Genomic DNA, 56,569 nt, shown 5'->3' with positions numbered 1-56,569 from the left:
TCGTATCGCAGGCCGAAGCCGGTGAGGGCACCTTGCTCGGCTGGCATCATCTTGTGCATCGCCAGGTCGAACAGGGGCACCTGATTCGACCCGTGCAGGATGCGCTCGAATTCCACGACCGCCACCACTATCTGATAACGCACAAGAACGCAAAGCTTCGACCCGAGTACCTGCAGTTCCGTGAATGGCTTGGTGAGGAAGTCAGCGCAATGATGCGCGAATGGCAAGGCGTCGAAATCGCAGCAGCCAGATAACTTGAGTGAGATCAGTTCAGAAGACGCGAGCAGGCAAGCCGGAGACGATAGTGCTGGCCGACTCCTGAAGCGTCAAGGCAGGCAGTCCCATGGCTAGCGACATCATTCATTCCAACGCCGCAGCGTCCCGGCCACTGCGCTTTGGCATCGTGCTCCTGCCCAACTTCACGTTGACGGCGTTTTCCGGTTTCGTCGATCTTCTGAGGCTGGCGAGCGACGAAGGCGACATGAGCAGACCCGTGCGGTGTTCGTGGACCATCGTCGGGGAGTCTCTTGTTCCCGTCAGGGCAAGCTGTGGAATCCAGGTCACGCCCTGGACGACCTTTGACGAAGCCGCCTCTTTCGATTACGTGGTGGTGGTTGGCGGCTTGCTGCACTCGGGGCCGTCCGCAAGCAAAGCCACGCTTCAGTTCATCCGCGACGCAGCGAAAACGTCTGCCACCCTGGTCGGGATTTGCACGGGCGTGTTTGCGTTGATGCGGGCTGAAGTGATGGACGGCTATCGCATATGCGTGAGCTGGTTCCACTACTGGGACTTCGTCGAGCGCTTTCCTGGCGTCGACGAACGCAACCTGGTTGCGGACCGGTTGTTCGTCATCGACAGACGGCGCATTACCTGCTCCGGCGGGCGAGCCTCAATCGATGTAGCAGCCGCTATCCTGCTGCGACATGTCGAGGCCACGATCGTGCAGAAGGCGCTGCGCATCATGCTCGTCGATGACGCCCAGAAAGGCAACGCTCCGCAGCCGCATCCTCCGGGACTCGAACCTGCGACACACCCCAAGGTAAGGCGAGCGATCCTGCTGATGGAGCAGCACATTGGGCAGCCGCTGAGCCTCGCGGAGCTGGCTCGACGACTCGATATGTCGGTGCGGCAGCTCGAGCGCCTGTTTTCCGCGCAGACGGGCAAATCTCCCCACGCATATGGCCGACAGATCCGGATGCGCACGGCGTCCTGGCTATTGACCAGTTCGGACCGAACGGTAGCCGATATTGCGACGTCTTGCGGCTTCTCCGACGCGTCACATCTTGGCCGTGAGTTCAGAAAGGAATATGGCGAATCGCCGAACGCGTATCGCGTCGCGCGACCGCAGAGTCAATCGGTAGACCTGATCGCTACCTGACCGGTACGCGATACGGCCAGGGTGACTAGTCAGCCATCGCTCCCTGGTCGCTCGCAAAAAGATATTTGGACTGGCCGATCTTGATGGATGTTTCACACTCGGCATTGATGGCTTCGAGCGAGGCGAGATTGGCGCCGCTTTTGTCGATGGTCACCGACTCAGGAGCGCCATTCTGAGCGATCGATTTGATCAGCACGGCACCGGACTACGACGGGCCGACCGCGTCCGCCTTGACCCTGCGGGATGTGTTGCGCTCCAGCCTCATGTACAGGTTCGCGGTCACGATACCGAAGACGATGTGAACGAACAGGCTGGCCCAGTTGCGCGCTTCTGCGAACCACGGAAAAAACCGTGTCATGCCGTAGAAATTAATCAGGTAAACGGCTACAGCGAAAGCGCCACCCGCCAGTGAAGCCATCCCCATGCTCGAGTCAAGATTGAATGACGTCATGATCAGACCGAGGATGAGCGCCAATCCGATGGCAAGGGCAAAATGCACCACAAAGGCCGCCAGCACGATGCCAATTGAGAATGCTTGCGGCGATTGCAATGCACCTCGTCCCAGCATGATCGCGGCGACCATGCGTGGTGGCTCCAGCAGACTTGCGCCCGTCGTCAGTGCCATCAGGATAACCCCTAGCGCCAGGAACACCGCACCCGCGATGACGCCTGCCAGCACGGCTGCACGCCAGTCGGGCTGGCCGTGTGTGAAATGATGGGAACCCATGTGAAGTTGCACAATTTTTCTCCCGATCGATTCGGATAATTCATTCTAGTCCTCCAACTCGCGAGACTGATAGCGCCAATGCGTTTGCCGCTCACGTCGAAGTAGGCGAAGCCGCCTTCTTCCCGCCTGCGTGTGTAGCCGGGCCTGGTGTCGTCCGCATGCCGCAAACCGGGCGGCATCGCGGCAGGGGCGCTTGCCGGGCGATGTCGTCAGTGCGGCGCTGAAAGATCATTTCGGCGCCCATTGCGCGCCGGAATCCGCCTTAATGACTGTTTTCCGCAACGGCCGCAATCGTATCCGTTCGGTTTGCGCGGAAGCGATGGACCAGAACGGCGGCAAAGGCGTAGTGTTACATAGCGGACTGTTCACAGTGAGCGGCATGGAACCCGATCGCGGCACCACGGCATAGTCCTGGCGCGTGCCACCGCATGCACCTGTGCCTCGGCGCGGGTGAGGTGGGGCGGCATAGTCTGTGCAACCGCTAGTCAACGATGGAAGGAGGCCACATGTCACTCATCGTCGCAGCACGCTTCACGACATTCCCCGCCGCTGAAGACGCGGCGCAACGGCTCTTCAATGCCGGTTTCGTCGAGGAGGACGTCACACTGTTTTTCGTCAATCCGCCCGGCCAGCACGCACGTTTTCGGCCCGGCGGCGATACCAGCATCGACGCAAACGCGAGGGGGGCGCCGAAGGGTGCCGAGATGGGCATCGCAATTGGCGCAGGGATTGGCGCCGTGATCGGCGTCGGGATCTTCGCGGCGTTTTCGGCGCCGCTTATCGTGTCGCTGATCGCGGCCGGGGTGAGTGCGTATGTCGGTTCATTGGTCGGCGCAATGATGCGCACGAATGAAGCGAGCAACGAAGAAACCCGTGATTCCGGCGTGCTGGTGGCCGTACACGTGTCGCCGGACAGCCAGATGGACGCCGCACGGGTGCTGCGCGATGCGGGAGGCGCGGCGATCGAACGTGCGACCGGCAACTGGCAACAAGGGCGGTGGGCCGACTTCGATCCTCTCAAGCAGCCTGTGCCGCTCACCGAGTTCAGTGAGAAGCACGCCTGACTTGAAGGTGTTTTTCGCTGAGATTTTCAGCGAGCCAGGAAAACGAGCCAGGAAACAATAGCGGCCCGGCGTTTGTCGGGTCGTTCTGTATTCAGAGTTCAGAACGGTGCGTTCCAGGCACACCCCATGCGGATAGATCCATGAACCCTGCTGCTGCGTGAAAGTATGCGGTGGCGGGTCAATGGAAGAAGAGTTCCCGCATGCCGAAGGTGTGATGCGCTTCGGCAGCCATCAGCACCAGCAGCACCAGCAGGCACAGGGGCGGTATCAGGATGGCGTACACCAGCGCCAGCCGCTCCCACATCATGTGCATGAAAATCGACACGATCAGCCCGGCCTTGGCGAACATGAGCACGACGATCAGCGCCCAGCGCAGCAGGCCCTGCACGTGGAAGTAATCGACCATGTACGACATCGTGCTCAGTACGAACAGCAGGCCCCAGATCTTCAGGTAGATGCCGATCGGATGCTGCTGGCCGTGCGCGGCGTCGGGTCGATGGGCGAGATCGGTGTGGTCCATGGTCTGCCTCACCACAAATAGAACAGCGCAAAGATGAACACCCATACCAGGTCGACGAAGTGCCAGTACAAGCCGGCAATCTCCACGATCTGGAAGTTGCCGTGCTCGCTGAACCCCGGCTGCAGGATCTTGCGTGCGACCAGCAGCAGGTAGATCACACCGCAGCTCACGTGAAAGCCGTGGAACCCGGTGATCATGAAGAAGCACGCGCCAAACTGCGCCGCGCCCAGCGGGTTGCCCCAGGGGCGGATACCTTCATGGACGATCAGCTTGGTCCATTCGAAGGCCTGCATCGACACGAAGGTCGCGCCCAGCAGCGCGGTCGCCAGCAGCAGTGCGGCGGCGCGCTTTGCGTTGCGCCGGTAGCCAAAGTTGACAGCCATCGCCATGGTGCCGCTGCTGCTGATCAGGACGAACGTCATGATGGCGATCAGCAGCAAGGGCACATCCACGCCGCCCACAGTGAGCCCGAACACCTTGGAAGGGTCAGGCCACGGCACCGTGGTCGACATGCGCACCGTCATGTAACCGATCAGGAAGCTGCTGAAGATGAAGGTGTCCGACAGCAGGAAGATCCACATCATCGCCTTGCCCCACGGCACCTTGAAGGCCTGGCGGTCGGCCGACCAGTCCGTGACGATGCCGCGCCAGCCGTCAGGCCCGGCGTCGGTGGGGGGCGTGGCGGCAGCGGATTCGGTCGGGAGCGTGGGCGTGGTCATGGCGCGGCTCCATACAGCGGCCCGCAGATGGCGGCGACGACCCCAGGGGTGATCCACCACATCGCCGCCAGCAGCACGAGCCAGACAGCCAGCAGGAAATGCCAGTAGATCGCGCACAGCGCGATGGCGCGCTGGGTTCGGAAGGGGTCCCCGTGCTGCAGACGCGCGATCGTCACCGCCCAGGCCACCAGCCCGCCCAGCACATGCAACCCGTGCAGGCCGGTGAGCAGGTAGAGGAAGCTATTGGAAGGATTGACGGTGACGGTCTGCCCGGTGGCCGACAGCATGCGCCAGACGGTCAGTTGTCCGATCACGAACACGGCCGCCAGCACACCGCTGGACACCAGCCACGCCGCGCGATGCAAGGTGATCTGCCGGGCACGCTGCATGGCAATGCTGGCCAGCACCAACGCGCCGGTGTTCCACCACAGCAGCGCCGGATGCGGGATCGACTGCCAGTCGGGCTCGCGCATGCGCATTGCGTAGGCGAGCAGCAGCAGTGAAAACAATGTCGTTGCCACCGCCATGAAGAGGATCAGGCCGATGCGGCTCGCATTCGGCAAGACAGGAGGTGGCGCGTCAGGAACGAAGGAGCGGCGCAGGGTGGTCCGCAGTGTGGTCATTCGCGTGCCTCGCCGGGTTCAAGCGTCGGGTGGGCCGGTTCAGGCGCCCTCTCAGGCGGCTGGTTTTGCGGCACGAAGTCTTCCTCGTGCCCCGGCGGACTGTATTCGTACGCCCAGCGGTAGACGACGGGCGGCGCGGCGCCCCAGTTGCCGTGCACTGGCGGCGTTTGCGGCGTCTGCCATTCCAGCGTGGTGGCCCGCCACGGGTTGCTGTCGGCATGCTTGCCGCGCACCAGGCTCCACGCCAGGTTGAACAGGAACAGCAACTGCGCCACCGCAACGATCAGCGCAATGACGGTGATGAACGTGTTGAGCGTTTGCGCCGAATGTGGAATGAAGCTGTAGCCCTCATACGCGTAATACCGCCGCGGCATGCCCAGCAGGCCGAGATAGTGCATCGGGAAGTAGATCGCATAGGTGCCGAGGAAGGTGACCCAGAAGTGCACGCGCCCGAGCGTGTCGTTGAGCATGCGTCCCGTCACCTTCGGATACCAGTGGTAGATGCCGCCAAACACCACCAGGATCGGCGACACGCCCATCACCATATGGAAGTGCGCCACCACGAAGTACGTGTTCGACAGCGGAATGTCCACGCTCACGTTGCCGAGGTAGAGCCCGGTCAGCCCACCCAGGACGAAGGTGCTGATGAAGCCGATGGCAAACAGCATCGGCACGGTCAGGTGGATATCGCCGCGCCACAGCGTCAGCACCCAGTTGTAGACTTTGAGGGCGGTCGGGACGGCGATGATGAGCGTGGTGGTGGCAAAGAAGAAGCCGAAGTACGGATTCATGCCGGCGATGAACATGTGGTGCGCCCAGACCACGAAACTCAGCACCCCGATGATGATGATGGCCCACACCATCATCTTGTAGCCGAAGATGTTCTTGCGCGCGTGCGTGCTGATGAGGTCCGACACGATTCCAAAGGCCGGCAGCGCGACGATGTAGACCTCCGGATGCCCGAAGAACCAGAACAGGTGCTGGAACAGCAGCGGGCTGCCGCCGCCATGCTTGAGCGTCTGCCCCATCGATACCACGGCCGGCATGAAGAAGCTGGTGCCGAGTGTCCTGTCGAGCAGCATCATCACCGCCGACACGAACAGCGCCGGAAACGCCAGCAGCGCCAGGATGGTCGCCGCGAAGATGCCCCACACCGTGAGCGGCATGCGCATGAGCGTCATGCCGCGCGTGCGCGCCTGCAGCGTGGTGGTGACGTAATTCAGACCGCCCATCGTTGCCGCGACGATGAAGATCGCCAGCGACACCAGCATCAATATGATGCCCCATTGCGCGCCCGGCGTGCCCGGCAGGATGGCCTGGGGTGGGTACAGCGTCCAGCCCGCGCCGGTCGGCCCGCCTGGCACGAAGAAGCTCGACACCAGTACCAGCACGGCCAGCAGGTAGACCCAGTAGCTCAGCATGTTGAGAAACGGGAACACCATGTCACGCGCGCCCAGCATGAGCGGGATCAGGTAGTTGCCGAAGCCGCCCAGAAACAGCGCCGTCAGCAGGTAGATCACCATGATCATCCCGTGCATGGTGACGAACTGGTAGTAGTGGTTGGCGTCGATGAAACTGAACTTGCCCGGAAAGCCGAGCTGCAACCGCATCAGGTTCGACAACACAAGGCCGACCAGGCCGATGGCGATGGCCGTCAGCGAATACTGCACGGCAATGACCTTGTGGTCCTGGCTCCAGACATAGCGGGTCCAGAAGCTTTGCGCAGCGTGGTCGGTGTGTGCGTAGGGCATTGCGTCTGCTCCGCTAGGGTTGGGCTGCGCTGCTGGCGGCCGGAGCGCCTTGCGCTTCGATGTACGTCACCAGCGCGGTCAGCTCCTGCTCGCTCAGGTCGAAGGTCGGCATGATGGGTGCGAAGCCCTTCACGACGCGGGCCTTAGGATTGCGGATGAAGGCGCGCAGATAGGCTTCGTCCACCTTCGCGGTGCTGCCGTCGGCCATCGTTTCGGTTTTGCCGTACAGGCCCTTCCAGGTGGGGCCCACGCGCGGACTGCCGTCCACGGTATGGCAGGCGAAGCAGCCCTTGGCCTCTGCGAGCGTCTTGCCCTGGTCAGCGAGCGCGTGGGCGCTGCCGCCTGCAGCGGCGGGTGCGGCCTGCACCCTGGCCTGCTGCAGCTGCGCGAACGTGCTCTGCTGCGCCAGCCAGCGCGAGAACGATGCTTCGTCTTCCACCACCACCACGCCGCGCATGTTGGCGTGCCCGATACCGCAAAGCTGCGCGCACAGGATGTCGTAACGCCCCGCCTTGGTCGGCGTGAACCAGAAGGAGGTCACCATGCCGGGCACGATGTTCATGCGCGCACGGAACGGCGGTACGTAGAAGTCGTGCAGCACGTCGCGCGACCGTGTCAGGACCTGGATCGGCCGGTTGAGCGGCAGGTGCACCTCGGGCGTCTCGATCAGGTAGTTGTCACGGCCGTTGGGGTCGCCGGGGTTCAGGCCGAAGGGGTTGTCGTTGCTGATGTAGCGCACGTCCGTCGTGCCCAGCTTGCCGCCGGGGCCGGCAAAGCGGAAGCGCCATTGCCATTGCTGGGCGAACACTTCCATCTGCAGCACGTTGCGCGGCGGCCGTATGTAGTCCGCGTAGACAAACAGCCCCGGTGCCAGCAACGCTGCCACGCCTAGAGAGGTCAGGCCGATCAGCCACCATTCCAGCCGCCTGTTGTGCGGCTCGTAAGTAGCGCGATGACCCTTGCGGTGGCGGTAGCGCACCAGTGCGATCACCATGAACAGGTTGATCGCGATGAAGAGCGCGCCGGTAATGACGAGCGTGATCGTCAGCATGTCGTCCATGCGCACCCAGTTCGAGGCGATCGGCGTGATCCACCAGGGACTGGCAAAGTGAAACCCCACCGCCAATACGATGATCAGGAACAGGGCAATCGCAAGCGACATAGGTCACCTCGCTGCGCGTCACTCGCTGGAGCCGCTAACAAAATGCTCCTGGCGTCGTTGTGCCGCCTTGCCGTACTTCGGTACAGTCTGTCTGCGCCGGCACATCTCTAGCTCAAAGGTAGTCCTCTCCTCTGCATCGTGCAAGGCAGTGCAAGGGGGAAGCGCGCCCCATATACGCATCGTGCGAATGGAGGAATCACTTGCTGCGATGCAATGCAAAACGGCCGCCGCCAGCATGGGTTGCCGAGGCGGCCATCTCCCGATGGGCGCGGGTGTTGCCGCTTCGGTCCAGTCCGGCAGCACTTCGCACTGAAGCGACATCTTCTGCGAGCTTCACTCTATTGCAAACAACTCACGGCCTGGTTCGTCGCATGGCGCGAATTTGCCAACGTCACCCAAACTCCGTCGACTGCTTTCTGAGTCACAGTGGCCTTATGCATCGTCATCGCCGAACTCCCGCAAGTTGACAGCGCCGACGGGACAGATTTCGTTTGCCACTCATCAGCTCCCCGCAAGAACTGTTGATTGCAATGCGCCAGGTGGTAACATTTGTTGTCAATCTTATCGACGGCTCGCCCGGACCATCGCATGCCAGACAGCTTCGACCAGCTCGCCGCCCTGATCCGGGCGCGCTTCTCCGAACTGAGTCCGCAGTACCAGATGGGTGCAGGTTTCCTGCTCGATCATCCCGACGAGGTCGCGGTCTCGTCGATGCGCAAGGTGGCCGAGCGGGCTCAGGTGCAACCCGCTTCGCTGGTGCGCCTGTCGCAGCAACTGGGTTTCCCCGGCTGGAACGAATTGCGCGACCTGTTCGTCGCGCGTGTGCGCACGCGGCCCGAGCCGCTCACGAGCCGGGCGCGCTCGCTGGTCAAATCGAAAGACGCGCTGGCGAACGATCTGCTGGTCGCGCAGCAGCATAATCTCGATGTCAGCGCCGCGCACAACGGTCGCGTGATCGTGGAGGCGGCGCGGCTCTTGCGACGCGCGCCGCACGTGCACGTGGCCGGCTTTCGCTCGTGTTACGCGGTGGCGTTTGGCCTCGTGTATGGCTACCGGCTGTTCAGGCCGTCGGTGTCGTTGCTCAATGGCGAGGCCGGCACGCTCGAAATGCAACTGCGCACGATCGAACGCGACAGCGCGACGATCGTCATCAGCTTCGCGCCGTATTCGGTGGAAGCGGCGCGTGTGGCCGAAGCCGCGCTCGAAAAAGGCAGCAAACTGATCGCCATCACCGACAGCGCGGTCTCGCCGATTGCGCTGAACGCCGACAAGGTGCTGATCTTTTCGCACGAGAGCCCGTCGTTTTTTCCGTCGCTGGTGGCGGCCACCGCGCTTACCGAATCGCTCGTCGCGCATCTGCTCGCGCTCGAAGGCGCGGGCGCGGTCGAACAGCTCGCGATCGCCGAGCAGTCGTTGCACGCCAAGGGCGCCTACGTGCCCTAAATCTTCCCGCCTTGACCGCTCGACGGCCTTGCACAGCGCAAGGCCGCTCCAGATGAATCACTGTCGCATTGTTTGACAACAAATGTTGTTTGGAAGTATAAAGACGTATCGATTGTTGAACGAGTGCGAGCCGTGTCGTGGAAGCAGGCTGTTCGAACCCGGCGGCGCGGGCGTATCGATGAACGTTTACCAGCAGGGGCAATGCGCATTCGACACTTTCATCGCTCGCACCACCTCCGGGCCGGCTGGCTATTGAGCACACCACACTGGCGCAACCACAGGAATTGCACACCATGACCACCGTCTTTCATCGTTCTCCGAAGCAAACGTTGCCGGTCGCAGTCGCTGGCGACGGCATCGAAATCATCGACTCGACCGGCAAGCGTTATATCGACGCGTCCGGCGGCGCGGCCGTCTCGTGTCTTGGGCATAGCAATCAGCGGGTGATCGATGCGATCAAACGCCAGGCGCAACAGTTGCCGTATGCGCACACGTCGTTCTTCACCACCGAGCCGGCCGAGGAACTCGCCGACCGGCTGGTGGCGAGCGCACCGGCGGGGCTCGAACACGTGTACTTCGTGTCCGGCGGTTCGGAAGCGATCGAGGCGGCGCTGAAACTGGCGCGCCAGTATTTCGTCGAGAAGGGCGAACCGCAGCGTCGCCACTTCATCGCGCGGCGCCAGAGCTACCACGGCAACACGTTGGGGGCGCTGGCGATCGGCGGCAATGCATGGCGCCGCGAGCCGTTCCTGCCGATCCTGATCCAGGCGCACCACGTCAGCCCGTGTTACGCGTATCGCGAACAACGCGCCGACGAAACCGAAGAGGCCTTCGCGCAGCGTCTGGCCGATGAGCTCGAGCAGAAGATCCTCGAACTCGGCGCCGACACGGTGGCCGCGTTCGTCGCGGAAACGGTGGTGGGCGCGACCGCGGGGGCGGTGCCGCCGGTACGCGAGTACTTTCGCAAGATTCGCGCGGTGTGCGATCGTTACGGAGTCCTGCTGATTCTCGACGAAATCATGTCGGGCATGGGTCGCACCGGCTTTCTTTACGCCTGCGAGGAAGACGGCGTGGCGCCGGACCTGCTGACCATTGCGAAGGGGCTCGGCGCGGGCTATCAGCCGATCGGCGCGACGCTGGTGAGCGATCGCATCTATCAGACGATCGTCGGCGGCTCGGGCTTCTTTCAGCACGGTCACACGTATATCGGTCACGCCACCGCCTGTGCCGCTGCGCTCGAAGTACAACGCGTAATCGCGGAAGAGGGCTTGCTGCCGAACGTGCTGGCGCGCGGCGAGCAATTGCGTGGCCGGCTGCGCGAGCACTACGCGCAGCATCCGCATATCGGCGACGTGCGTGGCCGGGGGCTGTTCGTCGGTGTCGAGCTGGTGAAGGAGCGCGCGAGCAAGACGCCGTTCGACGCCGGGCTGAAACTGCACGCCGCGATCCGGCGCGAAGCGTTCGTGCGCGGGTTGATGGTGTATCCGATGGGCGGCACGGTCGACGGCAAGATCGGCGATCATGTGCTGCTGGCGCCGCCGTTCATCTGCACTGCGCGCGACATCGACGAAATCGTCAGCCGGCTCGCCGACGCGATCGACGGCGCGTTGGCCGCCATCTGAACCATTCGAGCTCACCGCTTAACCGCGAGAACGATGATGACCGAACGTTTGCCTCATTTCGACACCTCCACCGCCACGCCCGAACAGAAGGCGGTGCTCGACGAGATTCTGTCCGGCCCGCGCGGCAATCTGAACGGGCCGTTTCTCGGCTGGATTCATAGTCCGGAGCTGGCCCAGCAGGCGCAGCGTCTGGGCGCGTTCTGCCGCTATCGGACCGGCTTGCCGCTGCGCTTGTCGGAGCTGGCGATTCTCGTGACCGCGGCGCGCTGGCAGGCGCAGGCGGAGTGGTACATCCACTATCCGATCGCGCTCGAAGCGGGCGTCACCGAAGCGGATGCCGAGACGATCCGCCAGGGACGGCGCCCGGCCTTTGCCGACGCCGACGACGCGCTGATCCACGATTTCGCGAGCGAGCTGTACGACACGAAGCGAGTCTCGGACGCCACCTACGCGAAGGCGGTCGAGCGCTTTGGGCATCAGGTGGTGATCAACCTGGTGGGTCTGCTCGGCTACTACGCGCTGGTCGCGATGACGCTGAACGTGTTCGGCATGCGGGCGGTCGGGCAGGCGAGCTTGCCGTTTGCCGAATAGCGGATCGGACCGCGGCCTGTTTGTGTTCACGGGCGTGTTCTACGACAGCGGGCCTCGACTTTGCCGCGGCGCGATGCACAAAATGTGGCGCGCAACCCTGATGCGCAACGCCCAAAAAGAAGCGCCCCGGTTGCGAACTTCGCAACCGGGGCGCTTCTGACTGCGGCTCTTACACCGCTCTCACACTACCTGCTTTTCAACGACCAGGCCGCCGACCCGCGCGGCTCGACGCCTTACTGGCCGCGATAGGTCGAGAACAAACGCTGTTGCACCGACGACGGCGCGCCGGCCGCCGACGAACCCCCGTTCACGCCACCCACGTCCTGCGACGCCTGCGTCGACGCCACTACGGCCGCGTTGCCTTGTACGGCGGTCTTCGGATACTCGGTGTCGTTCTGGTACACGAGGCCCGCCTTTTGCGCGGCTACGAGTTCGGCGCGCACTTCAGCGCGAGTGACCGGACCGTTTGCCTGCTGGGCGAACGAAACAGCCGGAACGATAAGAGCGGATGCGACGAGCACTGCGGAAATGAGCGATTTCATGATGACCTCCAGTTCGATTGTTGAGAGATCGGTTTTGAATCCCATGTCCCGATCCGTTGAAGTCAGTGTATTTCTTGCGAGGACAGCAATAAAGCGCCTTTCAGAGGAAAGTTTGTTACGATTTTTGATGTAGTGAGGGAAGGGTTTCGTCGCCTCTGCGCGAGGAATCGTCACGGCGACGGCACACGGAAGCGCCTATGATGAAATCCGGTTCACGCCCGCGCCTGCAGCGCCGCGAGACACGCCGCGAAGGAAGCCTCTTGGGGCGTCCAAAGGAAGTCTCCTTGGGGGAGCCTCGAAGAAAGTCCCACTGGGAGACGCCCCGAAGGAAGTCCCTTTGGGGGACTCGCAACTGATGCCCACCCCGCGGAACAACCGGGCAGGACCGCCGCGGCGGGCACCATCTTCAGTCGTGAAGCGCGCGAAGCAGGGCATAAACAGGAGAGAGCGATGAAGCGCAAGGCATCAGCAGTCTGGCAAGGCGGCTTGCAAGACGGCAAAGGCTCGATTTCCACCGACAGCGGCGTCCTCAAGGACACCCAATACTCGTTTTCGACACGCTTCGCGGACGGCATCGGCACGAATCCGGAAGAACTGATCGCGGCGGCGCACGCCGGCTGCTTCTCGATGGCGTTGTCGGCGGAACTGGGCAAGGCCGGCATCACACCCGAACGGATCGGCACCACCGCAACCGTCACGCTCGACAAGGACGGTGGCGGCTTTACGATCAGCGCCGTGCATCTCGACGTGGCGGTGAAGATTCCTGGCGGCGACAAGGCCGCGTTCGAAAAGGCCACCGCGGATGCGAAGGCAGGGTGTCCGGTGTCCAAGGTCCTGAAAGCGACGATCACGATGGACGCAAGACTCGAAACCTGAGCCGGCGCGCCTTTTCCAGCAATCTCCACCTGGCTGAAGCCGGCGACGGGTTCGATTCCCGTCGCCGGCTTTTCACGCATCGACCAGCGTGCACACGATTTGCCGCAGCGCCCGCCATGGAAAACCGGCCTTGATTTATTGAACGATAGGTCATAATATCATCACCTATGAAGCAATCCGGCCATCCGAAGCAATCCGCGAAACAAGCAGGCGACGCGTGCGTGCGCGGCCGGCCGCGCGAGTTCGACACGGACACCGTGCTGACGAGCGCGAGTCAGGTGTTCTGGAACCACGGCTACCACGCCACGTCGATCGACGACCTGTGCAAGGCCACCGGCCTGTTGCGCGGCAGTCTGTACGGTGTATTCGGCGACAAGCACGGCATCATGCTCGCCGCGCTGGATCATTACGCGGAAGGGTCGGTCGCGCGGCTCGCCGAGCGGCTGAATGCGCCGGTGTCGCCGGAAGAGGCGCTGCGCAACGCCTTGCTGCATTACGCGCGGGTTGCGTGTGGGCTGAGCGGCGAGCGTAGCTGCTTCATCACCAACACCACGCTGGAAATGCAGCCGGGCGACGAAGAACTGCGCACCCGCGTCGCGGCGATTCAGCGCCGCATGGCGACGTTGCTGGCGGCGTCGGTGATCCGCGGCCAGACGAGCGGCGCGTTCAATTCGACGCTCGACGAAAAAGCCGTCGGCGATTTCCTGCTGTGCGTGATGCAAGGTCTGCGCGTGCTGGGACGAGTCGCCCACAAGGAAGATGCGCTGAGCGCAATAGTGGACGTCGCCATGCGCGCGCTCGTCTAATTTCTCGTCTAATTTTTTTTGCCGAATTTTTGAACGATCAGTCATGAAAACCGAATCGATCAAGTCCGCTCCGGCGGCATTCGTCGAATCCGCCTGCGCCGCCGCGGGCGTCGCGACCTGCCCTGGCGCGGTGGCTGCCGGCATGGCGCCAGCGAGACAGACCACGCCGCGCTTCGAACGCCAGGGGCTCGCGTTGGCCGTGCTGTTCATCGGCGCCTTCCTCGCGCCGCTCGACTATTTCATCGTCAACCTGGCGCTGCCTTCGATTCACACGGGCCTGAACGCCAGCGACGCGCAATTGCAGCTGGTGGTATCCGCCTACGCGTCCGCGTATGCGGTGCTGTTGATCACCGGCGGCCGGTTGGGCGATCTGTACGGCCGTCGCCGCATGTTCATGACAGGGATGGCGGCATTCGTCGTCGCATCAGCGCTGTGCGGCTTCGCGACCAGTGGCCACATGCTGGTGATCGCGCGGATCGTGCAGGGCATCGCGGCCGCAGTGATGGCGCCGCAGGTGCTCGCGACCATTCGCGCGGTCGTGCCGCTGCAGCAGCAGACGAGAGTGATGAGCCTGTACGGCTTCATGTTCGGGCTGTCGTCGATCGTCGGCCAATTGGGCGGCGGCGCGCTGATCACTTATCACCCGTTCGGGCTCGACTGGCGCGTGATCTTCCTGATCAACATTCCGATCGGCATCGCGGCGTTTATCGGCACGTGGAAATTCGTGCCGGAGAGTCAACCGGCCACGCGCGCCGGCATCGATTTGAAGGGCGTGGCGCTGCTGTCCACGGTGCTGCTGCTGCTCATCTACCCGATGACGCATGGCCGTGAAGCTGGCTGGCCGGCGTGGACCTTCGCGATGTTCGCGCTGGCGATTCCCGCGTTCGCACTGTTCGTCGCCACCGAGCGACGCGTCGAACGCGGCGGCGGGCATCCGCTGGTGGACCTGCAACTGTTCCGCAATCGGGCCTTCGCGCTGGGTCTCGTGCTTGCATTTCTGTTTTATTGCAATAGCGCGTTTTTCCTGACCTACGGGGTCTTCCTGCAGACCGGCCTGCATTGGACACCGCTCGCGTCGGGCATGGCGATCATGCCGTTCGCGCTCGGCTTCGTGGTTGGGCCGCTGACTTCCCCGGCGGTGGTCAAGCGCATTGGCGGCCACGTGTTGACGCTCGGCTTTTCAATGATGACGGTCGGCTTCACGCTAACCGGCTGGTCCGCCACCCAGTCTGCCACGCCGGATCTGCTGTTCTACGGCGGGCTGGTGTGCGCGGGTGTGGGTCACGGCCTGCTGCTGCCGTCGATCATGCGCATCGTGCTGCTCGAGGTCGTGCCGGAGAAAGCGGGACTTGCGTCGGGCGTGGTGTCGTCGACGCTGCAGATCGGTTCCGCGTTCGGCACGGCGGCGATCAGTGGCGCGTTTTTCGGCGCGATCGGCGGCAGCGCCGCGCCGGCTGTGTACGCGTACGCGTTTCAGTTGAGCCTCGCCATCAACGCGCTATTGATGTTCGTATGCATCGGTTTGAGCGTGCTGCTGGTGCGGCATCAGCAACAGGTGCAACGCCGGATTGCGCAGCCGGTTTGAAAATCCCGCTTCGGTAATCGTTTTCGATGACTGTTTTGCCGGCATTATTATCGACGTTAAACAAAAGCGTAATTGTGGCTCGTCCCATTTACCGGTGAGTTAGTCGTTCACAGGTAATTCGAGTTTTCCGGCGGTCCGGAATAACCCTGTGGCATTGCGTTTTGCATTTAATATGAAGAAAGCCCCGGGCATTTTCTACTGACCGGCAGACCGCGCCAGGTAAGTGTTGCGATCGTGCGGTGCCGCACGGACAGCGGGTCGGCGGCCATCTTGAGGGATTTTCCTGGTTTCCACTGACGCAAGACGGTAGGAAAAGGCATTCCGGCGGCGATGAAAACGGTATCAATAAAAAGCACTTGCCGTGATTAAATTCAATTGTTAATCTTCGTGAACTTTAGAGGCTTCCCTCAGTAGGTCTAAGTCGAAAAACCGGCGCAGTGACTTAAATAACGCTCAACGTAGGGGATTGAATATGCTGACCGCTACCATTGACGCAATCCAGACATCGCCTGTCGCTCGCTTCAACGTCGGGGACGTCGTTGCATTGAAGGAAGGGGGGGCGCGCATGACCGTGACATACGCGGGTGCGGTCGCACTCAACCTTGGTGATTGGCTGGTTTGCGAGTGGTTTGATGAATACGGCGAACTGCGCCGTGATATGTTTGCACCCGCCAGCGTACGTGCCGAGCCGCGCTCCATCCCGGCTGGCTCCGTGCAATGGCACCGGGTTGGACGGGCCGCCTGAGTCCCGCCTGAGTCAATCATGGTGAATGAATGCGCATTGCCCTGAACAACCGGCCGTGATCCGGCCGGTTGTTCAGGTTTCGATTCAATTCCGGCATTGACTATGGTTCTGACGCGTCAGCGTCGTCGCTTCCTTGTCGTTCGACTGTCCGTCCGCTGCCGCCGCCCGGTTTGCCGACCGGCCCGGTTCACACTCACCTTGCGCTGATTCCACACTGACTCAATTCTCCGGCCGATCCCGCGCGGACGCGCGTCGCTGCACGCGCAGCAACAGCGCGGACGAAAACGCCCGCATCCGCACGAGTTTGCGTGACTCTTCCACCTCACCCGCGAGGTCCTTCGGCGGATTCGGCTGCAACGACCAGTAGAGCGCGAGCAGCCAGCCCAACACGGTCCAGCCGAGGCACGCATTGAAGAGCGCCAGCGTCAGCACGTCATGGCGTTTGCGCCGATCCGCGAGAATCGCCGGCAGAAAATACAGCGCCAGCGCGAATATCGCCGCGATAAGCTGAACGACAACGTTGCGGCTCATGAAACTGCTCCCGATACGCGACGTATGCGTTGATTGTCGCGCGAATGCCCAGTCCTTGCAGCTTCGATGCTGAGCGCGTTGGCGGTCGCTCGTGCATCGCTTCGGGCTTGCCGGCACGTTGCCCGCTCGTTGCTGGCTAAACGCCAAACCATTGGGACGCAACACGCCGGCGCCGCGCCTCTGCAGCGGTCCGGATATGCGTCGAGGGGTTCAGCCGATCCCGCATCAGGACTATCATGGCCATTTCGACAGAACCGAACCGCCAGGACCGCCACCATGATCTCCGACGATACGACCCAGCACGCCCACCGCGTCAACCCGGACACGCTACGTGAATTCGTGGACCGCAAGTGGAACGATGAGATCGTGCGCGCGTTGACGGACTACATCGCGGTGCCGGCCAAGAGTCCGGCGTTCGATCCCGATTGGGTGAAGCACGGCTATCTGGAGCGCGTGATCACCGACGCGGCGCAATGGGCCGGGCAGCAGCCGGTGCGCGGCCTGAAACTCGAAGTGGTCCGCCTGCCGGGCCGCACGCCGGTGATCTTCTTCGAAGCGGCCGCGACCCGTTCGGGCAGCGAAGAAACCATCGTGCTGTATGGCCACCTCGACAAGCAGCCCGAGTTCGACGGCTGGCGCAAGGACCTCGGCCCGTGGACGCCGAAGCTCGAGGACGACAAGCTGTATGGCCGCGGCGGCGCCGACGACGGCTATGCGATCTACGCAAGCCTCACGGCGCTCGCCGCGCTCGACGCGCAAGGCGTCGAGCGTCCACGTTGCGTCGGCCTGATCGAAACCTGCGAGGAATCGGGCAGCTACGATCTGCTGCCGTACGTCGACGTGCTGCGCGAACGGCTCGGCAAGGTCGGTCTCGTCGTGTGTCTCGATTCCGGCGCGGGCAATTACGATCAACTGTGGCTGACCACGTCGCTGCGTGGACTCGTCGCCGGCAACCTCGAAGTGCAGGTGCTCGACGAAGGCATTCACTCGGGCGGTTACGGCGGTATCGCGCCGTCGAGCTTCCGCATCATGCGGCAACTGTTCGACCGGCTGGAGGACGCCGCCAACGGCACGCTGTTGCCGAAGGGTTTCCACAGCTCGATCCCTGCGGAGCGTCTGCGCGAAGCGGCAGCGACCGCGCAGATTCTCGGCGACGATGTATGGAAGAAATTGCCGTGGGCGTGCGGCCAGGACGGCCGCCAGGTGCTGCCCACCACGACCGATCCGCAAGAGGCGTTGCTCAACTCGACGTGGCGTCCGTCGCTGTCGGTGACCGGCGCGGCCGGTCTGCCCGCGCTCGCCGATGCCGGCAACGTGCTGCGCCCGCGTACCGCGTTCAAACTGTCGCTGCGACTGCCGCCGCTGATCGAAGCGGACAAGGCCGTCGCCGAATTGAAGGCGCTGCTCGAATTCGATCCGCCGTACAACGCGAAGGTGACGTTCAAGCCGGACGCCGGCGCGGCGAGCGGCTGGAACGCGCCCGATCTCGCGCCGTGGCTCGCCACCGCGCTCAACGACGCATCGCGCAAGCACTATGGCGCGGACGTCGCGTACATCGGCCAGGGCGGCACCATCCCGTTGATGAACGTGCTGAAGGCGGGCTTTCCGCAATCGCAGTTCATGGTGTGCGGGGTGCTCGGGCCGAAGTCGAACGCGCACGGACCGAATGAATTCCTGCACATCCCCTACGGCAAGAAGCTCACGGCCGCGGTAGCCGAGGTGATCGCCGCCGCGCCTTGAGCGTTACCGCGCGCTGGTTCGCGCGTTTGCCGCCGCGTTTGCCGCATTTGCAATAGCGAACGGCGCAGGGCCGCGGTCTGGATGATCTGCGTCGCGCGCCGGGCGAGGCGCGCGATGCTCAGGCGATCAGCCTGAGCTTGCGCCGAACCTGCAACCAGCGTTCGAATTCGGGCGCGGGCATCGCCTGGCCATACAGGAAGCCCTGCACGTAATCGACGCCCAGCCCCTTCATGAACGCTTCCTCCGATTCCGTTTCGATGCCTTCGGCCACCACCTGGAAATCGAGCTCCTGCGCGACCGCCACCATCGAGCGCACCAGCGCCTGCGCCTTGATGTCGGCGTTGATCGAGCGCACGAAGCTGCGGTCGAGCTTGATCACGTCGAGCGGAATGCGGCCAAGTTGCGACAGCGACGAGTAGCCGGTGCCGAAGTCGTCCAGATGCACCTGGGCGCCGAGCCGGCGGAACTGCTTGATCAGATCGATCGCGGCTGCTTCGTCTTCGATCAGACAGCTTTCGGTGAGTTCGAGGTCGATCAGGCAGGGATCGAGGTTGGCATGCTGCAGCGCTTCGGCGAAATGCCGGACCACGGCGGTGTCGGCCAGTTGCCGCGCCGACACATTGATCGCGATGCGCAGGTTGTAGCCCGCTGCTTTCCAGCGGGCCGCCTGGGTCGCGGCCGTTTCCATCACCCAGCGCCCGAGCACGCCGATCAGCCCGGATTCTTCGGCATAACGGATGAATTCCACCGGCATGATCTGCCCGCGCTCCGGCGAATTCCAGCGCACCAGCGCCTCCGCGCCCTGCACGACGCCAGTGGCGAGCGACAGCTTGGGCTGGTAGTGCAGCGTGAACTGACCTTCTTCGAGCCCACGCCGCAGATTGGTGTCGAGCCACATGTACTCGGCGACCCGGCGGTTCATGTCGGGCGAGAACACACGGTGGGTGCGCTTGCCTTCGTCCTTGGCGACGTACATGGCCGTATCGGCTGAACGGATCAGCGATTCGACGGTGTCGCCGTGTTCGGGATAGCGAGCGATGCCGATCGAGCAGCCGGTATAGACCTCCACGAGCCCGACGGCGAACGGCGCGCGCATGCGCTCCAGAATGCGTTGCGCGGTAGCTTCGAGTTGGTGCGCGGTGCCTTTCGCCGCGAGCACGATGAACTCGTCGCCGCCCAGCCGCGCGGCCGCGTCGCCTTCGTTCAGGCAGGTGCTGATGGCCGCCGAGACATCGCAGATGAGATGGTCGCCGAACACGTGGCCATAGTGATCGTTGACCTTCTTGAAGTTGTCGAGATCGAGAAACAGCACGCCGACCGCTTCGCCAGCGGCGGCTTCGTCGATTGCCTTGCGAATCTTGTGCTGGATCGCGTCGCGATTGGCGAAACCGGTGAGTGAATCGGTGTTGGCCAGCTCGGTGAGCCGTTCCTGCGCGAGTCGCAGTTCGGTGATGTCCGTGCCCGAGCAGATCAGGAACTGCTCTTCGACGCCGCTGCCGCTCTGAATGAACTTATTGCGAAACAGAAAGAGCCGTTCGCCATGCACCGTCCTGATGCGCCGTTCGACCTCATACGACACGCCGCGACTGAAGAGGCCCGCGATGTCCTGGCTGGCAGCCGCGCCGTCTTCAGAGCACATGAGGAGCGCCCACACCTCGTGGCCGATGATGTCCTCTTCGTTGACGCCGATAAGCTCTTCCGCGAGCCGGTTGAAGCGCTGTATGCGGCCGTGCCGATCGATAATGACGACCATCGAATTGACTTCGGAGACGACCCGCTCGGCAAACGACAGGCTCAGCACGAGATCGCGGGCCACCGACTCCGTATCGTCATAAGCCGACGCGGTGCCGGCCCAGGTGTCGCTGTTGAGCTTCTTGCCGACCAGATGCAGACGCAGCGGTTCGCCGCACAACCGGACATCGACGACCACGCGTGAGGTCACGCCAGCCAGGCAGCGGACTTGCGCGGCTTGTCGAGGATCCAGCGCAATGGCGCCATTGGCGGGCACATAGCCGGTAACGGGCGAGAGTTCGAGTGTGTTGTTATTGGCCGACAGACGCCAGCTTGGACTGCTTGTGCCGAACTGGGCATAAAGCACCTGGTCGCGTTGGTCTTCGTTCATGAGGTTCCCGGGCGGTGTATGCCAGCAGTTCCGTCAAGGCGGTGAGCGGCAGACTGCCTTCATCATACTTAAGACCGCGCCATTGTAGCGAAGCGATCGCATCCCGACCTATAAACCTTAACGGTTATTAACGGTTGGCTGTGCGCGAGCGTGAGGGGCTGCCTCAGCGCCGCGCGGCGGCACCACAGAAGGGCGCGGTGCGCGGCGATGCGCGCCGCATAGCTGGCCGATGAAAATCTAGAATCTGCGCGCAAGCAGTGCGCGCGCCCGCTCGCGTTCGACGGGATTGCCTTCCACCGACGCATCGAAGCAGAATTTCCCGGCGACGAGCGTGGCGACCACCACGCCGTCGCGGTACAGAAGCCGGTTGCCGGCCACCGCCGGTACCCGTTCACCGACCAGCAACGTGCCCGCGAGATTCAACGGATCGGTGCCGGCGACGCATACCAGCGCATTCTCGTTCGCCTGTCGCCGGACTTCCCGCAGCACGGGAATCGCCTCGGGCAACGCAAACTGTTCGCCGGCGAGGCCATTCACGAAGCGCCCGCCACGAATCACGCCGCGCGCTTCGAGCCGTTGCAGGATGCGCAGCAGATCGCGCCACGGCGGCAGCCAATCCGCTTCGCGTTCGAGCAGACGCCAGAACACCACGCCATAGCGGCGCAGCAAGGCCATCGCGACGTGCTCGAGCATGTCCGGCGGCAACGCTCGACGGCGCTCCGGCGCAGGCTCCGTCTGCCCGTCGACCGGTTGGCGGCTCACGAGTGCCCAGCGTCCCGCGTCATCCATCCCGCCGATCAGCGCGCCCGCTCGTGCGCGCCGGCTACTGGAAAAGGCGTTGCGTTTGGCGACCGGCTTGAGCAAGGCGCGCAGACCCGCGAAGCTGTCGGAGTTCGCGAGGCCGGCGGCGACCAGCTCGCCCAGCGCATTCTCCAGCTCCATGCGCAATACGCGGACCTCGGTGAGCAGCTCGTCGAAGAACATCGCGCCGTGTTGCGACAGCGTGTCGTACACGCTTTGTGCGAGCGCCGACAATTCCAGTGGCCTCGACGGATCGAGCAAGGCGCGCCACGTGCGGACCTGGGCGCGCGGCAGCAGCACGATCGGCGTGCTGCGGATCGGTCCCGCGGTGCCGCGAGCGCGCTCCGTCAACCGGGTCCAGACGATCTTGCCGGCGCGGCATAGCTCGTCGAGGGAACTGGTCGAGTAGGCTCGCACGCGCGCCGGCAGGATGTCGTCCTCCCACGCGCCGGCCGCGGCCTGAAAGCCTTCGAGCTGGTCGAGCGCCGCGGCCAGCGCGTCGCGGCCTTCGCTGCGCGTGGCCGGCGTCAGATGCTGCCACTCGAACAGGAAGCGCATGAAGTCGTGCCGCTCCACCGGTTCGATTTCGCGGCGCAAGCGCTTCACCGTGTAGCGATGAATCCGCGCGAGCAGGTGACGCTCGCACCATTCTTCTTCGGTGGCTTGCGGTGTGAAGCGGCCACGCATCACATAGCCTTGCGCTTCGAGACGGATGAGCGACTGCTCGACTGAGGCCGCCGGCAGCCGCAGCGGCAGTGCAATCGCGCTGACCGGCAGCGGGCCGAAGCCGGTCAGGCGTGCGCGCAGCACGTCGAGCAGCGCGTCGTCGGCGTGCCAGCTGTCGGTGTAGCCTTTTGGCGCAACGAGCGGCGGTGCATAGCGGGCGTGCGACATCTCGGGGTAGAGCGCCTGGAAGCAGGTGAGGCGCTCGGCCGGCAGCCACACGGCAGCATCGTCGGCCAGGCGCAGCAGGGTTGCGCGGCCGGCATTGGCCAGCGACGCGAGCCACGCCGGCCAGCCCTCCTGAGCGCGCGCCTCGGCTTCGGTGATGCAGGCGAGCCCCGTCAGTGCTTCGTGCATCTCGTCGGCGTTGCGTGCCTGGGGCCACGCTTCGTCGCGCACGCTGTCGATCGCAGCGGCATCGAGCGCGCCGAGGTCGTCGGCGCTGGCCGGATCGGTCCAGCGGCGGTTCAGCACGGCCTGCGTGCGGCGCTCCTCGAGCGGCGCGTCGTCGAGATACGCGTACGGCTTCGCGGTGAGGATTTCGGCCGCGAGCGGCGACGGCGCCGGCAGATCGCGTGCGACCAGCCGCACCTCGCCCTGTTCGATGCGACGCAGCAGCGCGAGCCACCGTTCGCTGTCCATCGCATCGTGGAGGCAGTCGTCGATGGTTTGGTCAACTAACGGATGATGCGGCACTTCGCGTTCGCCGACCACGTTCTCCAGACACGCGGCCTGCTCGGGAAACACACTGGCGAGCAGGTCTTCGCTGCGCATGCGCTGCAGTTGCGGTGCGGTCTTGCGCCCGCCGGTGTAGCGCGGCAGGCCGAGCGCGACAGTCGCGTTCCAGCGCCAGCGCACGCCGAAAAGCGGTGCGTCGAGCAGGGCCTGGATCAGCAGGTGCTCGGCGCTGTTTGAACGCAGATAGCGCCACACTTCGTCGAGCACGAACGAGTGGCTGCTGGTCAGCGACAGCACGATCGCGTCCTCGGTGGCGGCGGCTTGCAGTTCGAAATTGAACGAGCGGCAGAAGCGCTTGCGCAGCGCGAGGCCCCACGCGCGGTTGACGCGGCTGCCGAATGGCGAGTGGATGACGAGTTGCATGCCGCCGGATTCATCGAAGAAGCGCTCCATCACCAGCGTGTTCTGGGTGGGCAGCACGCCGAGCGCCGCGCGTGCGCGCGCCAGATAGTCGACGATCTGGCGCGCGGCGGCTTCGTCGAGTTCGAGGTTCTCGACCAGCCAGTCGATCGCGTGCTCGAGGCGGGCGGCTTCGCTTGCCGGTTTGCCTGCCGCTTCGCCCGCCGGTTTGCCTGCCGGTTTGCCTGCCGCTTCGCCCGCCACTTCGCCCGCCGCTTCGCCTGCGCTTGCGGCCGTTGCCGCATCCGTGCTCTGCGGCGTCTGCCGCTCGTCGAGCAGTTGCGCGATCCGTTCGCGCAGCCGCGCCACTCCGAACGACAGTTCATCGCTGCGCCCCGGCGCCTCGCCGAGCCAGAATGGAATATTCGGCGGCTGCCCCTGCGCGTCCTCGACCCGCACGCGGCCGCTCTCGATGCGCAGAATCCGGTACGACGCATTGCCGAGCTGAAACACGTCGCCGGCCAGACTCTCGACCGCGAAGTCTTCGTTGACGGTGCCGATGTTGATCGCCTGCGGTTCGAGCACCACCGCGTAGTCCGCGTTCTCGGGAATCGTGCCGCCCGACGTCACGGCGACCAGCTTGCCGCCGCGCCGGCCGCGCAGCGTGCCGCTCACCGCGTCGCGATGCACGTAGGCGGCGCGCGGACCGTGGCGGCTCGTGTAGCCTTCGGCGAGCATGCGCAGCACCGCGTCGTACTGTTCGCGCAGCAGTTCCGCGTAGGGCGCGGCGCGCCGCAGCATCGCGAACAGCGCGTCCTCGCTCCATTGCGCGCTCGACACTTCCGCGACGATCTGTTGCGCGAGCACATCGAGCGGCGCGCGTGGGATGCGCAGCGCGTCGAGTTCGCCGCGGCGCACGCAATCGAGCAGCGCCGCGCATTCGATCAGATCGTCGCGCGAGGTCGGAAAGAGCCGCCCTTTGGGCATGCCGCCGACATGATGGCCCGAGCGTCCGACGCGTTGCAGGAACGGCGCGATCGCACGCGGCGAACCCATCTGGCAGACCAGATCGACATCGCCGATATCGATGCCGAGTTCGAGCGATGCGGTGGCGATCAGCACGCGCAGTTCGCCGCGTTTGAGGCGCTGTTCGGCGTCGAAACGATGCTCTTTCGCGAGGCTGCCGTGATGCGCGGCGACCGCCTCCTTGCCGAGCCGTTCGGTCAGATGACGCGCGGCGCGTTCGGCCATGCGCCGCGTGTTGACGAAAATCAGCGTGGTGCGATGCATCGCGATCAGTTCGGCGAGGCGGTCATATACGCGTTCCCACACCTCGTTGGGCATCACCGCTTCGAGCGGCACGGGCGGGATCTCGAGCGCGAGATCGCGTGCACGCACGTGACCCACGTCGATGATCGCGCAGTCGGCAGGGATGTCGCTATCGATGCTCGCGCCACCGACCAGAAAGCGCGCCACCGCGCTCACCGGCTTTTGCGTGGCCGACAGCCCGATGCGCGGCAGACGCCGCTGACACAGCGCGTCGAGACGTTCGAGGCTGAGCGCGAGATGGCTGCCGCGCTTGCTGCCCGCCAGCGCATGAATCTCGTCGACGATCACCGTGCGCACAGTCGCCAGCATGCGGCGGCCCGAGTCCGAGCCGAGCAGCACGTAGAGCGACTCCGGCGTGGTCACGAGAATATGCGGTGCGCGCTTCTTCAGCGCGTTGCGTTCCTGCTGCGTGGTGTCGCCCGTGCGCACTGCCGTGCGGATCTCGAGCGGCGGCAACCCGCGTGCGTCGAGTTCCGCGGCGATGCCTTGCAGCGGCATCTGCAGGTTCAGGCGGATGTCGTTGGACAGCGCCTTCAGTGGCGACACGTACACCACCAGCGTTTCGTCGGGCAAGGCGCCGCCGTTGGCGAGACCTTGCTGGACCAGATCGTCGAGTGCGGAGAGGAACGCGGTGAGCGTCTTGCCCGAGCCCGTCGGCGCGGCGACCAGCGTCGAGCGGCCACGACGGATCTGCGGCCAGGCGGCGGTTTGCGCGTCGGTCGGCGCGAGGAAGGTATTCAGGAACCAGCCGGCGACCGCCGGATGGAAGCCCTCCAGCGCGTGCCGCGTCGACGGAGCCAGAGCGAGGCCCGGCGCGGTGTGCGAAGCCGCCGGACGGGAAGCCGCGTCCGCAGCGGCGGTGATCGGGGCCGAAGTCATGCTGGCGTAGGTGGGGACGTTGCGTGCCATATCCGGAGGCGGCGAAGGAGGGTGGTTGTGGGTTGGTTGTGGGTTGGTTGTGGGTTGGTTGTGGGTTGGTTGCGGGTTGGTTGTGGGTTGGCCGCGGTTTGGTTGTGGATCGGTCGTGGATCGGTAGTGAAGCGCAGGAGTCAGTCTGGCAGGTTTTTGCCAGCTTTGCCGATTGGCATTGGCCAGCATCCGGCGCGAACTCTACGGTTCGTCAGGGCCGTGCGCGTGATCTGCCGGATCTCGCCAATTGCAGTAGGCTTGAGCGTTTCCCCCCACGAACGCAACGATGGAGCTTCGACGATGCGATACAACCAGCTAGGGCGTACCGGTGTGTTTGTTTCAGAACTTTGTCTGGGCACGATGACCTTCGGCGGTGGCGACGGCATCTGGAAGCAGATCGGCGATCTGCAGCAGGGCGACGCGGAGCGGCTGGTCGGCCGGGCGCTCGACGCGGGCATCAACTTCATCGACACGGCCGACGTCTATGCGGATGGCCTGTCCGAACAGATCACCGGGCAGGCGCTGAAGAACCTCAAGGTGCCGCGCGACAAGGTGGTGGTGGCGACCAAGGTCTTCGGCCGGACTGGCGAGTTTCCGAACGCGCAGGGCGCGTCGCGCTACCACGTGATCGATGGGATCAAGGCGAGTCTGAAGCGCCTGCAACTCGATCACGTCGACCTGTACCAGATCCACGGGTTCGATCCGGCCACGCCGATCGAGCAAACCGTGCGCGCGCTCGACACGCTGGTGCAGCATGGTCACGTGCGCTACGTTGGCGTATCGAACTGGGCGGCGTGGCAGATCGTCAAGGCGCTCGGTATTGCGGAGCGCTTCGGACTCGCACGCTTCGAAACGCTGCAGGCCTATTACACGCTCGCAGGCCGCGACCTCGAACGCGAACTGGTGCCGATGCTGCACAGCGAAGGCCTCGGGCTGATGGTGTGGAGTCCGCTTGCGGGCGGCTTGCTGAGCGGCAAATACGGGCGTGAGCAACAGGGCGAAGCGGGCAGCCGCCGCACGAGTTTCGATTTTCCGCCGGTCGATCGCGAGCGCGCGTATGACTGTATCGACGCGATGCGCGAGATTGCCAGCGTCAGGCAAGTGTCGGTGGCGCAGATCGCGCTTGCGTGGCTGTTGCATCAACGCGTGGTGAGCTCGGTGATCGTCGGCGCAAAGAGGGTCGAGCAGCTCGACGACAACATCGCGGCCACCAACGTTACGCTTGGCGCGGACGAACTCGCGAAGCTCGCTCAGGTCAGCGCGCTGCCGGCCGAATATCCGGGCTGGATGCTGGAGCGCCAGGGTGAAGGGCGTCGCGCTCAGCTCGCCGAAACGCGCGAGGCGGCGCGGGCGCGGGCTTAGCCGCGCCAGATACGATGCATCGCGCCGATTGCGCCGACCGCGCCGATTGCGCCGACCGCGCCGACCGCGCCGACCGCGCCGTCACGTATGGCACGACGGCGCGCGCAGACGCGGCACGCGGCTCGCCGGGCCAGTCACAGGCGACAGCCGGCGAGCGCGGCTGATGCTACCGCCGCTTATTTGGCCGCTTATTTGACCGCTTCGGTCGCTTCGGCCGTATAAGCGGCGACCGCGTCCATCGTGCGGGCCGAGTACACCATCGTGGCGCCTGCATTCATCGCGACCGCCACGCCGAGCGCTTCGGCGATTTCCTCGCGCGTCGCGCCTTGCTTCAGCGCTTCGGCCGTATGCACGGTAATACAACCGTCACAGCGCAGGCTCACGGCCACCGCGAGCGAAATCAGCTCGCGCGTTTTGGCGCCGAGCAGGTCGGCCTTCTGGCCGGCGTTCGACAGCGTCTGATAGCCCTTCACCGTATCCGGCGACAGTCTGGCGATCTCGCCGATGCGGCCGAACAGGTTTTTGCGGTAGTCGATCCAGTTCAACATGGCAGTGCTCCTTCGTCTGTTGCGCGTCGGCGGGTGCCGGCGTCGTGGGACAAAGTATTGCGCCGCGCCGTCATCTGCTGAATACTCGCTTGGCTCAACTTTTAGCGCGATCGTCTCATGGACACGCTCAGCCGATTGATCGACCTCGCCAGGCCGCAGGCCAGCCTCGATTTGCGCTGCCTGCTCTCAGGTGCGTTCGATATTGAACACGCGCCGCAGGAAGCGGGGGTCGCGCCGTTTCATCTGGTGCTGGGCGGCGCATGCCTGATCGAGACCGCCGACGGCGCGCAGGTGGCGCTGCAGCCAGGCGACTTCATGCTGTTTCCGCGCGGCGCTGCGCATCGCGTGCGTGACGTGCAGCGTTCATCCGGCGGCGCGCCCTTGATGCCAGGTCACGACGGCATGCTGCCGTTGCGGCGCAATGACGGCGGCGGAGCCGGTCACGATCACGTCGATGTCGATCTGCTGTGTGGGCGCTTCGTCTACGCGCCCGGTCCGTCGGCGTTGCTGCTGAACGCGTTGCCCGATCCGTTTCACGTGTCGCTGGGCGGCGCGCAAACGCTGGGCGCATTGCAAACGGTGATTGGACTGATGCGGACTGAAGCGGAGCATCGTCAGCCGGGCGCGCTCGCGATCGTCACGGCATTGAGCCACGCGCTGTTCGCGATGGCGCTGCGAGTGCATGGCGAGCGCGGCGCGGCTGCCTCGGGCGTGCTCGCGCTGCTTGCCGACGCGCGCCTGGGCGCTTCGGTGCAAGGCATGCTGAGCGCGCCCGAGCGGGCGTGGACGATCGCCGAACTTGGCGCTCTCGCGGCGATGTCCCGCGCGACCTATGCGCGCCACTTCAACGAGCGTGCGGGCGTGACCGTGATGGACTTCCTCACGCAGATCCGTATGACGATCGCGTGCGATCTGCTGCTTCACACGCGACGCAGCGCGGCCGAGATCGGCGAGACGGTGGGCTATCAATCGGAGGCGGCGTTCGGCAAGGCGTTTGCGCAGAGCGTCGGCATGACGCCGGGGCGTTACAGGCGTCGCGCGCAACCGGACAACGCTTCGGATAGCTAACTGGTTTGGCCGGTTTTGGCGAACCAGCGCCGTTCGATCGACGACATCAGCCACGCCACCAGCAGCGCGCAAACCGTGCCGAGCGTCACTTCGCCGAGCCGCAACAATGCTTTGTCCCACGCGGGCCCGATGCCGGGCACCAGCAGCATGATGGTCGCCGTGATGCCGCCCAGGCGCGCCGCGCTGCCCACGTTCACGGCCCAGCAGATCACGATCGCCGCCGCCGCCGCCGCATAGACGGCGAAATGGCCGCTCCCGAGCAGCGCGCCGGCAAGACCGCAGAGGCCGCCGACCATCGCGCCGATGAACTGGTCGCGCGACAGGTTACGGGTGTCGATATAGCTGTGCTGGCTGACGGCGATTGCCGTGATCGCGGCCCAGAAGGCCTGCTCGGGATGCAGCGCGCGGCCGATCGTGAACGCGAGACTGGCGCCAGCGACCGCCTGCACGGCCATCAAGCCGCCTTCGATCAGCCGCTCGCCGGGCGACAGCGACTTGAGGAACGCAAACAGCGAATTGGCCGCGCTTGCCCGGGCGGTGCGTCTTGAATCGTCGGACGAGGTCATCGGAGTGAAGCGCCTCGCCGCTGCATGAAGGTCCCTTATTCTAGCGACTGCGCTTCACTTGACGATCGAGCCGCGATGGGTCGCGCGGCTGCGATCGCTGCGGTCGAACGCGAGCCGCGCTGCACATGCTATTGCTTGCCGCTGGTCGGGCGGCGATACCAGTTCATCAGCGGTGTCGCCGAAATGGCGTGAACCACGACCGACGCGGTGATCACCGCGAGCGCGAGCGGGATCAGCTGGATGACGTCGGCAGCCGCGCCGTGTTCGAATACGAGCACGGCGCGGACGATGAGAAACCTCGATGTTTCGCGCATGAGCTTGCGATGAGGACCGGCGCGTGCGATACATGCCAGCCGGTTGAGAAGAACACTGCCAATGCGTTCAAGCCCGCAGGCATTGCGTCAAGGCGCGCGCCCGAACGCTTCACGCAGCTTGCGCTTGGCCTGTTGCAGCGTCTCGCGGCGCGCCTTCGGCAGGTTGCGGCCGGCGCGATTGATGTAGAAGTTGAGCATCGACATCGCCGATTGAAATGGCGTGCCCTTGCGGCGGCGGCTTTTCGTCGACGAGCGCTTGAGCGACTGCGCGATCGACTCAGCACTGCCGGTTTTGAAAACGCCGCGCTCGATATCCATCGCGTCGCTGGTTTCCATCACGTGATGCGACCACTTGCGCGAACTGCGAGCGCCACTTGTGCTGGCGGCTTTCGCCCGATGCGCGGCGTGCGCCTGGCTGTGCCGCTGGCGGGGCGGTCGTCCCGATCTGCTGCGCGCGACCGGGCGTTTCGATTTACGGGGGCCTTTGCGGGTGGCCATGGTGTCGTCTCCATATGGGGGATCGTGCTCGCGCGTCGTGATCGCGTTGACGGGCGTGAACTGAAACGCGCGGGCCGCTCCGTTCGCGGCATGTCGGCGCATCGGTACACGCGTGGGCACGAGGCGTGCCGCGCACGCACGTCAGCGGTTGCAGTCAAAGCTTCACGCCGCCACTTTCAGGGGCGTCCGACGAGCCCGGAAGACTTTCGCCGGTGCCCAGTTCGTCGAGGCGGTTGTAGCGCTCGCGGCCCCAGTATGGTTCGATGCCGTAGTACTGATGCACGGACGTCGCCCACGTCTGGTCCGCCATCGACGGCCAATGGTCCTTGTCGAAACCCGGGGCGTTCTTCACGCGTTCGGCGGTCATGTTCAGCACGAAGCACTTGCGCTGCGTGTCGAGCGTCAATGCGCTCCATGGAATCGCCAGCAGCTTGTCGCCAATGCCGAGAAAGCCGCCGCTCGACAGCACCACATAGGCGATGCGGCCGGAGGCGACTGCGAGCATGATGTCCTTGACCTTGCCGATATCCTCGCCGTCGCTACTGAGCACCGTGTCGCCGTCCAGTGTGGCCGCCGCCATGACATCCGGACCCGGGCCTTCGGCGGTCGCACGGCCCTTACCAACGATATGTGCGCCTTGGGTCTGCGTCTGATTGGACATGATGTGACTCCTCGCCAGCTAAGGGGATGCACGAGGATGAGCAACCCGTGTTCCTTCATGGCTTCGATGCACGCGCTACATGCGTGGCAGGAAAACATGCTACCCGCGCACGGGGAACACCTGGAGGAACGCGTAAAGCCTGCTGACGTGTTTGAAATTATTTCGTCTTTGTAAAGCGAGGAGAACTGATCGATGGATTGCGGACAAGCAACCGATGCGAGCAGTGAGCACGGGGCTGCTGCGGTTGCGAACTCGCTCGTTACCGCTTTGCAGAAAGCACGGCCCTCAATCAGCCGCGGGCGTGGCGTCGCGCTGCGCGGCTGCCTCGCGCGAAGCCGGACTTCGCTGCGCGGTTTGCACGCCGGCGGGCTGCGTACCGGCGGGTTTCACACCGCCGGGTCCGACACCACCGGGCTTCACACCACCGGGTTCGACACCGCCGGGTTTCACTCCGCCGGGTTCGACACCGCCGGGTTTGACACTGCTCTTCGCATCGCACGTGGCCGCTGCCTGCTTGCGCGCCACGCGCGACTTCTTCAGCAGGCTGGTGAGCGAGCCGGCGATGCTGTCATCGACCGCGGACTCTCGTATCTTGCGGCCCTTCGCGCCACTCTGGCGCGCCAGTCTTGCGGCGCGTTTTTCCGTCTGTGCCAGCAGCGTGGCAAGCGCCACTTCGTCTGCCTTCAGTCCGCGGCGCGACACGCTGGGCGTCAAGCTCCGCAGTTCGTCCGCCTCGAATGCGTTGATCACCGCAGGGTGAATGTAGCAGCGCCGGCACACGGTCGGCGTGTTGCGCAGTAACGCTGCCACGTTCTTGACCGTAGCGACGATATGGGCGCGCGCTTCCGACGCGCTGCTGCACATCAGACGCCGCAGCGCCGCCAGTGCGTAGACGCTGCCGGCCCACGTCCGATAGTCCTTGGCGGTGAAGTCCGCGTTGCTCGCGCGGCGCAGGTAGTCGTTGATGTCGGTCGAGCCGACTGTGCGACGCATGCCGTCGTCGTCGAGATACTGGAACAGGTCGTGGCCAGGCAGTTCGGCGCAGCGCCGCACGACGCGCTTGACGCGCGGATTATCGACCGTCACGTCGTGTTCGATGCCGCTCTTGCCGCGAAACCTGAAGCGCAGCTGGCCGGCTTCGATCTTTACGTGCTTTTTGCGCAGTGTCGTTAATCCGTACGACTGATTATCGCGTGCATATTCGACACTACCGATGCGAATCAGCGTGCTATCGAGCAGCTGAACGACGGCGGCGATCACCTTGTCGCGCGGCATGCCGGGCAGCTCGAGGTCGCGTGCGACGCGCGCACGGATTTTCGGCAGCGCGCGGCTGAACTCGGCCATGCGTTCGTATTTGTCGGCGTCGCGCGTTTCGCGCCAGCGCGGGTGATAACGGTACTGCTTGCGACCGCGTGCGTCGCGGCCGGTGGCCTGCAGATGGCCGCGCGGATCCGGGCAGATCCACACGTCTTCATAGGCAGGCGGAATCGCGAGCGCGTTGATGCGCTGGATCTCGCCGGCATCGTCGACGCGCTGGCCGGCTGCATCGAAATAAACGAAGTGGTCTTTGTCACGCATGCGCGAATAGCCCGGCTTCGTGTCGTCGGTGTGCCGCAGACCGGACGGCATCGCGACCGGGGCGGATTGTTGCGCGCTGTCGTTGGTGGCTGCGGGACGGCGCAGATTCGGTTGGGTGGTGGCGGCCATCGTTGCAGGTAGAAGTTTCAAGGGGGCATTAATATGAGGCGAGCACGGCGCCAATGACCGGCTCCAAGCAACGGCAATGCCCGACGGGGGCTGTCGCGCGCCGCGCGAAATAGGCGACGACGAGGCGACGACGAGGCGACGGCGGCCCGCCCAATCCTTGAAGCCGTGCGCGGTCCGCGTCTTTGCGGCGAACGCAAGCGCAGCCTTCGTTCCTTGCTGAATGACGGCATCAGCTGGCTCGGCGAACCGGCAGGCGTGTCGATCGAGTGCATGCGACCAAGGGCAGTACATGGGCACACCTTTTGCTGCCGATGGTGATAACGAGCACGGTCACGAGCTGGCCGTGCCTGCAAGACGATATCCGCAATGCGCGGCACGAGGGTCGACAAGGAAGTGGTCGAGGACGGCAATCTGATTTCCAGCCGCAAACCCAACGATCTGCCGGCTTTTAACAAGACGCTGATCGCGCAGTTGTCCAGGCGCCGGGCGGCTTGAGCGCATTGGATGCCCGACGCGTGCCGGGTGCAACGTGCGGCGCGTCGGCGCTTGCTGCGCATCGGTGATTGATCGATCAGGGAGAAAGTGCATGAAATTCCGGTATTCCATACAAGCGATGACGCTCGCACTGGGTTTGGGCGCGGCATCGATTGGCGCGGTCCACGCGCAGGCCAGCGATGCGCCGGCGAGCGCCGCGCCCACCGGCGCTGTTCGGCTTTCGCCGGCGGACCAGCAGTTCGTGCTGGAAGCGTCGAAGTCCGATGCGACCGAAATCGCGGCGAGCAAGGTCGCGCTGAAGAATTCACACGATCCGCACGTAAGGGCGTTCGCGCAACAGATGATCGCGGATCATACGAAGCTCTCGCATGGCATGGCATCGCTCGTGTCGAAGAAGGGCTTCACTCCCACGCCGTCCCAGGATTCCGCGCTGGTCGGCAAGCTGCAGACGCTCAAGGGCAAGGAGTTCGATCAGGCCTATGTCGAGCAGGTTGGGGTGGAAGCGCATCAGCGCGCGGTCGACCTGTTCCAGCAGGAAAGCCAGAGCGGCACCGACTCGCAGTTGAAGGCCGCGGCGGCGCACGCGCTGCCCACCATCAAGCATCACCTCGAGATGGCGCAGCAACTGGCCGGCGGCATGAAGGATCCGTCATGAGCGCGATGCTGCCGCGGCCGGCCTATGAGGACTCCCTGATGCAAATCATTTTTCCGGACGACGAGCCAAGCTTCGACGGTGCCAATCTGACGGTTTGGTTCAAGGCGCGCGTGGATGGCGAAGAGGTGGTGTGCGCCATCACCGCCGAGGCGCTGGAAGATCACTTCGGCGCCGCTTCCGCGCTGGAAGCCGAGTTGATGGCGGCCTTCTGCAAGGGCCGTCAGCGCATCCGTTCGGTCTGCGCAGAAGCGCTCGACCAGAACAACGGAGAAGGCGTGGTGTTGCATAGCGGACTGTTCAGAGTGGAAGGCATGGAGCCCGATCGCGACGCCACGACGTAGTGCCGGCGTGGGCCGTCGCACACGCGCGCTCTTGCGACGGCGAATGGCGGTGGCACGGTCCGCAATGCCATTTCAACCGTGCAAGGAGGTCTCATGTCACTCATCGTCGCAGCACGCTTTACGACTTTTCCCGTTGCCGAAGATGCGGCGCAAAAGCTTTTCAATGCAGGTTTCGTCGAAGAGGACGTCACGCTGATTTGCGTCAATCCACGTGACCAGCACGCGCGTTATCCGATCGGCGGCGAAGTGGGCACCGACGCGGGCGCAAAAGACTCGCCCAAGGGCGCAGGCATGGCTGTCACCCTTGGTGCGGTAGCCGGCGCGGTGGTGGGCGTGGCGCTTTTCGCGGCTTTTTCCGTGGCGCTTGTGGTGTTGCCGATCGCGGCCGGCGTCGGCGCGTTTGTCGGAGCGCTGATCGGTGCGATGGCACGCACACGCGCCGCCGCCCCGGTCGACCATCATCGGATTCTTGATGAAGAGGCGCGCGATTCCGGCGTGCTGGTCGCCGTGCACGTCGAGCCGGATAACCAGTTCGACGCCGCACGTGTATTGCGTGAAGCGGGGGGCGCGACGATCGAACGGGCGAGCGGCTGTTGGCAACAGGGGCGCTGGGCCGATTTCGATCCGCGCAGGAAGCCGGTGCCGCTTAGCGAATTCAATGAGGAGCGCACCTGATTTGAGCGGCTGCCCGCGCCTCTATGTTCGATGCGGGGATTGCTGAATGCCGGATGGCGGACGATCCGACATTTGCCGGGCCGGCTTGCGTTCCGGTTTCGGCGTTCACGGCCAGACCTGGCGCGCTGTGTCGAGGTTGCCGAGGTTGCTCCTGGCGCCCTGGCTGACGAGCGCCGCGCGATTGGCAACACGCGATTGGCAACACGCGATTGGCAACATTTACGTGCTTTGGCAAGTTTGGCCCCCTGTTACCACACGCGCTGGTCGACGTCGCGCGTGCGAAGCGCCGGGCACGGCTTATGCGAAGAGATCAACGAACCCCGCTGTCCCGACGACCGGCGCGTCGTCGTGAGCCAGAGCCGACGGCCGGCAGCGGATTCCACGACCAACGAAACCCAGGAGGCATCGAATGGCTACGAACGTTGTTTCTGTGCTGAACGATCTGGTCGAAACGTCGAAGGATGGCGAGAAGGGCTTTCTCAAGGCAGCCGAAGATGCGCACGACGCGCAGCTGAAAACGCTGTTTGCGTCGAGCGCCGAAGACTGCACGCGCGGCGCACGCGAGTTGCAGGATCTGATTCAGAGCCTTGGCGGCAAGCCAGAAACTCGCGGCAGCATGAGTGGTGCGCTGCATCGCGGCTGGGTCGATATGAAGTCGGCGGTGGCCAACCGCAGCGACCGCACGATTCTCGCTGAATGCGAGAAGGGCGAGGACGTCGCGATGAAGCACTACCACGACGCACTCGAAAAAGACTTGCCGGCGGACGTGCGTACGATCGTCGAGCGGCAGTATCAGGGCGTGCTGCGAAACCATGATCGGGTGCGTGATCTGCGCGATCAGTACGCGGCAACGAAGCGCTGAACGTGGCTCAGTGACTGGCGCCGGAGGCGGCGCTGGTTGGCTGCGGCACGAAGCTGAAACATTCAACAGTACGAAGCGAAAAAGCCGCATAAAAGAACAAGCCGTCCGCACTGCGGACGGCTTGTTCTTTTCTTGTTCTTTCCAGAAGCACCGAAACTGAACCGCGACAAAGAGCCGGGCCATACCCGGCATGTTCGTGATCAGTCGCGCGATGTTATTCGGCCGCAATCTTCAGGTGGTTTTTCACGCTCGACACGCCATCCACACCTTGCACGACCTGTTCGGCTGCGGCCTTGTCGTCGGCCGAGGGCACCGTGCCCGTGAGCCACACCACGCCGTGCTGGGTCTTCACGTGGATATGAGTCGACTTGACGTTCTTCGCGGCCAGCAGATCCGCCTTGGCCTTGGTGGTGATGGTGCTGTCATCGATATGCTGTCCAATCGATTCGGATGTCGCCGGTGGCGGCGACGTGCTGGTCTGCGCCGTGGCGTTCAGTGCGAATGCGACACAAGCGATGCTGCCTGCGGTCTTCAGTAGCTGGATCGTCTTCATTGCTGCTCCCTTCGGGTGTTGATGAGAATCGAGGTCTTGTTGCCTGCGGTCGACTGCGGCCGAAACCGCTGGTGACTCATGTGGAGTCGTTGCCGCTACGGTTCCGTCCGGACCCCGATACCGATAGCGGACGAGGGCCTGTGCATGCGCTGGGCGCTTCTCCATACCAGGACCGACGTTCGTCCACACGCTGCCAGTCCGCAAGTGCCGTGCCCGCCATCGCCTCCTGACGGGAGCGGCGCGGGAAAGCCGTTGCGATACCTGCATTCAGACTCATGATTCGCGTGACCTGCCGGCGCGCCGTGTGGATTGGCGGCGCGTCAGGCGGACAACCGGAATTTGCCGGGCACTTGTAAAAAAAGCTGCCGACGCGTGCGCAATCTGCGGACCCGAAAAGTTAAAGCGTAGAAAAAACAGGATGTTGGAAAAGCAGGTACGACAGTTGCTCCGGTGTGGCTGGCACACGCCATCTTCCCGCTAATAACAGGACTCACGACAATGCCTTCAATTGAACTACGAACAAGGCAGTCCCTCGCACTCACGCCGCGTCTGCAGCAATCGGTGCGTCTGTTGCAGTTGTCGTCTCTGGAATTCCAGCAGGAGTTGCGCACTGCGCTCGACACCAACCCGTTCCTCGAGTACGACTCATCGGAACCGGAAGACGTCGCGCTCGCCGGCGTTGCCCCGGGTGACGGGACCGGCGCGACGACCGCCACCGACACGGTCGCTGCCGCCGAACCCGATGTGGCGCTCGCCGATGCCGCCGTCAACGACACGGCGGAAAGCAACGGCCAGGACGACATGCCCGGCGACTTCCCCGCCGATTACAGCGGCCGCGGTTCGGCGCGCCAGAATGGCGACTCGGATGGCAGCGATCCCGCCGAATGGGCCCGATCGCAACCCACGCTGCGCGAGCAACTGCACGATTCGCTGCGTTTGTACCGGCTCGACGATCGCGATCGCGCGGTGGCCCGCTTCATCATCGAGGCGCTCGACGAGGACGGCTATCTGCGTCAGGAACTCTCCGAACTCGCCGATAGCGTCGATCTCGAACCCGAGTTGACCGAAGAAGAATTGCTGGTCGCGCTGCGTCTCGTGCAATCACTCGATCGCCCGGGTCTGGGGGCACGTTCGCTGTCGGAATGTCTGGCCCTGCAAGTGAACGCGCTGCCCGCCGATACACTGGGGCGCGAGGTGGCGCGGCAGATCGTCGAACATCATCTGGAACGACTCGCGCGCCGCGAACAGGCCGAGTTGCAGAAGCAGATCGGCTGCAGCGCGGAAGAACTGCGGGTGGCCTGCGCTCTGGTGCGCAAGCTCGATCCGAAGCCGGGCAACTTCTATGGCCGTACCGAGGAAAACTACGTGGTGCCGGACGTGATCGTGCGTCAGGTGCGCACCAGATGGGTGGTGGCGATCAATCCGGCGGTGCAGCCGCGCGCGCGGATCCATCGCATGTACGCGGAATTGTTCGCGCAGTCAGCGGGCGCCGGCCGCTCGCCGCTCGCGCAGCAGTTGCAGGAAGCGCGCTGGTTGATCCGTAACGCGCAACAGCGCTTCGACACGATTCAGCGCGTCGCCGAATGCATCGTCGCGCATCAGAGAGCATTCTTCCAGTACGGCGAAATCGCGCTCAAACCGATGGTGCTGCGCGACGTGGCCGACGAACTCGGTCTGCATGAATCCACGATCTCGCGCGCCACCGGCAACAAATATATGGCGACGCCGCGCGGCATTTTCGAATTCAAGCATTTCTTCCCGCGCGAGCTTGGCACGGAAAGCGGCGGGACGTGTTCGGCCGCCGCGGTGCGTGCGTTGCTCAAGGAGATGATCGCGGCGGAAAATACGCGCGATCCGCTCTCGGACGTGACGCTCGCGAAGATGCTCGCCGATCAGGGCGTGCTGGTGGCGCGGCGCACGGTAGCGAAGTACCGGCATCTGATGAAGGTGCCGCCGGCGGATTTGCGCCGCCAGCTTTGAGTGCGCCGTGTGCCCGCAGAGGTGAGGCAGCGGTGACGCGGAAGTGATGCAGAGTTGAAGCACAAGTGACGCAGCAGGGCCACGCGAGTTCGTCCGCTCGCGTGGCCCTTTTTGGTACTTTTTCGTAGCTGGACGTTTCGGGCGCGCGCCATTACATTGGCGGGTCGAACCGAAACGGATGAGCACAATGAAGTACTCGAATCTGGTCGAGCGATTGCAAGGCAGGCGCACGTCTGCGTGGGAGATTCATCGTGTCGCGCAACTGGCGGCCGCCGATGGCGAGGACGTCATCGTACTGAGCGTGGGCGACCCCGACTTCGCGACGCCCGCGCCGATCGTCGAGCGCGCGATCGACGCGTTGCGCGATGGCGATACGCACTACAGCGCCGTGTCCGGCCGCGAGCCGTTGCGCGCGGCGATTGCCGAAGAACATGCGCGTCTGACCGGCTGCACGGTGAGCGCCGCCAACGTGATCCTCACCGCCGGCGCGCAGAACGGCGTGTTCGCCGTGTCGCTGTGCCTGCTCGAAACGGGCGACGAAGTGATCGTCCCCGAGCCGATGTATCTGACCTACGAGGCTTGCGTGCGCGCGGCGGGCGCTACGCTCGTGCCGGTGCCGGTCGATCCTGCGCGGGCCTTTCACGTCGATTGCGACGCGCTCGAGGCGGCCGTCACGGCGCGCACGAGGGCGATTTTCTTCGCGACGCCGTGCAATCCGACTGGCGTGGTGATGCCGCGCGCCGATCTCGAGCGCATCGCGCGGATCGTGTGCGAGCATGATCTGTGGGTGCTTTCCGACGAGGTCTATGCGGAGCTCACCTTCGAGCGTGAACATGTGAGCATCGCGTCGCTGCCCGGCATGGCGGAGCGCACCGTGACGCTCGGCAGCCTGTCGAAGTCGCATGCGATGGCGGGTTGGCGGGTTGGCTGGGCGATCGGGCCGGCCACGCTGATCGAGCACATGGGCCGGCTCGCGCTGGCGATGCTTTACGGGTTGCCCGGCTTCATCCAGCAGGCTGCGTTGACGGCCGTGCGGAACAAGACGGCGATCGTCGCCGAAATGCGCGAGATCTACCGGCGTCGGCGCGACGTGGTGTTCGAGCGTCTGCATCGCGTGCCGGGCTTGCGGTGCCTGCTGCCCGAGGCGGGCATGTTCATGATGGTCGACGTCAGCGGCACCGGGCTCGACACGGTGGACTTCATCTGGCAGCTGTTTCGCGCGCAGGGCGTGTCGGTGCTCGATGCGAGCGCTTTCGGCGAGACCGCGAATGGGTTCGTGCGGCTGGGCTTCGTCGTCGATGAAGCGCGGTTGATCGAGGCATGCGAGCGGATCGCGGCGTTCGTGGGCGGGTTGGGGATTCGCTGAGATGGCATCTGCGCGCGTCTGCGCAGCAGGCGCGGCGCGCATCGGCTTGCGTTCGCGCGGTGATTCACTTCCGCCTGAATCAAGGCACACCCGGCATTCGCCGTCGCGCCGCATGCCTCGTGCGCAATTCTGGCGACGCCCCCGACCGGTATAATTCACGCACCGCACGGCAGGCGTTCGACGTGGCGCAGATCGTTGGTCACTGCCTGCTCATCTGCTTTCTCAACCGGCTTCACCAATCGCTGCCTATGCCATTCCGTCCGATCCAGTCCTTCACGCGCAAACGGCTCTCCGACGTGGTATCCGACCAGATCAAGCAACTGATCTCGGAGGGCACGCTGATGCCGGGCGACCGGCTGCCGGCCGAACGCGATCTGGCGACGCAGCTAGGCGTGTCGCGGCCTTCGTTGCGCGAAGCGCTGATCAGGTTGGAGGCCGATGGCTACATCGAAACGTCGGGACGTGGCGGATTCACCGTGGTCGACGTCACCGCGCCGATCATCTCCAAGCCGCTCGCCGAGCTGCTGCTGCAAAATCCGCGTACAAGTGCGGACATTCTGGAGCTGCGCCAAGGGCTCGAATCGATTTCGACCGCATATGCCGCACAGCGCGCCACTGCAGCCGACCTTGAGAAAATCAGCGAGGCGTTCGACGCATTGAAGGCCGCCTCGTTGTCGCAGGATCGTGCGAACCTTGCCGAACTGGATGCCGCATTTCATCTCGCCATCGCCGACTCCACCCACAACGTCGCGCTTGCGCATGTGATGCACGGCATTCACACGCTGATTCGCGAAGGTATGCGTCAGTATCATCGGTTGATCGACTACGATGACGCGATGGAAAAGCAGTTGATGAGCCAGCATCAGGCGATCTACGACGCCGTGATGGCGCGCGACGCGCAGAAAGCACGCAAGGCGGCCGAGCGTCATCTGACGTATGTGCGCGAGCTATATCAGGACGATGCGGCGAATCCTTCGGCGAGTGTGATTTCCTGATTTCCTGATTGCACGCAGCGGCGGTGGGACGTGCGCATGGCCTCATGCGCTGACTCATACGCATGACTCATGCGCTGATCGATGCAGCCTCATCAGTCTGTCGTGCCGCCGCGCACCCCGACCAGTAAATCCCCGATGTTCTGCCGATTGACACCATCCGGCGACTTCCTTATAGTCTTGGTCAGACCAACATGACCAGTCTTACTGAGCGGCGCAAAGCGTTGTCCCGCAAGCATGGCAATCCAACGCCGGCATGACTCGCCAGCCCGATTCAGCAGTACAGCAGGCAAATCGCGGCTGCCGCTTTCCTTTTCAAAGAGCTTATGAAAGTCGCCCTGTTTATCCCGTGCTTTATCGACGCGTTCTACCCCGAGGTGGGCATCGCCACGCTCGAATTGCTCGAGCGCTTCGGCATCGAGGTCGACTATCCGCAGGAGCAAACCTGCTGCGGCCAGCCGATGGCCAACAGCGGCGCGCATGCCGAGGCAGCCGGCGCCGAGCGCGTGTTCGCACGCAACTTCGCGGGCTACGACTACATCGTCGGACCGTCGGCGAGTTGCATCCATCACGTGCGCGAGCATCTGAGCGCGATCGAACAGGCCGACGAAGTAAAGAAGGTGCGCGCGAACGCGTACGAACTGGTCGAGTTTCTGCACGATGTGATCGGCGCACGCGAATTCCCGTGGGCTGAATTTCCGCATCGCGTCGGTTTGCACAACAGCTGCAGCGCATTGCACCATCTGAAGGAGGCGTCGGTCTCGGAGATTGCCGGCACGCCGTTTTCGAAACCGCGCACGTTGCTCGAAGGCGTGAAAGGCATCGAGTTCGTCAAGCCGGCCAGGCCCGACGAATGCTGCGGTTTCGGCGGTACGTTCTCGGTCACCGAAGAGCCGGTGTCGGTGCGCATGGGGCAGGACAAGGTGCGCGACCATCTGCACGCGGGCGCCGAATACATCGTATCGGGCGACATGTCGTGCCTGATGCACCAGCAAGGCTGCGCGGAACGCATGAAGGCCGATGCGCGCTTCATCCATATCGCGCAGGTCCTCAATGGAGCACGCGCATGAGCCGGATCGATCACGCGAAAGCCGCCGGCGCTTTCATCAGGAAGACGGAGCACGTCGCGTTTCACGACAGACGTCTGTGGGATTTGCGTGAGAAGCGCGATGCGCAGGCGCATGGCATCGCGGAATGGGAAACGCTGCGTGAGCTGGCCTCGGGCATCAAGGAACATACGCTATCGCATCTGTCGGACTATCTCGAGCAGTTCGCTGCGGCGGCCGAGGCCAATGGCGTGGTGGTGCATTGGGCCGCCACCGCCGAGGAGCACAACGCGCTCGTGCACAAGATCATGTCCGGGCGCGGCATGACGACACTCGTCAAAAGCAAGTCGATGCTCACCGACGAATGCAGGATGCGCGAGTATCTCGAACCGCGCGGCATCACGGTGATGGAGACGGATCTGGGCGAGCGCATCCAGCAGCTCGACCATCAGGACCCGAGTCACATGGTGGTGCCTGCGGTCCACAAACTGCGCGCCGATGTCGCCGAACTGTTCGGGCGGACCATCGGCACCGATCCGCAAAATAGCGACATTCACTACCTCGCCGAAAGCCAGCGGATGAACACACGTCCGTACTTCGTGCGCGAAAAAACGGCGGGCATGACCGGCTGCAATTTCGCGGTGGCGCAGACGGGCACGGTCGTTGTGTGTACTAACGAAGGCAATGCGGACCTGTCGGCGAACGTGCCGCCGTTGCATATCGTGTCGATTGGTATCGAGAAGCTGGTTCCAAGGGTAGCGGATCTCGGCGTGTTCATCCGCATGTTGTCACGCAGTGCGCTCGGCTCGCCGATTACGCAATACACCTCGCATTTTCGCGCGCCGCGTCCGGGCACCGAGATGCACTACATCCTCGTCGATCATGGCCGCTCGGAGCGGCTCGCGATGGAGGACTTCTGGTACTCGCTCAAATGCATTCGCTGCGGCGCGTGCATGAACACCTGTCCGGTGTATCGGCGCAGCGGCGGGCTGTCGTATGGCGGGACCTACTCGGGGCCAATCGGCGCGATCATCAATCCGACTTTCGATCTCAAACGCTACAGCGCATTGCCGTTCGCGTCGACGCTCAACGGCAGTTGCACCAACGTGTGTCCGGTGAAGATCAACATTCACGAGCAGATCTACAAATGGCGCACGGTGATCGCCGAGCGCCATGAGGTGCCGTTCGTCAAGCAGGAAGTGTTGAAGATGGCAGGGCGGCTGCTGGCGAGTCCGACCTTGTACCGCGCGACGGTGTCGTCGATGGGTAGCGCGTTGCGGCTGCTGCCGAATTTCGTGCTGTATAACCCGCTCAATATCTGGGGCAGGCAGCGTGAGTTGCCAGAGGCGCCCAAGCAGACCTTCCATGCCTGGTACAGGAAGAATCGCGGAGGTAACGATGACAACGCGTGAGGCCTTTCTCGCCAAGGTGCGCCAAGCGCAACCGCCGGGCCGGCCGCGTCCCGAGGTGCCGCGGTTCGACTCTGCGGGCGGCGATCTGCGTGCCCGTTTCGCGGCGGCGCTGCAGGCGATGGGCGGCAGTTGCATCGAAGCAGCGTGCGCGAGCGACGTGAGCGGATTGATTCGCGAGCGCTTTGGCGCCGGCGCGTCGATTGCGTCGGCAATCCCGGAACTGCAGGGCACGCGCGTGCTCACGGCCGACACGGAGCCCGCTTCGTTGCAGGACGTCGACGTTGGCGTGGTGCGGGCACGTTTCGGCGTCGCCGAAACTGGCTCGGTCTGGCTCAGCGAACGCGAGTATGTAGTGAATGCGCTCGGCTACATCGTCCAGCATCTGGTCGTGCTGCTCGATCCCGCGCAACTGCTCGACGGCTTGCAGGACGTTTACCTACGTGACGACTTTCGTGATGCGCGTTACGCCGCGCTCGTGACCGGACCTTCCGCGACCGCCGATATCGAAGGCGTATTGATTCGCGGCGCACAGGGCGTGCGCTCGCTGACGGTGGTGTGGGTGGCGGCTTAGGCGTCATTTGCAGTGGGTGCGTTCTGCGCCGCCCGAAGTTACGCAGTTCCCATCGCTAGACCCCGCCACGGACTTTGCTATCATCACTGTATAAACATACAGGTCGTGCAAAAAGCCCGTGGCAACCGATATTCCGTCAGAAGTTCGCTCGGATGTTCTCCCTGACGTTCCCTCTGACGTTCTCTATTACCTGCTGAACTTCGAGCGCGCGCTGGCGTGGCTCGCCACGCGTTACGACGATCTGCTCGATGCGCACGAGCACGCGTTCCTCGACGCCTTCGCGAATTTGCCGCAAGCATCTCGCGCGCTGCTGGTGCGCATGCTGATGCGCAAAGGCGTGCTGTTCCGCGCGAGCCGTTTGTCGTATGAGGAGATCGGTTGCCCATTGCAGGCGGTCGCGCCGATGGTGGCACTCGGCTGGATCGACACCGAACCGCAGCTCACGCTCGACGACCTGTTCGCACTCAGCACGCGGCCGCAGTTGCTGGATATCTTCGCCGACGCGCTTGCGTTAGTCCCTGGCGCAAAAAACCTGCGCAAACCGGAGCTGCTGGAGACGCTGCGCCCGTTTTATCAAAGCGATCACAGCGGCGACGCACAAGCTTGCGTGCCGCGTCCGCTACGCGCATGGCACCAGCACGCCACGGATCAGATTTTTCATGTCGTGATTGCGCCGCTCTGCGAACGCCTGCGTCTGATGTTCTTCGGCAATTTGCAGCAGGACTGGTCGGAGTTCGTATTAGCCGATCTCGGCGTGTTTCAGTATGAGAAAGTGGCGTTCGCGCCTTCGTCGCGCGCATTTCAGCAACGCGCGGACGTCGACGTCTATCTCGCGTTGCATGCATGCCGCGAAGCCCTCGAGCGGCTGCCGATCGACGCTGCGCCGACGGCGCTCGACGAACTCGTCGCCCGCGTCGGCGCGATCGAAACCGCGAATCCGTGGCTCGAAACGCGGCGTGCGAAATTGCTGTTCCGTATCGGTCAGGAATGCGAGCATCGGCAGGATTGGGCCGCCGCGCTCGCTGTGTATCAAAGCTGCGTGTGGCCCGGCGCGCGTCATCGGCGCATGCGTGTGCTCGAACGCAGCGAACGCTTCGACGATGCGTTCGCACTGGCCTCGCAAGCCGCCGTCGCTCCTGAAAGTGAGGAAGAGGCGCAACGGGTCGCCCGCATGCTGCCGCGTTTGCGGCGCAAGCGCGGCGAGCCGGCGCGGCGCGCGCCGGCGGCACGCCCGGTCGAGCGCAGCACGCTGGTGCTGCCGAAGCCCGAGACCCCTCAGGCGGTCGAATACCTGGCGCGCGATCATCTGAGCTGCGACACGGCGCCGGTGCACTATGTCGAGAACGCGCTGATCAACTCGCTATTCGGCTTGCTGTGTTGGGAACCGGTTTTCGCGGCGTTGCCGGGCGCGTTTTTTCATCCATTCCAGCGCGGCCCCGCCGATCTGCACGCGCCGGATTTTCATGCGCGCCGCGCGGAGCAGTTCGCCGCGTGTCTCGCGCAACTCGACAGCGGCGTTTATCGCGAGACGATACAACGGCATTTGCACAGCAAGGCGGGTCTGCAATCGCCGTTCGTGTTCTGGGCGATGCTGACGCCGCAACTCGTCGCGCAGGCGCTCGACTGTCTGCCGGCCGCGCATCTGAAGCTGTGGTTTGAACGCCTGCTGCGCGATATCCGCGGCAACCGTTCGGGCTTGCCCGACCTGATCCGTTTCTGGCCGGCCGAGCGTCGTTATGAATTGATCGAGGTGAAGGGTCCCGGCGACCGCTTGCAGGACAACCAGATTCGCTGGCTCGCATTCTGTGCGCAGCACGGCATGCCGGTGCGCGTGCTCGACGTGCGTTGGGCCGGCGAAACGTTGATGCAAACCGACGCCGGGATGCAACCGGTCGCCGGGCTCGACAGCGAGGCCGGCGCATGACCTACGTGGTCGCGGTGCGGGCGATGTGCGAGTTCACCGCGAGGCGCGGCGACCTGGATCTGCGATTCACGCCGGCGCCGACATCGCTTGAAGGCATCGCGGGCCACGTGACCGTCGCCGGGCGGCGCGCGAGCGGCTACGAAACCGAGATCACATTGACGGGCACGCATCGCGGTCTGACCGTGCGCGGACGCGCCGACGGTTACGATCCGGCTGAGAACCGCCTTGAAGAGGTCAAGACCCATCGCGGCGAGCTGGAGCGGATGCCGGCCAATCACCGTGCGCTGCATTGGGCGCAGGCGCTGGTGTATGGGCATCTGCTGTGCCGTACGCGCGGGCTCGACGGGCTGACGGTCGCGCTGGTGTACTTCGACATCGGCAGTCAGAAAGAAACGCTGCTGACGCAAACGCATACCGCGCGTGAACTGGAAATTTTCTTCGTCGAGCAGTGCGAACGGTTTCTCGATTGGGCTGTGCAGGAAGAGGCGCATTGCAGTTTCCGCATGGACAATTCCGTAGCGGGCAGCGCGAGCTGGCGGTGGCGGTGTATCGCGCGGCGCGAGACGGCAAGCCGCTGATGGCGCAGGCGCCCACCGGCATCGGCAAGACGCTCGCGACGATCTTTCCGTTGCTCAAGGCGTGCGCGTCGAACCAGATCGACCGCGTGTTCTTCCTGACTGCGAAGACGCCGGGCCGCGCGCTCGCGCTCGACGCAATCGACACACTGCATCGCAGCGCCGCGTCGTCGGGTGCGCCATTGGCGTTGAGAACGCTGGAACTGGTCGCACGCGACAAAGCCTGCGAGCATCCCGACAAAGCCTGCAACGGCGAGTCCTGTCCGCTCGCACGCGGCTTTTACGACCGGCTCGATGCGGCGCGCGGCGCGGCGCTGTCGGGCTCACGGCTCGATCGCGCCGCGGTGCGCGCGGCCGCGCTCGCGCACGAGGTCTGTCCGTACTATCTGGCGCAGGAGCTGGCGCGCTGGGCCGACGTCGTGGTCGGCGATTACAACTACTACTACGACGGCAGCGCGATGCTGTACGCGCTCACGCAGATCAATCAGTGGCGCGTCGGTGTGCTGGTGGACGAGGCGCATAATCTGCTCGACCGCGCCCGTCGCATGTACACCGCGTCGCTCGACCAGGCGGCGTTCCGGCTCGCGCGCAAAACGGCGCCGGCGAGCTTGCGCAAACCGCTCGAGCGCTTGCAGCGCGAGTGGAACGCGGTCAAACGCGCGCAGACCGACGCGTACCAGGTTTATGCGGACGTCCCCGGCAAACTGCTTGCGGCGGCGCAGAATCTGATCGGTGCAGTCAGCGATCAACTCGCTGAAGCACCGCTTTCGATCGACGAAACCGCACTGCGCTTCTTCTTCGACGCAATGCATTTCGTCGCGCTGGCCGAACAGTTCGGTGAGCACTCGATTTTCGACGTGACGCTGACCACCGATCGCTACGCGCCGCGCGACCAGACCAGTGCCACGCTCTGCGTGCGCAACGTGATTCCCGCGCCGTTCCTCGCGCCGCGCTACGCCGTCGCGCGCACCACCGTGCTGTTCTCCGGCACGCTCAATCCGTACCATTTCTATCGCGATACGCTTGGGCTTGCGGAGCAGACGCAATGGCTCGACGTCGCCGGGCCGTTTCGCGCGGAGCAGTTGCAGGTGCGCGTAGCCGGCCACGTATCGACGCGCTGGCGCGACCGCGAACGCTCGCTGGTGCCGATCGTCGATCTGATCGCACAGCAGTATGCGGCGCAGCCGGGCAATTACCTTGGGTTCCTGAGCAGTTTCGATTATCTGCAGCGTGTGGTCGAGTTGATGCGTGAGCGGCATCCTGGCGTGCCGGTCTGGGCGCAGCAACCGGGTATGGACGAAGCCGCGCGTGACGCGTTTCTGGCGCGCTTTCGCACCATGAATCAGGGCGTCGGGTTCGCGGTGCTCGGCGGCGCATTCTCGGAAGGCGTCGATCTGGTGGGCCAGCAGTTGATCGGCGCGTTCATCGCGACGCTCGGGTTGCCGCAAATCAACGATGTCAACGAACAGATGCGCCGCACGATGGATGCGCGCTTCGGCAATGGCTACGACTACATGTATCTGTACCCGGGCTTGCAGAAGGTGGTGCAGGCGGCTGGCCGCGTGATTCGCACGGAGCGCGATCAGGGTGTGGTGCATCTGATCGACGACCGGTATCGGCGTGCCGACGTGCGGCGGTTGTTGCCGCGCTGGTGGCAGGTGCGGTAGGGCAACCCGCCCGTCGCCGCAAGCGCGCCGCCCATGATTTTCTCTGCATCACCGATGCGGCGAGGTCGAGCCTGGATTGGCAGGCGTGCCGGCGCCACCAGCCGGTACGGGGTCGACGGGTATTTGGTTTTCCACCGGCGCATCGCCCCGATGGGCCGCGGCGCTGCGCGCAACGGCACCATCGGCGGGTGGTGTGCGCGTCGGCGTGTTCTTCAGCGTCCCCGCGGACGGCTCGCCTGCTTCAAACTTCGCCGCCGCGCCTTGCGCATCCCACGTCAGCAGATTGCGTTGCGGATTCGAGATCTCGATACCGCGTTCGCTGAAGCGGTCGACGATGCGCCGGTTGAATTCGCGCTGCACGCCCCAGCGCGCGGTATCGCGGCACTGCATCTGGCCGGCGAGCGTGACGGCCGAACCGTCCACCGCGTCGACGCCCCAGAAGGCGAAGTCGGACAGGATGCCGTCCTTGAACTTGTCGTCCGCGCGCAGCGATGCACCGATCTCCTTGAGCGTGCTGATCGCCTGATCGACGTCCTGGCCGAATCTGATGCTGACTCTCACCGCGGCGTTGCCGAGCCCGCGATTGGTGTTGTTCACCGTCGACACCGAACTGAACGGCACCGTGAACAACGAACCGTCGCTGCCGCGCAGCCGCACGGTACGGATCGACAGATATTCGACGGTGCCGGACACTCCCGCGACCGTGACCCAGTCGCCTACCTGCATCGCGTTTTCCATCAACAGGAAAATACCTGTGATGAAGTCCTGCACCAGTTTTTGCGAGCCGAAGCCGAGCGCGACACCGAAGATGCTCGCACCGGCCAGCAGCGGTCCGATGTTCAGGCCCAGTTCGCTCAGCACGGTGAGCACCACTACCAGCGCGATCACACAGAACAGCGTGGTGCGCAGCATCGGCAGCAGCGTGCGCAAGCGCGCGGCACGCACGAAATCGCCGCTGCTGGTCCAGAGGCCCAGCCGCCGCTCGACCGACAGGTTGACGACTTCCCACACGATCAGCGCAATGACCGCGGCCACGCCGATGGTGGCGAGTGCCGACGCGAGCCGATGGCCGATCGTGCCGGAACGGAACAGGTCGACGACATCGACGCCCCATAGCTGCAGCAGCACGAACGTGGTGACGATGCCGATGACCCAGCTGACCACCCGGCGCAGCAGCGGGTAATAGCGATACGCGTGCTCATGCACGAGCGATTTCTGCGCATCGTCCTGCACCTCGAAGACGCGGGCGAGCGCGCCGAAGATCACGATCGACGCGATTCGCGCGCCGACCAGTACCGCGAGGGTCCAGCCGCCGATATGCACTAGCGCGTGGTAGCCGTTCTGCACGTCGAAGGCCCAGACGAACCACAGCGCCATGACGATCGCGACCGTGAACCACGCCCACGCATCCGCGAACGCGTGGCTGACCATCTGCAGCGATTCCTGCGTGGCGAAGCGCTGGCGGATCCATTCGCCGACTGGCTTCGCGCATTGCAGGATCAGGATCGAGATCATCACGTGGCCGGCGAGCGCGACGACTTTCAACAACGCGAGATGCGCGGCGTCGTTCAGACCGAGCGCCTGCGCGACCTCGGCGAGCGCAACGCCGGCGCCGACCACGCTGACGATCCGCACGATCCAGCTCTGTACGAACGCGGCCCACTCGTCGCTCATGCGCAGGAGCCGCAGACGCGGCGCGGCGGGTTGCAGAAAGAAGCTGCCGATGATCGCGATCACGCGGCACAGCGCGTAGATGTCGATCAGCGAATCGACCGCGCGGTCTTGCGGGGTGCCGTTGTCGGTGAGGACCGACAGCAGCGCGCTCGCCGCGCCGACGAACACCGCGAGCGGCACGAGCCGCAGCACCGTGATCACCAGCGCGCGTGGCAAACGCTGTAGCAACGTCCAGTGATGCGCGGCGTTGCGCTGGCCCCTGGCTTGGACCTCTTCGGCTTTGCTCGAGGTGCCGGCGGCGTCGGCCTGCGCCCCCCGCACGGGCGGCAGCGGTGGCGCGGCACGCCGCGCGTGTGCTGGTTGCGGCACGGTGTCGAACGGCAGATCGCCTTGCGCGTCGTCGTCGTCCAGTTCGTTCTGCCGGTCGCGCTCGCGACGCGCGGCGAGCGCGAGGTACGCCCGGCGCAGCAGACGCCGCGCCAGCCATTCGAGCACGAGCGCCGGCACCAGTGCGGCCAGCAGCGACCAGACGACGTTGATCAGCACGCCGCGCGCATGCGGGTTGGTCAGCTGCCAGTTCCACCACGCGCGTACCGACGCGACGTCGAGCAGCGCGGCGACCGATCCGCGCAATGATTGGCCGAGCCGCATCGCCCAACTCGCGCCCTCACGGGCCATTTGCGACGCGAGTCCATTGGACTGGAAGGCCGCGGGAAGGGCGGCTGCAGCGGGAGCCGATGCGGCCGGCGGCGCGGCCGCGCCTGCGGGCGGCGCGCTGAGGGCGCCGGCGGCGGCGATCGCCTGCAGCGTATCGGCGACTTGCGCGCGGCGTTTGGGATCGTTGAGAACGGAGAGGGCCTCGCGAGCCTGCTCGGGCGTCAGGGTGACTGTGGTGCCGGAGTCCGCTGCGGCTTTCGCTGTGGCCTTGGTAGCCGGTGCTGCGGGCGTGGCCACCGCAGCGCTCGCCGGCGCGGCGCCGATCGCGAGAAGAATGAGAAGCCAGGCGTGAAGTAGTGTGCGCATAGGGTGTAAAGCGGGGTACAGGTGCGGAAGAATGTGCCGGAACCGTGAATGGGTTCGGCGGCGTGACCATGAACCGACCCCGGGCGGGCTATACAAGTTCCTCGGGCGTGGGATTGCGGTCTGCGCGGCAGCGCCGGCCAGCACCGTCGGCGCGGTCCATGACGATAGTCTACGGGCAGGGCGTCCAGACCCGACAGGGCTAGCACGAAGCTTGCCGGTCAGATGGCGCCGCTATATTGCGTCGCGCGGCGCGGGAATTCGCGCGTTCGACCGCCCGGCGTCCACGCGCGAATTCCCGCACAGCGCGACGACGATTTCGCTGCAGCAGCTGGCGATGGCGAACGCCTTGCAGGCGTGGCGGCAGAGGCCGAAGCGGTGGTGTGACGGGCGTATCGTGCGGATAGACCCGAATAGCCTTCAGGCGGCTGCGGGAGGCATCAGGGCATCAGGCGCTTATGGTCAAGCGCTGCGGCTTGGGCTCACTGCGCCCGCGCCGCGCGACCCGATCCCGCGTCCGATTACGACACCGACTCAAGCGCGCCCGCCTACGTGAGCGAAGACGCCTGCTGCTGCGCCTCGCCGTCGGCATGCGCGCCAGCATGCAGGTTCGACCCGCCCGCGGTCGCCGGTTCCTGGTGCAGCCGGTTCGCATGCATCAGGCGGTACAGCGTCGCCCGCGAAATGCCGAGTTCGGCCGCCGCCTCGGACAGCTTGTAGCCGTGGCGCTGCAACGCGTGTTCGATCGCATCCTTTTCCGCCTTGCTGCGGATTTCCGCCAGCGTCACGGTCGGCCTGTTGTCCGCTTCGGGCAAGCCAAGGTCGGCAGCGGTGATGAAGCGGCCCTCGCTCATCACCACCGCGCGCCGCACGCAATTGATCAGCTCGCGCACGTTGCCAGGCCACGGATAGTTCGACATCGCGACGATCGCGTCGCTCGATAGTCCGCGAAGTTTGCGCGCGCCGTCCTGCCGGTACATGCTGAGCGCGTAATTGGCGAGCAGCTTGATGTCGCCGCCGCGCTCGCGCAACGGCGGCTCGACGAGGCGCAGCACGCACAGCCGGTGATACAGGTCGGAGCGGAAACGCTTCTGCTCCACCGCTTTGTCCAGATCGACGTGGGTCGCCGAAATGACCCGGACATCGACGCTGATCTGGCCGTTGCCACCGAGCCGCTCGATCGTGCCCTCCTGCAGAAAGCGCAGCAGCACTGCCTGACACTCGTGCGGCATGTCACCGATTTCATCGAGAAACAGGGTGCCTTCGTGGGCGCTTTCAATCCGGCCCATCTTGCGTTGCAGCGCGCCGGTGAACGCGCCGCGTTCGTGGCCGAATAGCTCGGCTTGCAGCAGGCTCGGCGGAATCGCCGCGCAATTGATCGCGACGAACGGGCGGCCCGCACGCGGCGAGCGCTCATGAACCGCACGGGCGGTCAATTCCTTGCCGGTGCCCGACTCGCCGGCGACGAAGACCGGTGCGTCGGTCATTGCGCATTTGTCGATGCGCCGGTATAGCTGCTGCATCGGCTCGCATTGTCCGACCATGCCGTGCCGGCCGAGCGATGGCTCCGGCGCGACGCGCGCCTGGCGCAGACTCGACAGCCCATGCGCATGGCCGAGCGCGAACACGAGCCGGTCGTTCAGCCAGGGCTGCGTGACGAAATCGAAGCAGTAATCGAGGATGAAGCGGCGGACCAGTTCGTTTTCCGTCTGTCCCGGCAAGATCTGGGCAACCCAGTTGGTTTCGACGCGCCGCATGCACGATGCGAGTGCGGACAAGTCCTGCGACGAGCAGTCGTCGGGCAGTTGCATGAGGCCGACCTTGATATTGCCGCGCCCGATCATGCGTTCGGCGGCTGCTGTGCTTTTCGCGTGCACGGCTTGCCAGCCGGACGCCGCCAGAAAGTCGGCGAGTTTCTGATCAGGCGAGTTCGACACGTACAGAACGGTGCGCTCCGTATCGACAGGCGTGCAGCTCGTAGTCATGTTACCCCCGGTTCGATGCTACTTTCAGGACTGCTGTGCGACGCAAGAAAAAGTCGGCAGGCTGCGCCGACCTTTGGCCAACTGATTCGGCCCGGTCCGTTTGCACGGATTCGAGCCCAGTTGCGTCACGACGTTCGGGTCCGGTTGCGGCAACCCGGCGGCGACGCCTTCACGGTAGCGGCAATGGGGCATGAAGCGGGCTGCGCGAACCGCGCGGCGCTACATGTCGTACAGACAGCGGATTAAGCGTTCATTGCTGAAACCGCCGGATGACTTTATCCCCGAATGACAAAACCGTTTTTGTTTGTCTTGATACCCTAGTGCATACGCTCTAATTGGCGAATGGCTTAAAGATAAGCGAAAGCGCCTGAAAGCGCCATACCAACCGATATGGAGTAAGAAATAATTTTTCGCGCAATGCATTGGCGACAACGAATAAAAAAATCGGTCAAGCCCCGCTGTGCGCGACATCCCACACAGCCATGCAATCCAATACGCGGTGACGGGCAGTGCGAGTCCACTGTTGCGCTTTAGCGTGTTTCAAGCTTGCTACAGATTGGGCAGCCCTTGCAGGCAGGGTTTCTACGGTTACGTAATCGGCACATTTATTCTCGAGCGTGAGGCGACCCACGGCTAGCAGTGGTTTGGCCGGCGAGCAGACAATGGATTCATCTTTTGGCTTTCGTCGTGGCGCGTTTGATTGCGTGTTCACGGACGAATCAATTCGCGACGCCAGCAGATCGCCGCACGGCTACAGCCTGGTCATGAATCGTTGTGACATAAGGGTTTCGGAGATTTCGGGTTGCATGGCATGACAGTTGCAATAAACGCTACATAGCAAAAGCATTACCGCTCGATGGAAAAGCGCCGGGAATGCACGCTGATAAAAAACGGCGGCAAAAGGGGGAGTTCGCAAGGGGTTCGCAGGGACTTCGCGAACATGATCGGGCAAGCCAGGATGTTGGAAGCACGCAACAGGGAATAACCACAAGTAGCGCATTCGTGCCGTTCGCGAACAACGCACAGAACAAGAGAAGGGGCAGCGCACGGTCAAGGACCAGCCGGCGCGACGAAGCAGGGAGACGGGCCGCAGTCTCCATAGAGAGACGTAATCACGAGGTGAGGCGGGTGCCGTGTCCACGCGTCGGCGTGGGCACGGTCACCTTGACATGGCCTGCAACGGCCCATCTTTTGGGGGATGTCATGAAAAAGCTGATATGCGTGCCGGCCGCCGCAGCGCGGTTCGATCATCAGGGCGCCGCAGGCGATCAGCGCGCCGCTGGCGATCGGCGCGCCGCTGGCTCAAGCGGGTTTTCGTATCGCCGGCATGTGGCGGCGCCGCGTGCACTGTTTGCCGCGCCGTCGGCTGATCTGCTGACGCTAGTGGTCGCCGAGGCGCTCAAGCGCAACGCGCAAGCCGGCACCCAGCGCGACGCGTTGCGCGACGCAGTCTACGAGATGCCGCTGGCGCTGCAACGGAACCACGAGCGCAGCACGCAGATTGCGCGTCCCGATTCCGGCGCATGAACCCGCGACTGGATGGTGCCCGGTCTGCCCGCGACAACCGGCGACCTCAAACCGGCGGAGAACCGGCATGATCGACATCTTCCTGATTGCCGCCAGCGTCAAACACGCGCAGTGCATCGTCGCGCGACTCGAGGAAAGCGGCGTGCGCTACCGGCTGCGTCTGGCGTACGGGACGATCCGGCAAGCGCGCGTGCATTGGCGCGTCGTCAGGAATGCCGATCTGTTGATCGTCGATGACCCGAATCTGAGTCCGCGCGAACTGGACGGCATCGTAGAAATGCTGGCCTGCTGGCCGGCGCTGCACTGCATGCTGATGACGCCGGCGCCGTCCGCGGCGTTGCTGGGCGCGGCGCGGCGCGCTGCTGTGCGGCACGTGTTGTCATGGCCGCTCGACGCGCAGGCAATCGCCAACGCGCTCAGCCAGGTCGACGCGCAAAAAAATGGAGTGGGACGGCGCGCCGGACGGGTCGTGTCGCTTGCATCGAGCAAGGGCGGCAGCGGTACGACGCTGATCGCCGTCAATCTCGCCTGTTCGCTCGCCGCGCAGCGCGACCGGCGCGTGCTGCTGATCGACCTGAGCCAGCAGTTCGCCGACGCCAGCCTGCTGATGGCCGACAGGCCGCCGCCGACCACGCTCGCCGATCTGTGCTCGCAGATCGAGCACCTCGACGCGGCGCTGCTCGACTCGTGTGTGATGCGTGTCCACGTGAACTTCGACGTGCTGGCGGGCGCGGGCGATCCACTGCGTGCCGCCGAGTTGCTGCCCACGCAACTGGCGCGCATTCTTGCGCTGGTTCGCGAGCGCTATGACGCGGTGCTGATCGACATCGGGCAGAGTCTCAACCCATTGACGATCCATGCACTCGACCACAGCGACGCGATCTGCATGGTGGTGCGGCAAAACCCGCTGTATCTGCACAGCGGACGCCGCATGCTCGATATCTTCAGGGAACTGGGTTATGCGGCCGACAAGGTGCGGGTGGTGGTGAATCAATACGACAAGAACGCGCAGATCAATCTGCCGACGCTTGAAAAAACGCTTGGTGCGAAAGTCGCGCATCAGCTTCCGCGCGACGACAAAGAGGTCAACGACGCATTGAGCCGCGGCGTGCCGCTCGTCACATCGGCCCACGACAGTGCGCTCGCTCATGGCATCGGCCTGCTCGCCGACATGCTGTGGCCGGCTTTCGCGGAGCGTCGCAAAAGCGCGATCGGGCGGGTGTCGGCTTCGGGCCGAATTTGCCGCCGCAACTGAAGCCGGCGTTCGAGCCGCTCTTGCGGGCCGGTCTGTCCTGCCAGCACATTCGAAACCGCTATCTGTGCACGGCTCGCTGTGGACCGCGGCCAGCACGCCCGCCACGCGGCGACACCGGCAGGCCGGCTGCCTCATCCCACGTGCAGCTGGTTCTAAAAATAATTCGGATACCGAAGTTAATCGGCGGTGACCAGGGCAAACCCGCGGGCGTAGCATGATGGCAAACGCCGCACGTTCGGCGAGACGCTGCTGTCCACCGACGAGCGCTGCTCGGCGTACAGGAGTAAGGTGAAGTTTCAGGCGATTGCCGCGCTATTTTGACGGTGTATCGTAGAAGGGCCCTCGGCCCGTCCAGCCCGCCCCATTGAGAGAGCCGCGCGAGCGCAGCCCCGCCCATGCAAAATGCGATCAACGGCCTTAACGACATCGTGTCGTTCCTGTCCAATCCGATTCTCAACACGGATTCGTACAAGGCGTCGCATTATCTGCAATATCCGCCCGAAGCGTCGGCGATGTTTTCTTACATCGAGTCGCGCGGCGGCCGCTACGACCGTACGTTGTTCTTCGGTTTGCAGATGCTGATCAAGGAATATCTGTGCCGGCCGGTCACGCCGGCCATGATCGAGCAGGCCAAAGCGTTCTTCATCGCGCATGGCGAGCCGTTCAACGAAGCGGGCTGGCGCTACATCGTCGAACAGTGCGGTGGCTATCTGCCCGTGCAAATACGCGCGGTGCCGGAGGGCTCGGTCGTGCCGACGCACAACGTGCTGGTCACGGTCGAATGCGACGATCCGCAGGTGTTCTGGCTGGCTTCGTATCTGGAAACCATGCTGATGCGCGTGTGGTATCCGATCACCGTTGCGACGCAAAGCTGGCACCTGCGCAAGACGATCCGCGCTTACCTGCAAAAGAGCAGCGACGACCTCTCGCAACTGCCGTTCAAGCTGCACGACTTCGGTGCGCGCGGGGTGTCGAGCGCGGAGTCGGCGGCGATCGGCGGCGCGGCGCATCTGGTCAGCTTCATGGGCTCGGACACGGTGTTCGGCGTGGTCGCGGCGAACCACTACTACAACGAAACGATGGCCGCGTTTTCGGTGCCGGCTGCCGAGCACAGCACGATCACGGCATGGGGCCGCGAGCGCGAGGCCGACGCGTTCCGCAACATGATTGCGCGCTTCAGCAAGCCGGGCGCGATCGTCTCAGTGGTATCCGATTCCTATGATCTGTTCGCCGCGCTCGAAGCATGGGGCACCCAGTTGAAGCAGGCCGTGCTCGATTCCGGCGGCACGCTGGTGATTCGCCCCGACTCCGGCGACCCCCGCACGATTGTGCTGCACACGCTGCGCGCGCTCGACGCGTCGTTCGGCTCGGTGGTGAACAGCAAGGGGCGGCGCGTGCTGAACAACGTGCGCGTGATCCAGGGCGACGGCGTGAACCCGGATTCGATCGAAGCGATTCTCGCCGCGATGGACGAAGCCGGCTACGCGACCGACAACATCGTGTTCGGCATGGGCGGCGCGCTGCTGCAGCAGATCAACCGCGATACGCAGTGCTTCGCGATGAAGTGTTCCGCGATCCGGCTTGGCGACGAGTGGCACGACGTGCACAAGACCCCGGTCACGGATACGGCCAAACGCTCGAAGAAAGGCCGCCTGACGCTGCTGCAGAATCGTCGCACGGGCGAGTACCGGACCGTGACACTGCCGCTTGTGTGGGATGAGCGCACGGTCGAAGGCGAATGGGATGAGGCGTTGGTGACGGTGTTCGATTCCGGCCGGTTGCTGACCGATGTATCGCTCGCCGAGATCAGGAGCCGGGCTCACGCGGGCGAAACTTGACGCGCGCCGCACGCGGGCCAGACCGTTACGCCTCGTGCGTGAATAT

The 56,569-nt window shown here is 64.3% G+C and carries 48 protein-coding genes and 5 pseudogenes (2 of these 53 running past the window's edge); 32 read left to right on the top strand and 21 right to left on the bottom strand.

What is annotated here, in order from left to right; translation table 11 throughout:
- Positions 1-254, top strand: partial view of a LysR substrate-binding domain-containing protein gene (locus tag BN2475_RS14585; RefSeq protein WP_094780214.1) — the 3' end only. Its footprint begins 748 nt before the window's first position; the window shows 254 of its 1,002 coding nt (coding positions 749-1,002); the start codon falls outside the window, past its left edge; the stop codon is at positions 252-254.
- A gap of 89 nt (positions 255-343) precedes the next feature.
- On the top strand, positions 344-1,378 hold the full coding sequence (locus BN2475_RS14580; protein ID WP_094780213.1) for a GlxA family transcriptional regulator: 1,035 nt from the start codon (positions 344-346) through the stop codon (positions 1,376-1,378).
- A 58-nt stretch (positions 1,379-1,436) separates the two neighbouring features.
- Here BN2475_RS14580 and BN2475_RS14575 read toward each other — a convergent pair.
- Both BN2475_RS14575 and BN2475_RS14570 read right to left on the bottom strand, forming a co-directional pair.
- Positions 1,437-1,565, bottom strand: a pseudogene (locus BN2475_RS14575) (IS6 family transposase); the annotation flags it as partial.
- An 18-nt stretch (positions 1,566-1,583) separates the two neighbouring features.
- Positions 1,584-2,105 (bottom strand): hypothetical protein, encoded by a 522-nt coding sequence (locus tag BN2475_RS14570; protein WP_218023695.1) that lies wholly within the window; start codon positions 2,103-2,105, stop codon positions 1,584-1,586.
- Between the two features lie 193 nt (positions 2,106-2,298).
- On the opposite strand from BN2475_RS14570, the gene BN2475_RS14565 reads away from it, so the two are divergent.
- Both BN2475_RS14565 and BN2475_RS14560 read left to right on the top strand, forming a co-directional pair.
- Positions 2,299-2,514: a DUF1488 family protein gene (locus BN2475_RS14565; protein ID WP_245841314.1), complete on the top strand. Its 216-nt coding sequence runs from the start codon at positions 2,299-2,301 to the stop codon at positions 2,512-2,514.
- A 97-nt stretch (positions 2,515-2,611) separates the two neighbouring features.
- A complete protein-coding gene (locus BN2475_RS14560; protein WP_094780210.1) occupies positions 2,612-3,169 on the top strand; it encodes a hypothetical protein in 558 nt (185 codons plus the stop codon).
- A 178-nt stretch (positions 3,170-3,347) separates the two neighbouring features.
- On the opposite strand, the gene BN2475_RS14555 is transcribed toward BN2475_RS14560, so the two are convergent.
- From BN2475_RS14555 to BN2475_RS14535, 5 genes are read right to left on the bottom strand one after another with little or no spacing between them, the layout of a single operon-like run.
- Entirely contained in the window at positions 3,348-3,689 is a 342-nt protein-coding gene (locus tag BN2475_RS14555; RefSeq protein ID WP_094780209.1) for a cytochrome C oxidase subunit IV family protein, read from the bottom strand.
- Positions 3,690-3,697: 8 nt separating this feature from the next.
- Positions 3,698-4,408, bottom strand: a complete 711-nt coding sequence (locus BN2475_RS14550) for a heme-copper oxidase subunit III family protein (RefSeq protein ID WP_094780208.1) — start codon at positions 4,406-4,408, stop codon at positions 3,698-3,700.
- Positions 4,405-5,031 carry a cytochrome c oxidase subunit 3 gene (locus BN2475_RS14545; protein ID WP_094780207.1) on the bottom strand — a complete coding sequence of 209 codons (627 nt, stop codon included), beginning with the start codon at positions 5,029-5,031 and terminating at the stop codon, positions 4,405-4,407. The genes BN2475_RS14550 and BN2475_RS14545 overlap by 4 nt, the downstream gene beginning before the upstream one ends.
- Positions 5,028-6,782 (bottom strand): cytochrome c oxidase subunit I, encoded by a 1,755-nt coding sequence (gene ctaD / locus BN2475_RS14540; RefSeq protein ID WP_094780206.1) that lies wholly within the window; start codon positions 6,780-6,782, stop codon positions 5,028-5,030. Before ctaD ends, BN2475_RS14545 begins: the two co-directional genes overlap by 4 nt.
- A 13-nt stretch (positions 6,783-6,795) precedes the next feature.
- Positions 6,796-7,944, bottom strand: a complete 1,149-nt coding sequence (locus tag BN2475_RS14535; protein WP_094780205.1) for a c-type cytochrome — start codon at positions 7,942-7,944, stop codon at positions 6,796-6,798.
- 282 nt (positions 7,945-8,226) lie between these two features.
- On the opposite strand from BN2475_RS14535, the pseudogene BN2475_RS36530 reads away from it, so the two are divergent.
- The 4 genes and pseudogenes from BN2475_RS36530 to BN2475_RS14515 form a co-directional block, all read left to right on the top strand.
- A pseudogene (locus BN2475_RS36530) lies at positions 8,227-8,364 on the top strand (IS6 family transposase); the annotation flags it as partial.
- A 168-nt stretch (positions 8,365-8,532) separates the two neighbouring features.
- Positions 8,533-9,387: a MurR/RpiR family transcriptional regulator gene (locus BN2475_RS14525; RefSeq protein WP_094780204.1), complete on the top strand. Its 855-nt coding sequence runs from the start codon at positions 8,533-8,535 to the stop codon at positions 9,385-9,387.
- A 293-nt stretch (positions 9,388-9,680) separates the two neighbouring features.
- Positions 9,681-11,009 carry an aspartate aminotransferase family protein gene (locus BN2475_RS14520; protein WP_094780203.1) on the top strand — a complete coding sequence of 443 codons (1,329 nt, stop codon included), beginning with the start codon at positions 9,681-9,683 and terminating at the stop codon, positions 11,007-11,009.
- A gap of 36 nt (positions 11,010-11,045) precedes the next feature.
- The gene (locus tag BN2475_RS14515) at positions 11,046-11,600 is read left to right on the top strand and encodes a carboxymuconolactone decarboxylase family protein (protein WP_094780238.1); all 555 of its coding nucleotides are present in this window, start codon (positions 11,046-11,048) and stop codon (positions 11,598-11,600) included.
- A 233-nt stretch (positions 11,601-11,833) separates the two neighbouring features.
- On the opposite strand, the gene BN2475_RS14510 is transcribed toward BN2475_RS14515, so the two are convergent.
- Positions 11,834-12,142 carry a DUF4148 domain-containing protein gene (locus BN2475_RS14510; RefSeq protein ID WP_094780237.1) on the bottom strand — a complete coding sequence of 103 codons (309 nt, stop codon included), beginning with the start codon at positions 12,140-12,142 and terminating at the stop codon, positions 11,834-11,836.
- 450 nt (positions 12,143-12,592) lie between these two features.
- Between BN2475_RS14510 and BN2475_RS14505 the strand changes: the two genes are divergently transcribed.
- The 4 genes from BN2475_RS14505 to BN2475_RS14490 all read left to right on the top strand — a co-directional run bounded on the left by BN2475_RS14505 (position 12,593) and on the right by BN2475_RS14490 (position 16,154).
- Positions 12,593-13,018, top strand: coding sequence for an OsmC family protein (locus BN2475_RS14505; RefSeq protein ID WP_094780202.1), 426 nt, complete (start codon positions 12,593-12,595; stop codon positions 13,016-13,018).
- A gap of 167 nt (positions 13,019-13,185) precedes the next feature.
- Positions 13,186-13,824: a TetR/AcrR family transcriptional regulator gene (locus BN2475_RS14500; RefSeq protein ID WP_094780201.1), complete on the top strand. Its 639-nt coding sequence runs from the start codon at positions 13,186-13,188 to the stop codon at positions 13,822-13,824.
- A 43-nt stretch (positions 13,825-13,867) separates the two neighbouring features.
- Positions 13,868-15,409 carry an MFS transporter gene (locus BN2475_RS14495; RefSeq protein ID WP_094780200.1) on the top strand — a complete coding sequence of 514 codons (1,542 nt, stop codon included), beginning with the start codon at positions 13,868-13,870 and terminating at the stop codon, positions 15,407-15,409.
- Positions 15,410-15,881: 472 nt separating this feature from the next.
- Positions 15,882-16,154 carry a YodC family protein gene (locus tag BN2475_RS14490; protein WP_094780199.1) on the top strand — a complete coding sequence of 91 codons (273 nt, stop codon included), beginning with the start codon at positions 15,882-15,884 and terminating at the stop codon, positions 16,152-16,154.
- A gap of 219 nt (positions 16,155-16,373) precedes the next feature.
- On the opposite strand, the gene BN2475_RS14485 is transcribed toward BN2475_RS14490, so the two are convergent.
- Positions 16,374-16,685 carry a superinfection immunity protein gene (locus BN2475_RS14485; RefSeq protein ID WP_094780198.1) on the bottom strand — a complete coding sequence of 104 codons (312 nt, stop codon included), beginning with the start codon at positions 16,683-16,685 and terminating at the stop codon, positions 16,374-16,376.
- A 276-nt stretch (positions 16,686-16,961) separates the two neighbouring features.
- Here BN2475_RS14485 and BN2475_RS14480 point away from each other — a divergent pair, with 276 nt between their 5' ends.
- Positions 16,962-18,425, top strand: coding sequence for a M20 family metallopeptidase (locus BN2475_RS14480; protein WP_094780197.1), 1,464 nt, complete (start codon positions 16,962-16,964; stop codon positions 18,423-18,425).
- A 118-nt stretch (positions 18,426-18,543) separates the two neighbouring features.
- On the opposite strand, the gene pdeR is transcribed toward BN2475_RS14480, so the two are convergent.
- On the bottom strand, positions 18,544-20,547 hold the full coding sequence (pdeR, locus tag BN2475_RS14475; RefSeq protein ID WP_094780196.1) for a cyclic di-GMP phosphodiesterase: 2,004 nt from the start codon (positions 20,545-20,547) through the stop codon (positions 18,544-18,546).
- A 237-nt stretch (positions 20,548-20,784) separates the two neighbouring features.
- On the bottom strand, positions 20,785-25,386 hold the full coding sequence (locus tag BN2475_RS14470) for a DEAD/DEAH box helicase (RefSeq protein WP_245841313.1): 4,602 nt from the start codon (positions 25,384-25,386) through the stop codon (positions 20,785-20,787).
- Between the two features lie 300 nt (positions 25,387-25,686).
- Between BN2475_RS14470 and BN2475_RS14465 the strand changes: the two genes are divergently transcribed.
- On the top strand, positions 25,687-26,748 hold the full coding sequence (locus BN2475_RS14465) for an aldo/keto reductase (protein ID WP_094780195.1): 1,062 nt from the start codon (positions 25,687-25,689) through the stop codon (positions 26,746-26,748).
- Positions 26,749-26,762: 14 nt separating this feature from the next.
- Positions 26,763-26,912 (top strand): hypothetical protein, encoded by a 150-nt coding sequence (locus tag BN2475_RS34260; protein ID WP_159444554.1) that lies wholly within the window; start codon positions 26,763-26,765, stop codon positions 26,910-26,912.
- A gap of 24 nt (positions 26,913-26,936) precedes the next feature.
- Here BN2475_RS34260 and BN2475_RS14460 read toward each other — a convergent pair whose 3' ends face one another.
- Positions 26,937-27,296, bottom strand: coding sequence for a carboxymuconolactone decarboxylase family protein (locus BN2475_RS14460; RefSeq protein ID WP_094780194.1), 360 nt, complete (start codon positions 27,294-27,296; stop codon positions 26,937-26,939).
- Between the two features lie 117 nt (positions 27,297-27,413).
- Between BN2475_RS14460 and BN2475_RS14455 the strand changes: the two genes are divergently transcribed.
- Positions 27,414-28,364, top strand: a complete 951-nt coding sequence (locus tag BN2475_RS14455; RefSeq protein WP_094780193.1) for an AraC family transcriptional regulator — start codon at positions 27,414-27,416, stop codon at positions 28,362-28,364.
- Here BN2475_RS14455 and BN2475_RS14450 read toward each other — a convergent pair.
- From BN2475_RS14450 to BN2475_RS14430, 5 genes are all read right to left on the bottom strand, one after another.
- Positions 28,361-28,930 carry an FUSC family protein gene (locus tag BN2475_RS14450; RefSeq protein WP_094780192.1) on the bottom strand — a complete coding sequence of 190 codons (570 nt, stop codon included), beginning with the start codon at positions 28,928-28,930 and terminating at the stop codon, positions 28,361-28,363. The genes BN2475_RS14455 and BN2475_RS14450 overlap by 4 nt on opposite strands.
- 128 nt (positions 28,931-29,058) lie before the next feature.
- The gene (locus BN2475_RS14445; protein ID WP_094780191.1) at positions 29,059-29,244 is read right to left on the bottom strand and encodes a hypothetical protein; all 186 of its coding nucleotides are present in this window, start codon (positions 29,242-29,244) and stop codon (positions 29,059-29,061) included.
- Between the two features lie 87 nt (positions 29,245-29,331).
- Positions 29,332-29,742: a DUF3175 domain-containing protein gene (locus BN2475_RS14440; RefSeq protein ID WP_094780235.1), complete on the bottom strand. Its 411-nt coding sequence runs from the start codon at positions 29,740-29,742 to the stop codon at positions 29,332-29,334.
- 154 nt (positions 29,743-29,896) lie between these two features.
- On the bottom strand, positions 29,897-30,403 hold the full coding sequence (locus tag BN2475_RS14435; RefSeq protein WP_094780190.1) for a PRC-barrel domain-containing protein: 507 nt from the start codon (positions 30,401-30,403) through the stop codon (positions 29,897-29,899).
- 285 nt (positions 30,404-30,688) lie between these two features.
- A complete protein-coding gene (locus BN2475_RS14430) occupies positions 30,689-32,110 on the bottom strand; it encodes a DNA topoisomerase IB (protein ID WP_245841316.1) in 1,422 nt (473 codons plus the stop codon).
- 323 nt (positions 32,111-32,433) lie between these two features.
- Between BN2475_RS14430 and BN2475_RS14425 the strand changes: the two are divergent.
- The 5 genes and pseudogenes from BN2475_RS14425 to BN2475_RS14405 form a co-directional block, all read left to right on the top strand.
- A pseudogene (locus BN2475_RS14425) lies at positions 32,434-32,605 on the top strand (DJ-1/PfpI family protein); the annotation flags it as partial.
- Between the two features lie 91 nt (positions 32,606-32,696).
- A complete protein-coding gene (locus BN2475_RS14420) occupies positions 32,697-33,260 on the top strand; it encodes a DUF4142 domain-containing protein (protein WP_094780189.1) in 564 nt (187 codons plus the stop codon).
- Positions 33,257-33,601: a DUF1488 family protein gene (locus BN2475_RS14415; protein ID WP_094780188.1), complete on the top strand. Its 345-nt coding sequence runs from the start codon at positions 33,257-33,259 to the stop codon at positions 33,599-33,601. The genes BN2475_RS14420 and BN2475_RS14415 overlap by 4 nt, the downstream gene beginning before the upstream one ends.
- A 93-nt stretch (positions 33,602-33,694) precedes the next feature.
- A complete protein-coding gene (locus tag BN2475_RS14410; RefSeq protein ID WP_094780187.1) occupies positions 33,695-34,276 on the top strand; it encodes a hypothetical protein in 582 nt (193 codons plus the stop codon).
- Between the two features lie 409 nt (positions 34,277-34,685).
- Positions 34,686-35,138: a PA2169 family four-helix-bundle protein gene (locus tag BN2475_RS14405; protein WP_094780186.1), complete on the top strand. Its 453-nt coding sequence runs from the start codon at positions 34,686-34,688 to the stop codon at positions 35,136-35,138.
- Between the two features lie 214 nt (positions 35,139-35,352).
- Here the strand turns inward: BN2475_RS14405 and BN2475_RS14400 are convergent, their stop codons facing one another.
- Positions 35,353-35,691 (bottom strand): BON domain-containing protein, encoded by a 339-nt coding sequence (locus BN2475_RS14400; RefSeq protein ID WP_094780185.1) that lies wholly within the window; start codon positions 35,689-35,691, stop codon positions 35,353-35,355.
- A gap of 498 nt (positions 35,692-36,189) precedes the next feature.
- Between BN2475_RS14400 and BN2475_RS14395 the strand changes: the two genes are divergently transcribed.
- The 8 genes and pseudogenes from BN2475_RS14395 (at position 36,190) to BN2475_RS14360 (ending at position 47,224) form a co-directional block, all read left to right on the top strand.
- Positions 36,190-37,671, top strand: a complete 1,482-nt coding sequence (locus BN2475_RS14395) for an RNA polymerase factor sigma-54 (protein WP_094780184.1) — start codon at positions 36,190-36,192, stop codon at positions 37,669-37,671.
- Positions 37,672-37,858: 187 nt separating this feature from the next.
- Positions 37,859-39,037, top strand: a complete 1,179-nt coding sequence (locus BN2475_RS14390; RefSeq protein ID WP_094780183.1) for a pyridoxal phosphate-dependent aminotransferase — start codon at positions 37,859-37,861, stop codon at positions 39,035-39,037.
- A 248-nt stretch (positions 39,038-39,285) separates the two neighbouring features.
- Positions 39,286-40,032, top strand: coding sequence for a FadR/GntR family transcriptional regulator (locus tag BN2475_RS14385; protein WP_094780234.1), 747 nt, complete (start codon positions 39,286-39,288; stop codon positions 40,030-40,032).
- Positions 40,033-40,355: 323 nt separating this feature from the next.
- Complete coding sequence (locus BN2475_RS14380; RefSeq protein WP_094780182.1) at positions 40,356-41,099, top strand: (Fe-S)-binding protein; 744 nt, start codon at positions 40,356-40,358, stop codon at positions 41,097-41,099.
- Positions 41,096-42,487, top strand: a complete 1,392-nt coding sequence (locus BN2475_RS14375) for a lactate utilization protein B (RefSeq protein ID WP_094780181.1) — start codon at positions 41,096-41,098, stop codon at positions 42,485-42,487. Before BN2475_RS14380 ends, BN2475_RS14375 begins: the two co-directional genes overlap by 4 nt.
- A complete protein-coding gene (locus tag BN2475_RS14370) occupies positions 42,474-43,058 on the top strand; it encodes a LutC/YkgG family protein (protein ID WP_094780180.1) in 585 nt (194 codons plus the stop codon). Before BN2475_RS14375 ends, BN2475_RS14370 begins: the two co-directional genes overlap by 14 nt.
- A 118-nt stretch (positions 43,059-43,176) precedes the next feature.
- Positions 43,177-44,982: a VRR-NUC domain-containing protein gene (locus BN2475_RS14365; RefSeq protein WP_425435531.1), complete on the top strand. Its 1,806-nt coding sequence runs from the start codon at positions 43,177-43,179 to the stop codon at positions 44,980-44,982.
- A pseudogene (locus tag BN2475_RS14360) lies at positions 44,979-47,224 on the top strand (ATP-dependent DNA helicase). The gene BN2475_RS14365 and the pseudogene BN2475_RS14360 overlap by 4 nt, the downstream one beginning before the upstream one ends.
- 48 nt (positions 47,225-47,272) lie before the next feature.
- On the opposite strand, the gene BN2475_RS14355 reads toward BN2475_RS14360, so the two are convergent.
- Together BN2475_RS14355 and BN2475_RS14350 are read right to left on the bottom strand one after the other, a co-directional pair.
- Positions 47,273-49,921 (bottom strand): mechanosensitive ion channel family protein, encoded by a 2,649-nt coding sequence (locus BN2475_RS14355; RefSeq protein ID WP_094780179.1) that lies wholly within the window; start codon positions 49,919-49,921, stop codon positions 47,273-47,275.
- 545 nt (positions 49,922-50,466) lie between these two features.
- Positions 50,467-51,903: a sigma-54-dependent transcriptional regulator gene (locus BN2475_RS14350; RefSeq protein WP_094780178.1), complete on the bottom strand. Its 1,437-nt coding sequence runs from the start codon at positions 51,901-51,903 to the stop codon at positions 50,467-50,469.
- Positions 51,904-53,106: 1,203 nt separating this feature from the next.
- Here BN2475_RS14350 and BN2475_RS35510 point away from each other — a divergent pair.
- The 3 genes and pseudogenes from BN2475_RS35510 to BN2475_RS14335 all read left to right on the top strand — a co-directional run bounded on the left by BN2475_RS35510 (position 53,107) and on the right by BN2475_RS14335 (position 56,523).
- Positions 53,107-53,430 (top strand): hypothetical protein, encoded by a 324-nt coding sequence (locus BN2475_RS35510; protein WP_245841311.1) that lies wholly within the window; start codon positions 53,107-53,109, stop codon positions 53,428-53,430.
- Positions 53,431-53,497: 67 nt separating this feature from the next.
- Positions 53,498-54,690 (top strand): annotated as a pseudogene (locus BN2475_RS14340) (CpaE/TadZ family protein); the annotation flags it as partial.
- A gap of 390 nt (positions 54,691-55,080) precedes the next feature.
- Positions 55,081-56,523 (top strand): nicotinate phosphoribosyltransferase, encoded by a 1,443-nt coding sequence (locus BN2475_RS14335; protein ID WP_094780177.1) that lies wholly within the window; start codon positions 55,081-55,083, stop codon positions 56,521-56,523.
- Here the strand turns inward: BN2475_RS14335 and BN2475_RS14330 are convergent.
- Positions 56,505-56,569: the 3' end of an ABC transporter ATP-binding protein/permease gene (locus BN2475_RS14330; protein ID WP_094780176.1), read on the bottom strand. The gene runs 1,819 nt beyond the window's last position; 65 of the gene's 1,884 nt are visible here — the last part of the coding sequence; its start codon lies off the right edge, out of view — the gene reads right to left on this strand; it ends in the stop codon at positions 56,505-56,507. The genes BN2475_RS14335 and BN2475_RS14330 overlap by 19 nt on opposite strands.

This window comes from Paraburkholderia ribeironis, assembly GCF_900019265.1.
In the GTDB taxonomy this organism is placed as follows: domain Bacteria; phylum Pseudomonadota; class Gammaproteobacteria; order Burkholderiales; family Burkholderiaceae; genus Paraburkholderia; species Paraburkholderia ribeironis.
This window is presented reverse-complemented; position numbering and strand designations above follow the sequence as displayed.

What these genes read in the sequence shown, in the direction of transcription:
- BN2475_RS14445 (WP_094780191.1), bottom strand. Translation starts at nt 29,244, where the DNA reads ATGCGCGAAACATCGAGGTTTCTCATCGTCCGCGCCGTGCTCGTATTC.
- BN2475_RS14375 (WP_094780181.1), top strand. Translation starts at nt 41,096, where the DNA reads ATGAGCCGGATCGATCACGCGAAAGCCGCCGGCGCTTTCATCAGGAAG.
- BN2475_RS14420 (WP_094780189.1), top strand. Translation starts at nt 32,697, where the DNA reads ATGAAATTCCGGTATTCCATACAAGCGATGACGCTCGCACTGGGTTTG.
- BN2475_RS14370 (WP_094780180.1), top strand. Translation starts at nt 42,474, where the DNA reads ATGACAACGCGTGAGGCCTTTCTCGCCAAGGTGCGCCAAGCGCAACCG.
- BN2475_RS14535 (WP_094780205.1), bottom strand. Translation starts at nt 7,944, where the DNA reads ATGTCGCTTGCGATTGCCCTGTTCCTGATCATCGTATTGGCGGTGGGG.
- BN2475_RS14390 (WP_094780183.1), top strand. Translation starts at nt 37,859, where the DNA reads ATGAAGTACTCGAATCTGGTCGAGCGATTGCAAGGCAGGCGCACGTCT.
- BN2475_RS14380 (WP_094780182.1), top strand. Translation starts at nt 40,356, where the DNA reads ATGAAAGTCGCCCTGTTTATCCCGTGCTTTATCGACGCGTTCTACCCC.
- BN2475_RS14350 (WP_094780178.1), bottom strand. Translation starts at nt 51,903, where the DNA reads ATGACTACGAGCTGCACGCCTGTCGATACGGAGCGCACCGTTCTGTAC.
- BN2475_RS14515 (WP_094780238.1), top strand. Translation starts at nt 11,046, where the DNA reads ATGACCGAACGTTTGCCTCATTTCGACACCTCCACCGCCACGCCCGAA.
- BN2475_RS14450 (WP_094780192.1), bottom strand. Translation starts at nt 28,930, where the DNA reads ATGACCTCGTCCGACGATTCAAGACGCACCGCCCGGGCAAGCGCGGCC.
- BN2475_RS14335 (WP_094780177.1), top strand. Translation starts at nt 55,081, where the DNA reads ATGCAAAATGCGATCAACGGCCTTAACGACATCGTGTCGTTCCTGTCC.
- BN2475_RS14460 (WP_094780194.1), bottom strand. Translation starts at nt 27,296, where the DNA reads ATGTTGAACTGGATCGACTACCGCAAAAACCTGTTCGGCCGCATCGGC.
- BN2475_RS14545 (WP_094780207.1), bottom strand. Translation starts at nt 5,031, where the DNA reads ATGACCACACTGCGGACCACCCTGCGCCGCTCCTTCGTTCCTGACGCG.
- BN2475_RS14430 (WP_245841316.1), bottom strand. Translation starts at nt 32,110, where the DNA reads ATGGCCGCCACCACCCAACCGAATCTGCGCCGTCCCGCAGCCACCAAC.
- BN2475_RS14550 (WP_094780208.1), bottom strand. Translation starts at nt 4,408, where the DNA reads ATGACCACGCCCACGCTCCCGACCGAATCCGCTGCCGCCACGCCCCCC.
- BN2475_RS14470 (WP_245841313.1), bottom strand. Translation starts at nt 25,386, where the DNA reads ATGGCACGCAACGTCCCCACCTACGCCAGCATGACTTCGGCCCCGATC.
- ctaD (WP_094780206.1), bottom strand. Translation starts at nt 6,782, where the DNA reads ATGCCCTACGCACACACCGACCACGCTGCGCAAAGCTTCTGGACCCGC.
- BN2475_RS14560 (WP_094780210.1), top strand. Translation starts at nt 2,612, where the DNA reads ATGTCACTCATCGTCGCAGCACGCTTCACGACATTCCCCGCCGCTGAA.
- BN2475_RS14520 (WP_094780203.1), top strand. Translation starts at nt 9,681, where the DNA reads ATGACCACCGTCTTTCATCGTTCTCCGAAGCAAACGTTGCCGGTCGCA.
- BN2475_RS14555 (WP_094780209.1), bottom strand. Translation starts at nt 3,689, where the DNA reads ATGGACCACACCGATCTCGCCCATCGACCCGACGCCGCGCACGGCCAG.
- BN2475_RS14570 (WP_218023695.1), bottom strand. Translation starts at nt 2,105, where the DNA reads ATGGGTTCCCATCATTTCACACACGGCCAGCCCGACTGGCGTGCAGCC.
- BN2475_RS35510 (WP_245841311.1), top strand. Translation starts at nt 53,107, where the DNA reads ATGAAAAAGCTGATATGCGTGCCGGCCGCCGCAGCGCGGTTCGATCAT.
- BN2475_RS14405 (WP_094780186.1), top strand. Translation starts at nt 34,686, where the DNA reads ATGGCTACGAACGTTGTTTCTGTGCTGAACGATCTGGTCGAAACGTCG.
- BN2475_RS14355 (WP_094780179.1), bottom strand. Translation starts at nt 49,921, where the DNA reads ATGCGCACACTACTTCACGCCTGGCTTCTCATTCTTCTCGCGATCGGC.
- BN2475_RS14510 (WP_094780237.1), bottom strand. Translation starts at nt 12,142, where the DNA reads ATGAAATCGCTCATTTCCGCAGTGCTCGTCGCATCCGCTCTTATCGTT.
- BN2475_RS14580 (WP_094780213.1), top strand. Translation starts at nt 344, where the DNA reads ATGGCTAGCGACATCATTCATTCCAACGCCGCAGCGTCCCGGCCACTG.
- BN2475_RS14465 (WP_094780195.1), top strand. Translation starts at nt 25,687, where the DNA reads ATGCGATACAACCAGCTAGGGCGTACCGGTGTGTTTGTTTCAGAACTT.
- BN2475_RS14435 (WP_094780190.1), bottom strand. Translation starts at nt 30,403, where the DNA reads ATGTCCAATCAGACGCAGACCCAAGGCGCACATATCGTTGGTAAGGGC.
- BN2475_RS14485 (WP_094780198.1), bottom strand. Translation starts at nt 16,685, where the DNA reads ATGAGCCGCAACGTTGTCGTTCAGCTTATCGCGGCGATATTCGCGCTG.
- BN2475_RS14455 (WP_094780193.1), top strand. Translation starts at nt 27,414, where the DNA reads ATGGACACGCTCAGCCGATTGATCGACCTCGCCAGGCCGCAGGCCAGC.
- BN2475_RS14525 (WP_094780204.1), top strand. Translation starts at nt 8,533, where the DNA reads ATGCCAGACAGCTTCGACCAGCTCGCCGCCCTGATCCGGGCGCGCTTC.
- BN2475_RS14505 (WP_094780202.1), top strand. Translation starts at nt 12,593, where the DNA reads ATGAAGCGCAAGGCATCAGCAGTCTGGCAAGGCGGCTTGCAAGACGGC.
- BN2475_RS14400 (WP_094780185.1), bottom strand. Translation starts at nt 35,691, where the DNA reads ATGAAGACGATCCAGCTACTGAAGACCGCAGGCAGCATCGCTTGTGTC.
- BN2475_RS14480 (WP_094780197.1), top strand. Translation starts at nt 16,962, where the DNA reads ATGATCTCCGACGATACGACCCAGCACGCCCACCGCGTCAACCCGGAC.
- BN2475_RS34260 (WP_159444554.1), top strand. Translation starts at nt 26,763, where the DNA reads ATGCATCGCGCCGATTGCGCCGACCGCGCCGATTGCGCCGACCGCGCC.
- pdeR (WP_094780196.1), bottom strand. Translation starts at nt 20,547, where the DNA reads ATGAACGAAGACCAACGCGACCAGGTGCTTTATGCCCAGTTCGGCACA.
- BN2475_RS14440 (WP_094780235.1), bottom strand. Translation starts at nt 29,742, where the DNA reads ATGGCCACCCGCAAAGGCCCCCGTAAATCGAAACGCCCGGTCGCGCGC.
- BN2475_RS14500 (WP_094780201.1), top strand. Translation starts at nt 13,186, where the DNA reads ATGAAGCAATCCGGCCATCCGAAGCAATCCGCGAAACAAGCAGGCGAC.
- BN2475_RS14415 (WP_094780188.1), top strand. Translation starts at nt 33,257, where the DNA reads ATGAGCGCGATGCTGCCGCGGCCGGCCTATGAGGACTCCCTGATGCAA.
- BN2475_RS14410 (WP_094780187.1), top strand. Translation starts at nt 33,695, where the DNA reads ATGTCACTCATCGTCGCAGCACGCTTTACGACTTTTCCCGTTGCCGAA.
- BN2475_RS14385 (WP_094780234.1), top strand. Translation starts at nt 39,286, where the DNA reads ATGCCATTCCGTCCGATCCAGTCCTTCACGCGCAAACGGCTCTCCGAC.
- BN2475_RS14495 (WP_094780200.1), top strand. Translation starts at nt 13,868, where the DNA reads ATGAAAACCGAATCGATCAAGTCCGCTCCGGCGGCATTCGTCGAATCC.
- BN2475_RS14395 (WP_094780184.1), top strand. Translation starts at nt 36,190, where the DNA reads ATGCCTTCAATTGAACTACGAACAAGGCAGTCCCTCGCACTCACGCCG.
- BN2475_RS14490 (WP_094780199.1), top strand. Translation starts at nt 15,882, where the DNA reads ATGCTGACCGCTACCATTGACGCAATCCAGACATCGCCTGTCGCTCGC.